Here is a 56,802-nt window from a genome sequence, read left to right as displayed (position 1 = left end):
TCGTCGAACATTTCAGCACCGTGCTTTCGGACAATGGCGGCAAGGTCGTCGAATCCGAGTACTGGGGCGTCAAGACGATGGCCTACAAGATCAACAAGAACCGCAAGGGCCACTATGCCTTCCTGCGCACCGACTCCCCCGCAACCGCGGTGCAGGAGATGGAGCGCCTGATGCGCCTGCATGACGACGTGATGCGCGTTCTGACCATCAAGGTCGACGAACATGCCGAAGGCCCGTCGATCCAGATGCAGAAACGCGACGAGCGTGACAACCGTCGCGAACGCCGCAACTGATACCCTGAAGAAGAGGAGTTAAACCATGGCTGCAAAACCGTTTTTCCGCCGCCGCAAGGTCTGCCCCTTCTCGGGCGACAATGCACCCAAGATCGACTACAAAGACACCAAGCTGCTCCAGCGCTACATCTCCGAGCGCGGCAAGATCGTGCCCTCGCGGATCACCGCTGTCAGCGCCAAGAAGCAGCGTGAGCTGGCCCGCGCCATCAAGCGCGCCCGCTTCCTCGCCCTGCTGCCCTACGCCGTGAAGTAAGGAGATCAGACCCATGCAAGTCATCCTTCTGGAACGCGTGGCCAAGCTCGGCCAGATGGGCGATGTCGTCGACGTCAAGCCCGGCTATGCCCGCAACTACCTGCTGCTTCAGGGCAAGGCGCTGACCGCCTCGAAAGAGAACATCGCTCAGTTCGAGACCCAGAAAGCGCAGCTCGAAGCGCGCAACCTGGAAACCAAGAAAGAGGCCGAAGCCCTCGCCGAGAAGCTGGACGCCCAGCAATTCGTCGTGATTCGCCAGGCCTCCGACGGCGGCAACCTCTATGGCTCGGTCACCACCCGTGACGCGGCCGACGTGGCCACCGAGGAAGGTTTCTCGATCGACCGCAAGCAGGTTATCATCCGTCAGCCGATCAAAGAGCTGGGTCTGCACGAGGTCGAGGTGCACCTGCACCCCGAGGTCATGTGCACGATCAGCCTGAACGTCGCCCGCTCGCCGGAAGAGGCCGAGCTGCAAGCGTCGGGCAAGTCGATCCAGGAACTCGCCGCCGAGGAAGAGGCCCAGGCCGAATTCGAGATCGCCGAGCTCTTCGACGATATCGGCGCAGCCTCGTCGGAAGATTCCGATCTGGTCGAGACCCCCGAGGGTCGTGCCGCGGAAGAAGCCGAGGAAAACTGAGCCTCCACGCTCGTTTTTCCTTCCAAGACATGATGAACCGTGCCGGATCTCCGGCGCGGTTTTTCGTTTGCACGGGTGAAGAAACGCGCCTGGGACCGAGAGCGTAACGCAAGCCGGGTCAGGGTCGACGGAATTGGCTGTGCCGCCCAACAGGCTCATCCCAAACGAAAAAGAGCGGACCGCATGGCCCGCTCTTTCTATTCTGTGCTGCCGGGGTCGCCCCCGGCCCTGCGATCACTCGTCGTCGAGCGCTTCGACGGCGGTCTGAAGCTCTTCCTTGGTGATCTCTTTCTCGGTCACGGTCGCCTGCTCGGCGATGTGGTCGATCACCTTGTCCTCGAAGATCGGCGCGCGGAGCTGCTGCTGCATCTGCGCGTTCTGGCGCACGAAATCGAAGAAAGCGCGTTCCTGGCCCGGGTACTGGCGCGCCTGCGCCATGATCGCCTGGGTCATCTCGGCATCGGTGACCTCGACCTCGGCCTTCTGGCCGATCTCGGCCAGCAGCAGGCCCAAACGCACGCGGCGCTCGGCGAGGGTCTTGTGCTCGTCGGTCGGCTCCATCTCGCCGTGATCGTGGCCGTGATCCTCCGGGTGCTCTTCGTGATAGAGCTGATGCGCGATCTGCTTGGCCTCGGTATCGACCAGCGACGGCGGCAGCTCGAAGCTCACCAGCGTGTCGAGCTTGTCGAGCAGGCCGCGCTTCATCACCTGACGCGCGGCGCCGGTATATTCGGCCTCCAGACGCTCACGGATCTGGCCCTTCAGCGACTCGAGATCCTCGGCGCCGAATTTCTTCGCCAGCTCGTCGTCGACCTCGGCGGCCACGGGCTCCTTGACCGCCTTGACGGTCACGTCGAAGACAGCGGCCTTGCCGGCCAGATGCTCGGCACCGTATTCCTCGGGGAAGGTGACCTCGACGGCTTTCTCTTCCTCGGCCTTCACGCCCACGAGCTGCTCTTCGAAGCCCGGGATGAAGGAGTTGGAGCCCAGCACCAGCGGATAATCCTCGGCGGCGCCGCCCTCGAAGGGCTCACCGTCGACCTTGCCGACAAAGTCGATGACGACCTGATCGCCGTCCTTGGCCTTGGTGCCCTTGCGGCGGTCCTTGAAATCCTGCGCGGTCTCGGCGAGCGAGGCCAGCGCCTCGTCGACGGCGGCATCGTCTGCCTTCACGACCAGCTTCTCGACCTCGACGCCGGAGAAATCGACCTCGGGCACCTCGGGGAGCTTTTCATAGGACATCGCGACATTGACGTCGTCGCCCTCTTTCCAGTCCTCGTTGGTCATCTTGACCTCGGGCTGGAGCGCCGGACGGTCGCCGCTGTCCTCGAAATGCTTGGACATGGCCTCGTCGATCGCTTCCTGCATCGACTCGCCCATCAGGCGCTGGCCGAACTGCTTTTTCAGCAGCGGCATCGGAACCTTGCCCTTGCGGAAGCCCTTCATCTCGATCTCGGGCTGCGCCTCGGCGAGCTTGGCGTTGACCTTCGCGTCCAGTTCCTCGGCGGTGAGGATCAGTTCATAGGCCCGCTTCAGCCCTTCGTTCAGCGTCTCGGTGACCTGCATACCATCTTCCTTGGTTCTTGCGCGGCCCTCGTCGCAGTGCCGCCTCTCTCTGTCGAATTTGCGGTCTTCTATGCGTCCGCGCCCTTACGTGCAAGGCGCATTTGCGCGCCGCGGCGCGGCATGGGCACCTGCCCGCGCGCCGGGCAAAAGACTCCCTTGCCAGCGCCCGATCCGTGCAGTAATCAAACGCCTGCCGCGGGTGTAGCTCAATGGTAGAGCAGCAGCTTCCCAAGCTGACGACGAGGGTTCGATTCCCTTCACCCGCTCCATTCCCCCGCCCGGTCCGATTTCGCCTGCACGCAGAGCCTGCGTTTCGCGACGTGGCCCGCCCTTGCCAAGCGCCCGGCGGACGGGCACAGATTGGGCCGTCATGACCTTCCGCTTCCTGCACAGCTCCGATCTGCATCTCGGCCGGACCTTCGCCAATATCCCCGAGCCGCCCGACGGCAATATCCGTGGCCGCCTGATGGAGGCGCGTCACGCCGCCATCGCGCGTCTGGCCGACGCGGCCCGGGCCGAGGGCGCGGCGCATGTGCTGCTGGCCGGCGACACGTTCGACACCGCCACCCCCTCGCCGACGCTGATCCGCCAGAGCCTCGCCGCCATGGGTGAGGCGGCGGAAATCACCTGGTGGCTGCTGCCCGGCAACCACGACAACCTGCGCGATGCCGAGCCGCTCTGGGAAACGCTGCGCCGCGACGGCCCCGGCAATCTCCGCGCCCTGACCGAGGCCGCGCCGGTGCCGCTCGCCCCGGGCGCCACACTGCTGCCCTGCCCGGTCGCCTGGCGCGCCACCGGCAGCGATCCGACAGCCTCGCTGCCCGCGATGGAAAGCCCCGAGGGCGATCTGCGCATCGCGCTCGCCCATGGCGGCATCACCGATTTCACCGAGAGCGGCGGCGCCATCGCGCCGGACCGCGAGCGCAGCGCCCGGCTCGACTATCTGGCGCTCGGCGACTGGCACGGGCGCATGGCGGTCTCTGACCGCACGCAGTATCCGGGCACGCCCGAGCAGGACCGCTTCAAGCACAACCGCCGGGGCGTCTGCCTCAGCGTGGCGCTCGACGGCCCCGGCGCCACGCCGCAGCTGCGCGAGATCGAGACCGGCGCCTTTCTCTGGGAGGAGGCCGCACTCACCCTGCATCCGCGTCAGGATGCGGGCGCGGCGCTCGAGGCGCTGCTGCCGGCGCGCGGGCGGCGCGATATCCTGCTGCGCGTTATGGCCGATGGCTGGGCCGGGCTCTCTGATCAGCTGGCGCTGCGCCGGGCGGTGGCGCGGCTTGGTCCGGAATTCGCCCATTTCGAGCTGCGCAGCGACGCGCTCGGCACGCAATACGATGCCGCCGATCTCGACGAGATCGACCATGCCGGCGCGCTGCGCCTCGCCGCCAATGCCTTGCAGGAGGAGGCCGAGGATCCGGCCCGCGCCGAGACCGAGCGCCGCGTCGCGGGTGACGCGTTGGTCCGGCTCTATGCCTATATGCACGAGGGCGAGCCATGAGACTGCGCGCCATCCGGCTGGAAAACGTCCGCCGCTTCACCACGCCGGTGACGGTCGAGGGCATCGCCGACGGGCTCAACGTGCTGAGCGAGCCCAACGAGTCGGGCAAATCCACGCTGTTCGACGCGCTTCAGGCGCTGTTCTTCAAACCCCACGGCTCGCGCGACAAGGAGGTCTCGTCGCTGCGCCCGCATGTCGGCGGCGCGCCCGAGATCGCGGTCGAGGTGGAGACCGAGGCGGGCCGCTTCACCATCGCCAAGCGCTGGTTTTCCAAAGCCACGGCAACCGTGCATCAGGGTGACCGGCTGGTGGTGCAATCGGATGCCGCCGAGGCCTGGATCGCCGATCTGCTCGGCGGCCCGGAGGGCGGGCCCTCGGGGCTGATCTGGGTGCGTCAGGGCGTCACCGATCTCGGCGGTGGCAGCACGCGCGAGCAGAAGGCGGCGCTGGAGGCGCGGCGCGACCTGATGTCCTCGATCGGCGAGGAGGTCGAGGCGATGACCGGCGGGCGGCGCATGGATATGGCGCTGGCGCGCTGCCGCGAGGAGCTGGAGCGCTATGCCAGCGGCAAGACCCGCCGCCCGCGCGGCCCCTGGAAAGACGCGCAGGACGCGGTGGCGGCGCTGGAGGCGGAGCAGGCGGCGCTCTCGGCCACCGTGGACGCGCTGCACGAAGCGCTGGCCGAGCGCAGCCGCTCGCGCCGCGCGCTGGCCGAGCTGGAGGATCCCGACGCGGTGGCCGCGCGGCAGGCGCGGCTGGAGAGCGCGCGCGAGGCCATGCGCCAAGCGGAGCGCCATGCGGAGGCGCTGGAGACTGCCAACCGCCGGCTGGAGACGGCGCAGCTCACCCTGGGCACCGCGCGCGACCGGCTGGAGCGGTTCCGTGCCGCCGCGCAGGAGGCAAAGGAGGCAGGCGCGCTGGTCTCGGAGACAGAAGCCAGCGCAGCGACCGCCGCCGAGACACAGGCGGCGCGGCAAAAGGACAAGGACGCCGCCGATACCGCACTCGAGACGGCACAGGCCGCGCTGACCATGGCCGCCGACGCGCATCGCCGCGCCGAGCGTGCGCAGGCCGCCCGCGAGGGCGCCGAACGGCGGCAGGAACTGGCGGACCGCATCGCCCGCGCCGAGCAGGCCCGCGCCACCATGGAGACGGCAAGCGGCGCCATGCGCAGCGGCCCTGACGCCGCCGCCCTGCGGCGGATCGAGGCGCTGGTCGCCGAGCGCACCGCCGCCCTCGCCGCCCGTGACGCCACCGCGACGCGGATCAGCATGCAGTACGCGCCGGGCAAGGCCGGCACGGTGCGCCGCGATGGCGAACCGCTGCCCGACGGCACGCCCCTGCCCCTGACCCGTTCGCAGCGGCTGGAAATCGAAGGCATCGGCACGCTCGACATCCAGCCCGGCGACGGCAGCGCCAATGCCGGCGGGCTGGAGCGCGCCGAAACAGCGCTGCGCAAGGCGCTCGATGCGCTGGGAGTGGAGAGCGTCGAGAACGCCCGCAGGGCGGCCGAGACGCGCGCGGAGGCCAGCCAGAATTTCGACTCGGCGCAGGCGGTGTTCCGCAGCCTCGCGCCCGAGGGGCTCGACCCGCTGCGCACCGCCCTCGCCCGCATTCCCGCGCCGGACGATGACGGCCCCGCCGCCGATCCCGCCGAGACCGAAGCTGCGCTGCGCGCCGCGCAGGACGCGGCCAAGCTGGCGCAGGCGCAGCGCGACAGCGCCGCCGAACGGCTCGCCGATGCCCGCGCCGAAGCGGCGAAACAGGCCGCAGCGCTCGCCGGTCTGCGCGACCGCCTCCAGCGCGCCACAGAGGCACAGACCCGCGCCGGCGAAACCGGAGAAGACGCCCTCACTGAGGCGCTGCAACGGGCGCTCGCCGCCTGCGATGCCGCCGAGGCGCAGCGCGACGAGACCGCGCGCAACGCCCCCGACATGGCCTCCGCCCGGGCCGCACTGCAACGGGCGCAATCGGTCGACACCCGCGCCCGCGACGAGATCGCCCGGCTGACCCCGCTGCTCGCCACGCTCGATGAGCGCATCGCGCGCGGCTCCGGCGAGGCGGTGGAGGAGCGGCTGGCGGAGACCGAGCAGGCGCTTGCCACCGCGCGCGACGACCGCGACCGCATCGCCCATGAGGTCGCGGTGCTGAGCCGTCTCGAATCCGCGCTCGAATCCGCCCGCAACGACGCCCGCGAGCGCTATTTCACCCCGGTCGCCACCGAGCTGAAACCGCTCCTGCACCTGCTCTGGCCCGAGGCGGAGCTGACCTGGGGCCAGGACACGCTGCTGCCGCATGCGCTGATCCGCGCCGGCGCCGAGGAGCCGGTGGATATTCTTTCGGGCGGCACGCAGGAGCAGCTCGCCCTGCTGGTCCGGCTGGCCTTTGCGCGCATGCTCTCGGCGGCGGGACGCCCGGCGCCGGTGATCCTCGACGACGCGCTGGTCTTTACCGACGACGACCGCATCGAGCGCATGTTCGATGCGCTGCACCGTCAGGCGGGCGATCTACAGATCCTCGTGCTGACCTGCCGCCAACGCGCCTTCCGCGATCTCGGCGGCACCGCGCTGCGGCTGCGCCCAGAGGGGCGGAACGGCGGCGCGGCTCTCTGACGCAAAAGCGGGCCCGGAGGCCCGCCTGTTTCCCGCACCCGGCACCTTGGCGCCGCTCAGTCGCGCAGCACCGCCATGCTGCTTTCCTCCCAACCGATCCAGACCGGCGCCTCGCCCACCGACTGGCCGGTATCCGCATCGACATAGGCCTTGAGCGTCGCGCCCTGCGCCTCGTCGACGAGCAGGTCGAGCGCCATGCGACTGCCGAGGAAGGTCTTGCCGACCACCCGTCCCTGCACCGCATTCGCCGTCGCCGGGCGCTCCGCGTGAAAGCCCAGCCGCTCCAGACGCACCGAGGCGGTGATCGGCGTGCCCGGCTGCGGCACCCCACCCGGCGCATGGCCGCGCAGGGTCTGGCCGAACCAGTCCATCACCACAGCATCGCCCTCGGTGCCGCGCAGCTCGCCGGTGAGCAGGTTGGTCTCGCCGATGAACTCCGCCACAAAGCGGCTCGCAGGATGGAAATAAAGCTCTTCCGGCGTGCCGTCCTGCTCCACCCGGCCCTTGTTCATCACGACGATGCGGTCGGACATGGTCAGCGCCTCCTCCTGATCGTGGGTCACGAAGAAGAAGGTCTTGCTGGTACGGCGCTGGATGCTTTTCAGCTCCTGCTGCACCTGCCCACGCAACTTGGCGTCGAGCGCGCCCAGCGGCTCGTCGAGCAGCAGGAGCGCCGGATCGGGCGCCAGCGCCCGGGCCAGCGCCACCCGCTGCCGCTGCCCGCCGGAAAGCTGCGCCGGGTAGCGGTCGCCATAGGCGTCGAGCTCGAGGAAGGACATGATCTCGTCCTGCCGGCGGCGGATCTCTGTCTTGCTCATCCCCTTCAGTTCCAGCCCGAAGGAGATGTTCTGCCGCACCGTCATATGCGGAAACAGCGCGTAATCCTGAAACACCATGTTCACCTGGCGTTTCTCCGGCGGCAGACGGGTCACATCGGTGCCGTCGAGGATGACACTGCCCGAGCTCGGCTGCTCGAAACCACCGAGAATGCGCAGCGTGGTGGACTTGCCGCAGCCCGACGGGCCGAGGAAGGTCACGAACTCGCCCCGGGCGATATCGAGGGTGAGATCGTCAAGCGCCGTGGTGTCGCCGAAATGCTTGGAGACGTTCTGGATGCGGACGAGCGCGTCTGAGGTCATGGCTCAGGACTCCTTGTTCATGCGGCGGGTAAAGCGCTCGGCCCAGACGCCGACAACGGCGGTCAGGACCAGCGCCGCCGTGGCGATGGCGTTGATCTCGGGCGACATCCCCGATTTCAGCTTGGCGAAGATCAGCACCGGCAGGGTCGGCTCGTAGCCGCCCAGGAAGAAGGAGCGGACGAAATCGTCGAAGCTGAGCAGCAGGCAGAAGATGCTCGCCCCCATGATCGCGGGGATCAGATAGGGCAGCGTGATGCGCAGGAAGGCAATCAGCGGGTCGGCGCCCAGATCACGGGCCGCCTCGATCTGGCTTTTCGGCAGGGTCGAGAGCCGCGCCATCACCACCAGCACCACAAAGGGCACGTTGTGCACCGCGTGGGACCAGACGATGGCGCCCATGCCGGGCTCGACCCCGAGATAGCGCGCATAGATGCGGAAGGCGATGGCCGAGATGATACCGGGGATCAGCGCCGGCAGCACCGTCAGCCCAAAGATCGCCGCCCGGCCCCAGAACTTTCGCCCCTCCAGCAGCACCGCGATCCAGGTGCCGACAAAGACCGAGATCAGCGTCGACAGCACCGCGATCGCCACCGAATAGGCGAAGGCGGAGATCACCTCGGCATTCTCGAAGATGCCCATGTACCACTCAAGTGTATAGGAGCGGATCGGGAAGCCGATGAACTTGCTGTCCTTGAAGCCCATCAGCACCATGAGCACCAGCGGCACAAAGACATAGGCGACAAAGGCCCAATAGGTGCAGGAGAGCAGAATGCGGTTGCCCCGGGTCATTTCGCATCTCCCTTGCGCAGGCTGGTCATGAGTTTCTGGAACAGCGTGGTGAGGATCAGCGCCGCGAGGAACATGATCACCGCAAAGGCAGCCCCCGTGGGCCATTCGTCACCCGCGACGTGGAAGAACCCGGCGATTGTCTCGGCGAACACCGTGGTCGAGGGCCCGCCCAGCAACACCGGCGTGGCGTAGAACCCCGTCGAGATCAGGAAGACCAGCGTGCAGCCCGAGGAGATCCCTTCGATGGTCAGCGGCAGCGTCACGCGGCGGAACCGCGTCCAGGCACCCGCGCCGAGATCGGCGGCGGCCTCGTTCAGCGATTTCGGCAGCTTCTCCAGCGCCGAATAGAGCGGCAGCAGCATGTAAAGCGCGGTCAGATAGACGATGCCGACGCCCATGGAAAAGCTCGTGTACATGAAGGGGATAGGCCGGTCGATCAGCCCCAGCCATTTCAGCACGAGGTTCACCGCGCCGGTATTGCCCAACAGGATCATGATCGCATAGGTGCGCACGATCTCGCCCACCCAGAACGGGATGAGCAGCATCAAAAGCAGCAGCATGCGGTTCTTGGGGCTGACATGGCGCGCCAGGAAATAGGCCACCGGATAGGTCAGGATCAGCGTGCAGAGGGTGAAGACGAAGGCAAAGCCCAGCGTGCGGAAGAACGGCATCCAGAACAGCCGGTCGCCGAAGAAGCGCAGGTAGTTGTCGAAGGTGAAATGCTGCTCTGTGCCCACGGCGACCGGATAGGCGTCGGTCAGCGACACGCGGAGCATTTGCAGCATCGGTCCCAGATGCTGGGTCAGCACCCAGAGCACGGGCAAGGCGGCAAGGATCAGGAACTGACGGCGCGGCGTGGCGGTGGCGAGCTGCACCAGCGCCCTGTAGGGCGCCCAGGAGGCCAGCCGCCCCCAGAAGGTGCGCTCGCCTCCAGCGGCCGGGACGGCACCGCGGTCTTCGCGCGCGGATGCGTCATAGGTCATGGTATTGTGCCCTTTCGAAAGGCTTGTCGAAAGCCCCGCCCACGCCGGACAGGCGCGGACGGGGCTGCGGTCCGATGGCTCAGGCGGCCTTGATGGCCTCCACGGCCGGATCGACGAAGCCGTATTTCATCTCGTTGGCCTCGGCGCGGAAGAACTGGAGATTGGCCAGCTGCTCGTCCGGGAAGGACGTGGATTTCTTCTCCAGATCGGTCAGATATTCCGACGCGCCCTTGTAGGTCGAGATGAAGCCCGACGCCTTGGTCATCGCCGCACCGATCTCGGGCGAGGCGAGGATGGCATTCAGGAAGGTATAGGCGTTGTCCGGGTTCGGGCAGTTCTTGGCGATATTGTAAGTGTAGACAAAGCCGTAAGAGCCCTCTTTCGGGATCGACATGCCAAGCGGGAAGCCGTCGTTGATCAGCGCCGCCGCCGGGCCGTTCCAGCTGTGACCCAGCATGATGTCCTGGTTGACGAACATCTGCTGCACCTCGGCGCCGCCATCGTAGTATTTCCGCACCAGCGGCTTTTTCTCGATGAGGAAATCGCGGGCTTCCTTCACGATGGCCTCGGCCTTTTCCGGGTCGCCCAGATATTGGACCATATTGCCGTCGTAACCCTTCATGAGCATGACGATCGACATCATGTCCTGGATGACATAGGCGGTCTGGCCCTTGTATTTCTCGCTGAAGAGTGTGTCCCAGCTCTCGGCCTCTTCCGGCGTGACATAGTCGGTGTTGTAGGCCAGCACTTCCATGCCCGACAGGATCGGCGCGCCCCATTTGTGGCCGTTGATCGTGGCCCAGTCGCTTTCCGAGAAGGTCGGGTTGATGTTGCCCCAGTTGCTCATCCGGTCGGTGTCGAGCGGCGCCAGAAGGTCGCTGTCGATGAACTGGAGGAAGCGGTGGCCCGCGACGGTCATGATGTCCACCGTCGGGTTCGGCGCCTCGGCGGCGAGCAGGCTGAACTGCTTGCCCTGGTCGTCGACCAGACGGATGTTGATCTTGATGCCGGTTTCGGCCTCGAACTGCTCCTTGAAGGCCGCCGGGACGAAATCGTTATAGGTCCAGATATTGACCTCGCCGCCCTGCGCATGTGCGCGGCGCAGATAGGCGGGGCTGGCCAGCGCGGCGCCGGTCATGGCGGCGGTGGTCAGCAGTTTGCGGCGGTTGAGGATGAGCTTGCTCATGGTGCGCGTCTCCGTGTTGGGTTGGTTATTTGTCGTTTCTTTGCCGTATCGTCGGGGTCACGACGCCGGTTCCGGCGTCTTCCGCAGCAGGCCGGTACGGGCGGCCTGGCGCAGATCGTCGAGGCTGTAGCGATCCAGCTCCAGCGCATTCAGAAGATCGTTTTCATGCGCGAAATCGCGGGCATACATGGCGGAGAAGATCTTGATCCCCGCATCGTGCAGCTCTGCCGGATGGCCGGTGAGCCGCCCCAGAATGGCGGTGAGTTGCAGCCCGTAAGGCACATCCTCGGTGACATAGCGGCTGTCGGCGGTGGCAGGCCCTGTGCCGCCATTGCCCTGCGCGTGCATCTGTTGGTTCATCTCCGAGATCGTGGAGATCGGCACATGAAAGCTCTGGCTGAAATGCTCGAAGATCGTCTTGGTCTTCAGCCCCAGCGCCCCGGCGATGGCCAGCCGCTCCAGATCCAGCGCCTCCAGCAGCGCGCCCACCTTGGGGGTGACGTTCTGGCCCTGGCTCCAGATCTCGCCGCGCTCCATGCGGGTGATATTGCCAAGCGCGATGCCGAGGTGGTTCTGCGGGTTGAGATTGGACAGCGAGATCGCCAGCAGCCCGTCGCGCGGCACAAAGACATCGCCGAAAAGCGTGGTGCAGACCGCGCGGGCGCAATCGCTGCGAGTCTCGGGCACGGTGCAGAGATCGACCTTCTTGCGCACGGTATTGACCTGCACGCTGGCCCCCTCGCCCCGTCGTCCGGTCACAACCGTGGTGCCCCAGGCGGTCACGGCGGCCTCCACGCCGCGCGCGGCAAGTGCCTGCATCAGATAGACCGCGCCGAGCGAGGCGTGCGAACTGATGAGGATGTGCTGGCCAGCGCGGATATGCGGCGCCAGCGCGTAGAACACGGCCTTGTGGCCATAGCCCGGCAGCGCGATCAGCAGCACGTCGTTTTCCTCGGCCAGTTGCTGCGCCGAGGCCGCGACGCGCGGGTCGAACTGCGTCTCGATGGCGCCGGTGGCGGTCAGCAACCCGTCTTGCAGCGCAGCCGTCGAGGCACCCGACGGCGACCACAGCATCGGGTCGTGACCGTTCTGATGCAGCAGCGCCGCCGTGCCGAACGCGATGGAGCCCGCGCCTGCGATGCCGACTTTGGCGCTCATACGGGCACCTCCTGCCGCACCGGATCGCCCAGCACATGCATCAGCCGGTTGGCCCAGCCGAACAGCGCCGCAGAGAGGATCAGGTCGAGGATTTCCTCGTCGCTGAGACCCGCCGCGCGCAGCCTGGCCATGTCTTCGGGCGCGGCATCCACCGGGCTTTCCGACAGCTTGCGCGCAAAGTCGAAAATCGCGCGATTGCGGGGGCTTAGATCGGCCTTCTCACCTTTTTCGAAAAGTTCGTCGGTGACCGACGTATCCTTCTCAAGCTTGGCGTGGCGGTCCGCATGCACGGCGGCGCAGTAGATGCAGCGGTTGACCATGCTGGCGCCGATGGCGCCGAGCTCGCGCTCTGCCCGGCTCATGCCGCCGGGGTCGTACATGATCGCGTTGAAGAGCGGCGAGCGCACCTTGAGGCTCTCCACGTCATGCGCCAGCGTCAGCACATACTCAGAGACCTTGGTGTTCGACGGCGTCACCTGAAGCGCATCGAGCTGTTCCTCGGTGGCCTCGTCCAGCTTCACCGGGGTAACGCGCGGCTGCCAGTGCGGCACTTTGCGGGTGAACTTGTGAACGATCCGGCTCATGCCGCTTCCCCTTTCATCAGGCGCAGCCCGGCCACGACGCGTAGCTGATAGGCCATGAAGGCGCTGAGCTCGCAGAGCCGGACGATATCCGCATCCGCAATTCCCTCGGCCTGAAGCGAAGAGATGTCTTCGGCGGCTATGTCGCGGGTCCGGTTGGCGGCCTTGTCGAAAAACGCCACGACCGTGCCAAACCCCTCGGCCACGCCATCGCGCGCCGGATCGGCCAGCGCCACCATGGCGCCGGCCTTGTCGAGATAGCGCTCGGCCAGCGCCGGCTCGCCGCCCGCCGTGGCGAGCCGTGCCGCAAGGGCTGCACGCAGATCGTGCGGGAAGGCGCCGGGATCGCGCGGGCTCAGCACCGCGTCCTCGGCGGCCTGGGTCGCCTCGATGATCTTGGCGCGGGTCTCGACGGCGGCCGCTACCGGACCCTGTGCGATGCCCGCCGCCTTCAGCGTCGTGCTGTCGAAAATGCTCATGCCACCTGTCCTTCCGCCGGCTGCGGCAGCGGGGTCGGTTCCCACTCGCTGCCGTCGAGCTCGGGTGTTTCGTAATCCAGCATGTCCTGCCAGTGCGTCTCCAGATCCTCGGCATACAGCGTCGCCGCCATCGCCCGCGACAGCCAGGCCGCGCCTTCGGACACGCCCGGAATATCGCCCGAGACCTTCCCGAGACTCGCCGAGGCGCCGTAGTTGAAACAATAGACCTTGCTCAGCCAGGGCACCTCGCCCGGCACCTTCTCGCGAAAGGTGAAATCCGGGTTGAGATAGGGAAAACGGCCCAGATCGGCGTTCTCCTCACCCTCCGGCGGGGTGTAGACATCCTGCCACAGAAGGATCTTGCCCGCCACATCGCCGAACTCGGTGCGCGCCATCGGGTCGATGACGAACCCGGTGCCGAGGATGACGAAATCCGCAACATAGGATGTGCCGTCTGCGAAATGCACCTCGACCTCGTCACCGCGCTGCTCGATCCTTGTCGTCGCCTTGCCGAAATGGAAATGCGCGTTCTTGTGGCGGCTCACCCGCAGGGTCGAGCCATGCGGCGGCGGCGTCTGGGTGGCAAAGCTGTACTGCATGAAGCGCCAGCGCCATTCGTCGGGAAGATCGGCGAAGCCGGCCGTGAAGCCGAAACTGCCGATGCCCATCATCTTGTTGATCGTCGGCATCTCCTTGCGGCGGATCACATGGCGCACCTCGGCGGCGCCGTGCTCCAGCGCCTCCGCCGCGTTGTCGACCGCCGAGGCGCCCACCCCGATCACCGCCACGCGCTTGCCCTTGAGCGCGTCGAAGTCGATCTCGTCGGCGCTATGCGCCCAGAAGCGGCGCGGCAGATCCTTGATGAAGCCGGGAATGTTCGGCCCGCCGGTGCCGTCGCGCCCGGTGGCAAAGACCAGCTTGCGGCAGAGGATCGTGCCCTCCTCGGCCCCCGACACGGTAAGCCGCAGCAGATCGCCCTCGGGCTCGACCTTGTCGACCGAGACGCCGTTTTCCACCGGCACGTTCAGCGCCTTGCGATACCAGCGCAGGTAGTCCATCCACATCGGGCGCGGGATCTTGTCCATCTTTTCCCAGGCTTCCGTGCCGTGCTGAGCGCGATACCAGGCCTGAAAGGTCAGCGGACCGAGGCCGAAGGCCGGACCGGTCAGGGTTTTCGGCGAGCGCAGCGTCTCCATGCGGGCATAGTTGAGCCAGGGCCCTTCCAGCCCCTCGGGGCTGCGGTCGAGCACGCGGATATTGCGCACGCCGCCGGTTTGCAGGCCGAGCCAGGCCACCATGCCGCACATGCCGCCGCCGATGATCACCACATCCGTCACGCCCTCCCGCGCCGGCACCCAGTCCTTGCCGGGATAGCAGAGAAAACCGAGGTCTTCGTGAAGCCGGGCCTCAAGCGCCTCGAGGCCCTGCGCGTCGATTGGAGATGTGTCGTTCGTGTGCATACGAATCATCCTAGAGGAAAAACGTGTCGCGGTTCAGCATCAACAAGGGGCTCAATGGGATGTTTTTGCCCAAGTCGGATGCAGCTCGTCTATGTGATAGGCATGGGCGTGGCGATGGCGCGGCCCATGCCCGGGATGGTTGCGCAGATGCGGGTGATTTGCGGGCAGTTCGGGGTGGTCATGCGCGCGCTCCAGCGGATCGCGCGCCGGCCAGACGCGGGTGGCGATGAGCGCCACCAGCGCCGCGAGCAGCGAAAGCGCCAGCATCGCCTGTTCCAGCGTCAGCAGGCTGGCGAGCCAGCCGGCCAGCGGATAGGCGACCAGCCAGCCGCCATGGCTGAGCGAGAACTGCGCCGCAAAGACCGCCGCCCGATCCGCGCGCGCCGCCGAGCGGGTGATCACCAGCCCGCCGGGCGTCAGCACCAGCGACGAGGCCAGGCCGAAGGCCGCCCAGATGACCAGCAGCCCGGCCAGCGGCGGCTGCGGGATGAGCGCAAAGACCGCGCCGGAGACCGCGAAGGCAAAGATGCCGGCGAGCATCGCCTGGCGTTCACCGGTATGGCGCACCAGGCGCGGCACAAAGATCGCCCCCAGCGCCGCGCCGAAACCGTAGCCCGCCATCAGCACCGGATAGAGCCCCTCGGCATCGCCCAGCCTTGCGCCGGCGTAGACCACCGAGTTGACCAGCACCCAGGCCATGGCCAGCGACAGCGCGAAATTCAGCAGGAAGAGCCCCCGCAACCGGGGCGTGCGGGCATAGATCTTCATGCCCCGCAACGCGCGGGTCAGGAACGGCCCCTTGCGCTCGGCATGGCCCTTGGGCGGAAAGCGCGTGGCGAGCAGGAAGACGACCGAGCCCAGGAACGAAAGTGCTGCACAGAGGAACAGCGCCTCGGGCGCCACGAGCTTCAGCACCGCCGCCGCGATCACCGGGCTCAGCACCGATTCCAGCGTGTAGGCGATGCGTGACCAGGCCAGCGCTTTGGTATATGTCTCCTCCTCCGGCAGCACATCGGGGATCACCGACTGAAAGAGCGGTGTGAAACCCGAGGCCAGCACGAAGAACAGAAAGGCGAGCGTCGCGATCTCCCAGGTCTGCGAGACTAAGACCATCGGGATCAGCAGCAGCATGCGACCGAAATCCAGCCCCACCATCGCGCGTTTGCGCGGCAGCGCGCCAAGCAGGCTCTCGGCAAAGGGCGCGAGCCCGACATACGCCACCATCTTCAGTGCCAGCAGCAGCCCGAGAACGCGCCCACCCGCCGCCGGCCCGCCGATCTCGTAGGCCATCAGCGACAGCGCCACGGTCAGCAGGCCGACCGCGAGCAGCGAACAGACCTGGGCGGCGAAAAGGGTGCGGAAGGCGCGATTGGCGAGCGGGCTGGTCACGGTCACGATGCGAGGATCTCCTGTGCGGTTCCGGCGGGTGCGAAACGCGCGGTCCGCGCATCGACCCGGTACTGCGACATATAGTCTGACGCCTCCCGGGCCAGATTGTCCACCGCGGCGATGATCATATCCGCCTTGTCATCGCTCATCAGTGCCGAAAAATTGAGCCGTACCCAGCCGGGCTTGGCCACTTCCTCGCCATGGGCGATGGCATCGAACGTATCCTCGGACGAGGCCTCGTCGAGCCCCAACAGCCGGTGGGCGTAGGATCCGGCGCAGGCGCAGCCACCGCGCGCCTGAATGCCGTGCACGTCGCTCAGCAGCCGGGTGAAGAACTGATGATGCACCAGCCCGCCCTGCCCGTCGCGCACCCGGAAGGAAAAGATCGGCAGCGCCTCCGGCCCTTGCAGCCCGAGCAGCTCCAGATGCGGATTGTGGCGCCAGACCGCCTCGGCCCGGGCGCGCAGCGCGGCGTGGCGGGCGTCGAGCCAGTCCTGCCCCAGCGCCTCCTTGATGAGCATCACCAGCGCCACGCGGATATCGCCGACGACATTGGGCGTGCCGCCCTCCTCGCGGTCGGCGAGGCTGCCGGAATAGGCGTGCCCCCAGGGCGAGACAAAGCTCACCGTGCCGCCCCCGGGCAGCGTCGGCGTGCTCCGCCGGGCGATGGCGTCGCGCACGATCATCACCCCCGAGGCGCCGGGACCGCCGGGAAACTTGTGCGGCGAGAACACGATGGCGTCTTTCTCCGCGTCGCTGCCCTGCTTCATGTCCATGGCGATATAGGGCGCGCCGCCGCCGTAATCCCAGACCGAGACGGCGCCGTGACGCTTCAGCAGCCGGGTCACCGCATCCACGTCGGTGAGGATGCCGGTTACGTTCGAGGCGGCGGAAAAGCTGCCGACGATCAGATCGGCGCCCCGCGCGGCGACGAGCGCCCGCTCAAGCGCAGCCAGATCCGGCCCGCCCTGCGCATCCTCGGCGATCTCGATGACCTCGGCGCCGCTCTCACGCCAGGGCAGCAGGTTGGAGTGGTGCTCATACGGCCCGATCAGCGCCACGGCGCGACCCCCGCGCGCGGCGATGCCGGCGATGTCCAGCAGCCCGACGATACGGTTGATCCCGGCGGTGGTGCCCGAACCGGCAAAGACCACGCTCATGCCCGCGCCGGCGCCGGTCATGCGGGCGATCTCGGCCCGCGCCGCCTCGCGCAGGCGGGTACTGAAGGCACCGCAATAGGAGGCCTGGGTGTGGCTGTTGGCGTAATAGGGCAGCACCCGGTCGCGCATGAAATCCTCCACCTGCGTCAGCGCCCGGCCCGAGGCGACGTAATCGGCATAGACCAGCGGCTTGGGGCCGAACGGCCCGTCGATCCGGGCCGCCTCGCCGATCAGCCCGGCGCGCAGCCAGTCCACCAGATCGGGGCGTTTGAGCGAATGCGCGAAATCGTCGAGGGGGGCCATGGCCGCTCCGTTGGTCAGCTACCTTGCAAAAAGTATGACGCGAGATACGGAAAAAACTTCACAGCTTTTCACCTTTTTGAATCTATAATTCTATCATATGAACGATATATGCCCCTCAAACTCGATAAGATCGATCACCGCATTCTCGCCGAACTCCAGCGCGACTCGTCGCAATCGCAGCGCGCGCTGAGCGAGCGTGTCGGCCTGTCGCAAAACGCCTGCTGGCGGCGGCTCAAGGCGCTGGACGCCGCCGGCGTGATCCGCAATCACACCGTGGTGCTCGACCGCAACCAGCTCGGCGCCGGGCTGGTGGTTTTTGTGATGATCAAGACGCGGCACCACTCCGCCGATTGGCTCAAGCGCTTTCGCAAGCATGTCTCGTCGATCCCCGATGTGATCGACTTCTTCCGCATCGGCGGCGAATACGATTACCTGCTCAAGATCATCACCCGCGATATGATGAGCTATGACGAGGTCTATAAGACGCTCATCGAAGAAATCGAGCTGGAGACCGTAACCTCCTATTTCGCCATGGAAGCCATCGAGGAACAGCGCCCGATCCCGATGTGACGGCATCTTCACTTGAGCGGACGGGAGTCCTGTGAGACCCTTCTCCCATTGGTTGAGGAGAGTGTTTATGCGTATTGCCGCCTTCAACGTCGAAAACCTATTTGATCGCATCAAAGCCTTTAACGACGACGAGCCCGAAACGCATAAGGCGGTGCTCGAGGCTCATGCGGAGCTCAACACCCTCTTCGAGAAACCGGTCTACAGCGCCGCTGACAAAGCCCGAATGCTGGCGCTCATGGATCTGCTCGGCATCCTGAAACGCGACGAGGGCGCGTTTGTCTGGCTGCGCAAGATCCGTGGCAAGATCGTCACCCGGCCCCGAAACGGCCCGGTGCGCATCGACGCCGATGGCCGCGACGACTGGGTCGGTTGGGTAGAACTGAAAACCGCGCGCGTCGAGGAAGAGGCGATCACCATGACGGCGCGCATGATCCGCGACATGCAGGCCGATATCCTCGCCCTGGTCGAGATCGAGAGCCGGCCCGTGCTGACCGAGTTCCACGATTTCATCTATGCCCCGCTCGCCGGGCACAGCTATCGCCATATGATGGTGATCGACGGCAATGACCGGCGCGGCATCGACGTGGGCATCATGGCAAAGGACGGGTTTTCCATCCCCTCCATGCGCAGCCATGTGGACGAGGAGGAGAACGGCCGCACCGTGTTTTCCCGCGACTGCCCGGAATATATCCTGCAAACGCCGGGCGGCGAGAGGATCGCGGTGCTGCCCAACCACTTCAAATCCAAATATGGCGGCAACAACCAGGCCTCGAAAGACAAACGCGCGGCGCAGGCGCGCTTTACCGCACAGTATTACGAGCGGCTGCTCGGCGACGGCATCGAGAATGTGATCGTGCTGGGCGATCTGAACGACACGCCCGACAGCGAGGAACTGCAACCGTTGCTCGGCACCTCGCTGCGGGAAATCACCGATCATCCGCATTTCACCGAGTTCGAGTTCGACGCCTCGACCGGAGATCGCGGCATCGGCACCTTCGGCACCGGCGCCGACAGCAGGAAGATCGACTATATCCTGCTCTCGCCCGCGCTCTGGGCCCGGGTGATCCGTGGCGGCATCTACCGCAAGGGCGTGTTCACCGCCTCGCACCGCTGGGAGATGTATCCGGAACTGACCAAGCCGCTTTATGCCGCTTCAGACCATCACGGCATCTGGGTGGATCTGGATCTCGACTGAGCCTCAGCGGGCGGAAACCGTTCGTCGGGGCACGGGGTTTCCACCAGGACGGGACGAAAACCGCGCCTCTGACGCCTGAGATCGGGCGGGAAACGGCCTAAATTTCCGCCATAACAACTTGATAAAAAATAACTATACAAGAAAATGTAAAAATCATTCACATCAACCCTTGATAACCGACCCTGCAACCCCGATCTTTATCAATGTGAAAGACATTCACATCCACAACGAGAGACAAAGGACCCGCTAATGACCGCCGCTGTTCACTATGAAGCCCGCCCCGCCAATCCCGGCTGGCTCAAGCGTGCCGAGGCCTGGCTCGACGACCGTGGCAGACCCGCATGGATCGTGGCCATGGTGCTTGGCTTCGTCTTCTTCTGGCCGATCGGCCTCTTCCTTCTTGCTTATATGATCTGGAGCAAACGCATGTTCGGAGCATCCTGCCGTCAAAACCGCGCCCGCAACCGTGGCAACTGCCAAAGCTACCGCCACGGCTTCAACGCCATGCGTCCGTCCGGCAACTCTGCCTTCGACGCCTACAAGGCCGACACGCTGCGTCGGCTCGAAGACGAGCAGAAGAGCTTTGAGGAATTCCTCCAGCGTCTGCGCGAAGCCCGCGACAAGTCCGAGTTCGACCAGTTCATGGACGAGCGCGCCACGTCTGCGCAGGACGTGAAAGACGAGAAAGAGGACGCCTGAGGCGCCTCCGCCATGGCCCCGACCCGGGGCCATGGGCTACACTTCCCCACAATCCCTCCCCCCCAAGGCCCAGAGAGACCCCGAATGTATTCCGACGAGCCCTATAGCCAGCTGCCCGATCCGGTGCGTCAGAGCGCCTTTTACGACAGCGTGACCATCAAGCGCGGCCTCGCCTGGGTGATCGACTCGATCATCGTGACGGTGCTGGTGGCGGTGGCGCTGGTGCTGACCGCCTTCCTCGGCGCCTTCGTGTTCTTCGCGCTGTGGATGCTGGTCAGCTTCGCCTACCGCGTCGCCACCATCGCCAACGGCTCGGCGACCTGGGGCATGCGCATGATGGCGATCGAGTTCCGCGACTGGCGCGGCCAGCGGCTGGATCTCGGCCAGGCCTTCCTGCACACGCTGGGCTATACGGTCTCGGTTTCCGTGGCGCCGCTGCAACTGATCTCCATCGTCTGCATGTTCGCCACCGAACGCGGCCAGGGGCTCACCGACCTGATGCTCGGCACCGTCGCGCTCAACAAGCGGGCCTGATTGCCGCATCCGGAGCAGCATTCTGGAAAGACTTGTGAAAACCCGCCTCTCCCGGCCTGTCTGGGGGGTTGGCGGGTTTCCGATTCGTTGCTACGGTTTCGCGACGTCTCTGCCGACAGGATACAAATGCGCCATTCGCTGCCACTCGCGCCGCAGTTCTATGTGACAGCCCCGCAACCCTGCCCCTATCTTCCGGGCCGGATGGAGCGGAAGCTGTTCACCGCCCTTCAGGGCGACAGCGCGGAAAAGCTGAACGACAGCCTGTCGAAACAGGGCTTTCGCCGGTCGCAGAACGTGCTCTACCGGCCCTCCTGCTCGGATTGCTCGGCCTGTCTCTCGGCGCGGATCGACGTGCGCCGGTTCGAACCGTCGAAAAGCCAGCGCCGCACGCTCAAGCGCAATGCCAACCTCGCGCGGCGCGCCTCAAGCCCCTGGGCCACGGAGGAGCAATATGCGCTCTTCCGGCGCTATCTCGACGCGCGCCACGCCGATGGCGGCATGGCGGATATGGATATCTTCGAATTCGCCGCGATGATCGAGGAGACGCCGATCCGCTCGCGCGTGGTGGAATACAGCGACACCGCCAGCGGCGCGCTCAAGGCGGTGTGCCTGACCGATGTGCTCGATGACGGCGTGTCGATGGTCTATTCGTTCTACGAGCCGGAATTGCAGCGCAAGAGCCTCGGCACCTGGATGATCCTCGATCATGTGGAGATCGCGCGCGAGGCCGGCCTGCCCTATGTCTATCTCGGCTACTGGGTGCCCGGCAGCCCCAAGATGGGCTACAAGGCGCAGTTCGGTGCGCTGGAGGTCTATCGCCGCGGCAGCTGGGAACGCATGGAAGACCCCGAGGAATACGAGCAGGAACGGCATCCGCTTTCCACCGATCCCATCGCCGAGCAGGTGGCGAATATCTCGCTGCCCGACAGCCGGGGGTAAAGCCGAGATGCGGCGCGGCGCCCTTCGGGCTCGTGCCGCGCTCGGGCCTCTGTAGGGTGGGCAATCTGCCCACCGCCACCACACCAAACTACCGCGACAAGCTTGCCGTGATCTCCGCCGAAAGCTGCGCAATCGCCGCGCCGGTGGCCTGTGCGATGCCCGCAGGAGTGGCCTCGGACAGCGGCACCGAGATCGCAAACCGCTCGATGCGCTCACGTACCACCCGGTCATAGGACGAAATCGCGTATTGTCCGCTGAGCGCCACCGTGCCGTCGGCTCGCGCCACCATCTGCGCCACCGTCACCTGCACCGCCGCCTGCGCGTCTTCCTCCAGCGGCCAGGGCTCTGCCGCGACCGTCGCATTGGAGGCGCGCCCGATATGGTCGGCGATGGCCAGCGTCACCGCGCGCGCCGGATCGTCTGCCCAGAGCGCGTTGTCGATCTGCGTGAGCCCGCCGTCTTCGCCCTCGAGCACGATCTCCGAGGCCTCCGCATAGGCCGGCAGCGAGACCTCGCGCACCTCAAGCGTCGCCACGCGCAGCCGCGCGCTCGACGCCTGCACCGGCGGCTCGATGAGATAGCGCGGCTCGGCACCGGAACAGGCGGCGAGGATCAGGGCGGCGAAGGGCAGAATGCGATACATGGCTCAGCGTCCGAACAGGAGGGAATTGGGATTGCGCTCGATGGCGCGGGCGAGCTTGGAGAGCGCGGCGGCGGCTTCGCGCACCTCGCGCAGGGCCGAGACGGTCTCGCGGTTGAAGCTGGAATTGTCGCCATAGCTCTGCACCACGATCTCCGCCTGGCCCACCAGCCGCTCGATGCGGGCCGAGAGGCTGGGGAGGCTCTCGGCGGCCTCTTCGATGGCGGCGGCGGCATCGCTGGCCGAGGCCAGCGTGGCGTTGGCATTCTCGACCACCCCGCCCTCGCGCAGCTCCGCCAACACCGCGCGCACCTCGTCGAGCGCCTCCGACAGGCTGCCCGGCAGCGCGCGGGTGTCGTCGCTGTCGATCAGCCGGTCGGCACTGTCGAGCAGATCGGTGGCGGCGGCGACAAAGGCGTCGATCTCCATCGCATTGGCCTTGGCGGTGAGCTGGCGCAGATCGCTGATGAGATCGGGCACCTCGCCGGTGGCGGCAGAGAACTCGTCGGCCACCGCGCTCACCGTCTCGGTGGCGGCGGAGGCGTTTTCCAGCGCCTCGACCAGCTTGCCGACCATATCGGCGGCGCGCAGATCCTCGGCGATGCCGCGCAGCTCGCCCACGGCGGCGGTCAGCTCGCCCGGCAGAGCCTGCGCCGCCTCGCCGCCGATCAGCCCGCGCGCATCGTCCATCAGCGCGGTGAAAGCACCCGGCGCGCTGCGCAGATCCTCGTCGCCGGCAAGGTTCTCGATAGAGGCGAGCGTGGCGATGGCCTGTTCCATCAGCTCCTCGACCGGCAGGTTGTCGATGCGCTGGAACAGCCCCTCGGCGGTCGCGGCCACATCCGGCAGATCGGAGGTCACCGAGGGAATGACCGGCGCCTCGGTGTCGAAGATGCCGAGCGCCGCCGGCGCCGCGTCGGGGATCTCGGCCAGCTCGACCATAAGATCCTGGCTGAACAGCCCCTGCGCCGCCAGCCGCGCGCGCAGCCCCTGCTGTACAGCCTCGGCGAGAAAGGCGATGGTCTCGGCCTGCGGCGCCTCGGGCGCCAGCCCCAGCGAGCGTGGGTCGATGGAGATCGAGGCGCGCAGCTTGACCCGCTGCACCCCCTGCACCTCTTCGATGAAGGCGCCGAGCGCCTTGACCGAGCCGACCTTGAGCCCGCGATAGGTGACCGGCGAGCCGGCTTCGAGCCCGCGCACGGATTCGTCGAACTCGACCACCAGATCGACCGCATTGTCGATGGATTCGCTGAACACGCTGTCGCGTGCCGCGCTTTCGTCCTCGAAGAGATCGAAGACATAGCGCGACTGCACCGGACTACCGCCCGAGAACACCGTATCGAAGGCGATGCCGCCCCGGATCAGCGCCGCGACCGAGCCCACCGAGAGGTTGATGCCGCTGGGGCCGACATTGACGTCGAACCCGGAGGTATCCCAGAACCGTGTCGCGGTGGTGATCCGGCGGTCATGCGGCGCGTCGATAAAGGCGTCGACGATCACGCCGGTGCCGGAATCGAGCAGCCGCGGCGTCTCGATCCGCCCAACCTCGATGCCCTGGTGAAAGATCGGCGCGCCGGCGGTCAGCATGGTCCCGTCCGAGGCACGCAGCACGATGCGCGTGCCCTTCATTCCCGGTTTGACCAGCGGCGTTTCGTCCAGCCCTTCGAAAGTCGTGGCCTCGGCGCCCTGCTGCGGCTCGAACGCCGCCTCGATATAGACCCCCGAAAGCACTGTTGAGAGGCCGGTGATGCCGGAGGCGCTGACCTCCGGACGCACCACCCAGAACTGCGCATCCGCCGGCAGCGACTCCGCCACCGTGTTGTCGATCCGCGCGCTCACGATGACCGATGTCAGGTCGCCTGAGAACTCCACCGCCTCGACAAAGCCGACGCTCACGTCGCGATAGCGGATCGCGGTCTCCTCGGGCACAACGCCTGCGGCGTTCTCGAAATGGATCTCGATGCGGGCGCCGCGCTCGGCCCAGCTCTGCCAGGCGATGAGCAGCGTCACCGCCAGCGCCGCGAAAGGCACAAGCCAGACCAGCGAAAGGTTTCGCCAGATCGACCGCTTCGGGCCTTCGATCTCCATATCCGCCGGGCGCGGGTCACTCATAGGTCTTTACTCCCCGTCCGCGTCCCAGATGAGACGCGGGTCAAAGCTCTGGGCCGAAATCATCGTGAATGCAACGGAAAGCGCGAAGCTCACCGCCGCGATCCCGGGATTGATCTGCGCCGCGAAATCCAGCTGCACCAGCGACGACAGGATCGCCACCACGAAGACGTCGATCATCGACCAGCGCCCGATGAATTCCACCACTTCGAACAGCACATGCCGCTTATGCGCCGACAGGCTGACACGGCGCTCCACGCTCAGCGCCAGATAGGCGATGGCGATGAATTTGGCGACCGGAATGATGATCGACGCCACGAAGACGATGGTCGCCACACCGTAGGAGCCGTGATGCACAAGGTCCACCACCCCGCCGAAAATCGTGCTCTCCGTGGTCTTGCCCAGCAGCGTGGTGCGCAGCATCGGGTAGATATTGGCCGGGATGTAGACCACCAGCCCGGCAAAGAGCCAGGCCCAGACCCGCTGCACGCTGGTGCCGTCGCGGCTCGACACCGGGGCGCCGCAGCGGGTGCAGGTGGTCACGCCGGACGCGTGAACGCGGCCGCACTGGGTGCAGCCGACCAGCCCCGCCGCCTTCGCGGTCAAGACCCGTTGCGGCGCGCTTCCAGCGTCTTCCATACGGTCACCCTGCTCATGAAGTTGTCTTTCAGCACGGTCACCACGACCAGTGCCACGAAGGCCCAGAAGGCCGGGCCGATGAACACATGCGCCAGCCCCGCCACCTTGACCAGCGCCACCGCGACGCCGACGATAAAGATCTCGGCCATGGCCCAGGGCCGCAGCATCTCGGCCAGCCGGAACGCCGGCTCCGCATGCGGCGCCGGGCGCCAGCCGAAGGCCATCGGCGCCAGCACATAGATCAGCGCGACAAAGCGGATCACCGGCAGGATCACGATCAGCGCCGCCATGGCGAAGGTCAGCGGCGCGGTCAGGCCGGAGGAAAACGCCATCACCGTATCGAGCAGCGAGCTCCGGTGGATGCGCCCCGCCGCCTCCAGCTCCAGGAAGGGAAAGAAGATCGCCGCCACCATCAGGATCAGCGCCGCAAGCGCCAGCATGATGATCCGCGTCATCGCCGTGTTGCGCGGCGCCTCCAGCACCGCGTGGCAGCGCACGCAGCGCGCCGTCTCGCCCGGCTGCACATCGCGCAGCAGATGCAGCGCGTCGCAGGACGGGCAGGCAATCAGCCCGTCGGTATCGGGCAGCTTCGCGGGAGGCTGAACGGTCATGACCGGCAATCTAGTCCGCCACCGCGCCGGGGGAAAGTGCTGGCGCCGCAGCATTTTGCCCGGACGGGCATTTCTGCCCGCCCGCTACGCTCAGTTCGGCTCAGCGTCGCCAGTCGAGCACCACCTTGCCCGAGGCGCCGCCGCGCATGGTCTCGAAACCGTCGCGGAAATCGCGCGCGGCAAAGCGGTGGGTGATCACCGCGCGGATATCGAGCCCGTTCTCCAGCATGGCGATCATCTTGTACCAGGTCTCGAAGATCTCGCGCCCGTAGATGCCCTTGAGCGTGATCGCCTTGAAGACGATGCGCGACCAGTCCACCGGGCTCTTGCCCGGCGGGATGCCGAGCAGCGCGATGCGCCCGCCCATCACCAGGCGCTCAACCATCTGGTCGAGCGCCGCCTGACTGCCCGACATCTCCAGCCCCACATCAAAGCCCTCACGCATCTTCAGCCGCCCGACCACATCGCGCAGATCCTCCCGTGCCACATTGACCGGCACCACATCGGCGACCCGCGCGGCCAGATCGAGCCGCGTCTGGTTCACATCGGTGATCACCACATGCCGCGCCCCCACATGGCGCGCCACCGCCGCCGCCATGATGCCGATGGGACCGGCGCCGGTGATCAGCACGTCCTCGCCCACCAGATCGAAGCTCAGCGCGGTGTGCACCGCATTGCCCAGCGGATCGAGGATCGCGCCGATCTCGTCATCCACCGCGTCGGGCAGCGGCACCACGTTGAAGGCGGGCAGGCGCAGATATTCGGCAAAGGCGCCCTGCTCGTTCACCCCGATGCCGCGCGTCTCAGGGTCGAGATGGAACCGTCCCGCCCGGCTCTGGCGGCTGTGGCGCCCGATTAGATGGCCCTCGCCGGAACAGCGCTGGCCGATCTCCAGCCCGCTGACGTCGCGGCCCAGCTCGACGATCTCGCCGGCGAACTCGTGCCCGGTGATCAGCGGCACCGGCACCGTGCGCCGCGCCCAGTCGTCCCAGTTCCAGATATGGATATCGGTGCCGCAGATGCCGGTCTTGTTGACCCGGATCAGCACATCCTCCGACCCGATCTCGGGCACCGGCGCCTCGACCTGCCAGAGCCCGGGCTCGGGTTTCGATTTCTCCAATGCGATCATCTGGTTGGTCATGACAGCACTCCGGTATCGCGGCCCGCCTGCGTGAAGGCGGTCAGAGCCTCGTCGAGATCGTCCCGGCTCAGCCCCGCGCTCATCTGGGTGCGGATGCGGGCGCGGCCCTTGGGCACCACCGGGAAGAAGAACCCCGAGACATAGACGCCCAGCTCATAGAGCCGCTGCGCCATGGCCTGCGCCTTGCGCGCATCGTAAAGCATGACCGGGATAATCGGGTGCTCGCCATCAAGCAGATCGAACCCCGCCTCGGTGAGCCCCGCCCGCCAGTGGCGCGCATTGTCAAAGAGCCTTGCCCGCAGCTCGTCGCCCTGTTCGACCAGATCGAGCGTCGCGAGCCCCGCGGCCACCACCGCCGGCGGCAGAGCGTTGGAAAAGAGATAGGGCCGCGCGCGCTGGCGCAGCAGATCGACCACCGGCTGCGGCCCGGCGATATAGCCGCCAAGCGCGCCGCCGAGCGCCTTGCCCAGCGTGCCGGTGAGAATATCCGCGCGGATGCCGAAATGCGCGGGCGTGCCCTGCCCCTTCGGCCCCATGAAACCGGTGGCGTGGCAATCGTCCACCATCACCAGCGCATCGTAGCGGTCGGCCAGCGCGCGGATCTCGGGCAGCTTCGCGAGATAGCCGTCCATCGAGAACACCCCGTCGGTGGCAATCATGATATGCCGCGCGCCATCGGCGCGGGCGGCTTGTAGCTGCGCCTCCAGATCCGCCATGTCGGAATTGGCGTAGCGATAGCGCTTTGCCTTGCAGAGCCGGATACCGTCGATGATCGAGGCATGGTTGAGCGCATCCGAGATCACCGCGTCCTCCGGCCCCAGCAGCGGCTCGAACAGCGCGCCATTGGCGTCGAAACAGGCGGCGAACAGGATACTGTCCTCGGTGCCGAGATAGGCCGCCAGTCGCTGCTCCAACGCCCGGTGCAGATCCTGCGTGCCGCAGATGAAGCGCACCGAGGCCATGCCATAGCCGTGATCCGCCATCGCCTGCATCGCCGCCGCGATCAGCGCCGGGTGATCGGCGAGCCCGAGGTAATTGTTGGCGCAGAGATTGATGAGGTCGCGCCCGGCCACAGCGACCCGCGCGCCCTGCGGCGAGGTGATCTCGCGCTCGGATTTCATCATCCCCTCGGCCTCGATCCGGCCAAGCGTCTCGCGCAGATGGGTCAGGAAAGCATCGGACATGGGGCGACTCCTTTTGTGTGGATCGCCTCTTTGTCCGCAATTACGGATTTTTGGTCAATATAAAAGATACGCTATCGCGGAAATATGTCCGCTATGGCGTCTCCACGATCAGAAAACAGCGCGCGCCCTCTCCGGCATCGCGGATCGCATGCGCCAGATCGGCGGCATAGCGGGCGGTGTCGCCAGGGCGCAGCAGCTCTTCGGTCTCGCCCGAGCGCACGGCGAGCGCGCCCTCCAGCACCGTGAGATGTTCGCGCGCGCCGGGGCCGTGCGCCTCGCTTTCCAGCGCACCATCGGGCTCGAAGCGGATATCGTAGATCTCGTATTGCCCGACCTTCTCGGGCTCCGACAGGATGGTGATATGGCAGCCGCGCCCATGGCCGGTGATCGTCGGCGCCTGATCGGCGCGGATCACCTCGATGGCGCGGCGCGGGGCGTCGAGCGCAAGCAGCCCGGCGAAATCCACCTGAAGCGCGCGAGTGAGGTTCCACAGAGTCGCCACCGTGGGGTTCGACTCGCCACGCTCGATCTGGCTGACCATGGAGCGGCTCACGCCGGAGAGCTTTGCCACCGCGTCGAGCGACAGCCCCTGCGCCTGCCGCGCCTCCTTGAGCTTGCCGGGAATGCGGCCGAGCACCGCCTCTGCATCTTGATCCGTCATAACGGAGAGATTGCGCAAAGCGGCGGCGGCGTCAACGGGGTATGCCCTGGCATGGTCCGAGCGGACTGCCGTTTCCGCGAGGCGGCCGCGCTCTCTGAGCCCTCAGGATCGGGCCACCCAGGGATGATCGCGCAGGGGCCGGCTGCGAGACCAAGACAAAGGCCGGACAAAAAAGGCGCCGCAATTGCTTGCGGCGCCTTGTCTCAATCGCATGCCGGCGCTTAGTGCGCGACGGCTCCCGCCGCGCTGCCCTCCGATTTCGCGAGGGCCGCGGCGGCCTCTTCGGCCTCCTCGTCCCACTCCACCGGCTCGGGCTTGCCGATCAGCGCGATCTCCAGCACCTCCGACACATGCTTGACGGGGATGATCTCCAGCCCCTCCTTCACATTGTCGGGCAGCTCGGCCAGATCCTTCTCGTTCTCTTCGGGAATGAGAACGGTCTTAATCCCGCCGCGCAGCGCCGCGAGAAGCTTTTCCTTCAGCCCGCCGATGGCGGAGGCATTGCCGCGCAGGGTGACCTCGCCGGTCATGGCGATGTCCTTGCGCACCGGCAGCCCGGTCAGCACCGAGACGATGGCCGTGACCATGGCCAGACCCGCCGAGGGCCCGTCCTTGGGCGTGGCGCCATCGGGGACGTGGACGTGGATATCCCACTTGTCGAAGCGCGGCGGCTTAACCCCGATCTGCGGCGCGATGGAGCGCACGTAGGACGAGGCCGCCTCGATGCTCTCCTTCATCACGTCGCCCAGCTTGCCGGTGGTCTTCATCCGCCCCTTGCCGGGCAGTTTCAGCGCCTCGATATGCAGCAGGTCACCGCCGACCGAGGTATAGGCAAGCCCGGTGACCACACCGACCTGGTTCTCGTCCTCGGCCAGACCGTAGCGGAATTTCCGCACGCCAAGGAAATCGTCAAGGTTTTCAGAGGTTACGGTAACCTCCTTGGCCTCCTTCTTGACGATCTTGGTAACCGCCTTCCGGGTCAGACGCGCGATCTCGCGCTCAAGGTTCCGCACACCGGCCTCACGCGTGTAATAGCGCAGGATGTCGGTGAGCGCGCCGTCGGAGACCGAGAACTCGCCCTTTTTCAGCCCATGCGCCTTGATCTGCTTGTCGAGCAGGTGACGCTTGGCGATTTCGAGCTTCTCGTCCTCGGTATAGCCCGAAAGCGGAATGATCTCCATCCGGTCGAGCAGCGGGCCGGGCATGTTGTAGGAGTTCGACGTGGTCACGAACATCACGTTCGACAGGTCGTATTCCACTTCGAGATAGTGGTCCACGAAGGTCGCGTTCTGTTCGGGGTCGAGCACCTCCAGCATCGCCGAGGCCGGATCGCCACGGAAGTCCTGCCCCATCTTGTCGATCTCGTCGAGCAGGATGAGCGGGTTCGTGGTCTTGGCCTTTTTCAGCGCCTGGATGATCTTGCCCGGCATCGAACCGATATAGGTCCGGCGGTGACCGCGGATTTCGGATTCATCGCGCACGCCGCCAAGCGAGATGCGGATGAACTCGCGCCCGGTGGCCCTGGCCATCGACTTGCCAAGCGAGGTCTTGCCGACGCCCGGAGGGCCGACGAGGCAGAGGATCGGACCTTTCAGCTTTTGCGAGCGCGCCTGCACAGCGAGATACTCGACGATCCGCTCCTTCACCTTTTCAAGCGAATAGTGATCGTGATCCAGCACATCCTGGGCGCGGCCCAGATCCTTTTTCACCCGGCTCTTGGTGCCCCACGGGATGCTCAGCATCCAGTCGAGATAGTTGCGCACCACCGTGGCCTCGGCGGACATGGGCGACATGTTCCGCAGCTTCTTGAGCTCCGCATCGGCCTTTTCACGCGCCTCTTTCGAGAGCTTGGTCTCGTTGATCCGCTCTTCGAGTTCGGCGACCTCGTTCTGGCCGTCCTCGCCGTCGCCCAGCTCCTTCTGAATGGCCTTCATCTGCTCGTTCAGATAGTATTCGCGCTGGGTCTTCTCCATCTGGCTCTTGACGCGGGTCTTGATCTTTTTCTCGACCTGGAGAACCGACAGCTCTCCCTGCATCAGGCCATAGACTTTCTCCAGCCGCTCGGAGACGGGCAGTGTCTCCAGAAGCTCCTGCTTCTGTTCCACCTCGATGCCGAGATGACCAGCCACGAGATCGGCGAGCTTTGCCGGCTCGGTGGTCTCGGACACCGCCGAGAGCGCCTCTTCGGGGATGTTCTTCTTCACCTTGGCATAGCGCTCGAACTCTTCACCCACGGTGCGGACCAGCGCCTGAATGGCGGCGGGATCGCCGGGCATTTCAGAGATATATTCGGCCTTCGCCTCGAAAAACACATCGTTTTCAATGTATTCAGTAATACGCACCCGCGCCTGCCCCTCGACCAGCACCTTTACGGTGCCATCGGGCAGCTTGAGCAGTTGCAGAACATTGGCGAGCACGCCGGCACGGTAGATGCCATCGGATGCGGGATCGTCCACCGCCGGGTCGATCTGGGCGGCAAGCAGGATTTGCTTGTCATCCGCCATCACCTCTTCCAGCGCCTTCACCGATTTCTCGCGCCCGACGAAAAGCGGCACGATCATATGCGGGAACACGACGATGTCGCGCAGCGGCAGCACCGGATAAGAGGAATTGAGAGCCTGTTGCATTCGCTTTCCTTCGTCTTGGCAGGACGGCCCGGCCCCGGTTCTCCGGCAGCACCCGCCATCCCCTGTATCGGAGGTTAAAGTGGGGTCACCGCGACGCGAAATCAACCTGACCCGACTCCGGTTCAAGCGAGCATGACGAAACGGTGACCCGGGCGCAAGCGCCACTTGGCTCGGCGCCGCAGAGCGGCATTGCGCCTTCCGCAGGGGAAGGCCTCGTGCTATAAGGGCAAATATTTATTTCGTTGCACCCTATGGGAGTTTTTTATGACCAAAGCCCCCGCATTTTTCCGAACCGCCGCGATCATTGCCGTCGCGCTCGCCCTTCTGGCCATCGCCACCGAGGTGATGCGCCCGACCAGAAGCTTCGAATTGCAGACCGAAGCGCCCGAGATCGACACCGCCCGCGACCCTGCATCTATCGATTGGAGCGATCCGGCGGTGCTGAGCGAGCTGCGGACCGAAAGCGGTAACAACTCTTGGAACTCCGTAGGAGGCGGCAGTTCCTATGAGACTTACAGCTACCCCGGCGGCGCGATCGCGTCAGCGGATGACGACCCGCCGCCACCGGTGATGCTGCCCACGCCCGGCACGGAAGAGCCGATCCTGGTGCCGGCCCCCGAGGAAGAGGTGGCGAGTGCCAATAGCGGCGGCGCGCGGCTGGACATCATCGCCAGCCGCCTCTTCGTGGGCCCTGATGAGGTTCCGCCCGGCGGTTATCTCGCCTATGGCATCCTGGCGTTTCCCGAGCGTCCGGAGGGCGACACGCTGGCGCGCGGCATGATGTTCTGCAACGCCTTCCTCGGCACGATCCCGCACAGCTCCGAAATCGCGGTGCCGGTCGACAGCGAAAAGCAGGAGGTGGTGACGATCTGGCCGATGCGCACACGCGGTCAGGCGGCAGAGGCAAACCGGATCGCCCGGTCGCGCACCTGCGAAAAGGCGGTGCCGAATTACGGGCTCTTCGAGGCGCAGCGCCATATCAAGGCGGCCATTGCCGCAGGCATAGACATCGCCGACGAACCCGGCCCCTTCCTGCTGGCCTGGGCGCCGGGATCGGGCTTTCCCAAGGAGAACGCGCGGGTGCTGATGGCCGATCTCACCGATGTCTCCAGCGCCGGCGCCGCGCGCGAGCGGTTCCGCCGCTGGATGCGCCAGGTCGAGCGGCGCGAGGATTTCTGGACCGGCATGCCCCTGCACGAGCGCATCCGCCGCACCCTGCGCGATGCCGCCGACACCCATGGGCCGGCGATCTGGCGCGGCGCCAAGCTGTTTTTCGGTCTCGGCGGAAAGGAGAGCGGCGATGCTTGAGAAACTGAACTCCCTGCCTTCGGCGCTGATCGCGGCGGCGCTCTTCGCGCTCGGCATGCTGATCTATGTGGACCCGTTCACACCGGAGGGCGATATCGCCGTGGTGGTGGTGGCCGGGCTGCTGGGCGTGCTGATCTTTCGCGGCCTGTTTTGGCTGGCGGGGCGGCTCTTTGGCGGCCGCTCCCCGGCCAGCCCTTAATACGGGCCTCAGAAACGCAACCGGCCGGCACTGTGAAGCGCCGGCTAGTCAACCTTGCGAGCCTGAAAACCGCGCTCAGGCGGTTTCGTCTTCCAGCGTCGGGTAGTCGACATAGCCCTTGGCGCCACCGCCATAGAACGAGTCGCGGTCGGGCTCGTTCAGCGGCGCGTCGCGGAACAGCCGGTCGACCAGATCCGGGTTGCCGATGAAGGGCCGGCCAAAGGCCACCAGATCCGCCGCACCGTCGCGCACCGCCTCGATGGCCATCGCCCGGTCATAGCCGTTATTGGCCATATACGACCCCTCGTAGAGCGCATGCAGCGCGGCAAAGCTCTGGCCCTCGGGCAGCTCGCGCGCGCCGCCGGTGGCGCCCTCGACCACATGCAGATAGGCCAGCCCATAGGCGTTGAGCTTCGGCACCACATATTCGAAATCCGCCTGCGGATCCTCGTCGGAAATGCCGTTAGCGGGGCTGAAGGGCGACAGGCGCAGCCCGGTGCGGTCGCCGCCGATCTCATCGGTCACCGCATCCAGCACTTCGAAGAGGAAACGCGCGCGGTTCTCGATGGACCCGCCATAGTCATCCTCGCGCTGGTTGGCGCCGGTCTTGAGGAACTGGTCGATGAGATAGCCGTTGGCACCGTGCACCTCGACCCCGTCGAACCCGGCCTCGATGGCGAGCGCCGCGGCATGGCGGAAATCGGCGACGGTGGCGGCGATCTCCTCGACGCTCAGCGCGCGCGGCTCGGAGGTCTTCTCGAACCCCGCCTGGGTAAAGGTCATGCTGTCGGCCGCGATGGCCGAGGGCGCCACCGGCGCCTGCCCGCCCGGTTGCAGCGAATTGTGCGAGATCCGCCCCACATGCCAGAGCTGCACGACGATCTTGCCGCCGGCCTCGTGCACCGCATCGGTGACGCGCTTCCAGCTCGCCACCTGCGCCTCGCTGTGGATGCCCGGGGTCTGGATATAGCCCTTGCCCACCGGCGAGATCTGCGTCGCCTCGGTGATCAGCAGCCCGGCACCGGCGCGCTGGCGGTAGTATTCCACATGCAGGTCGTTGACGCAGCCGGTTTCGTCATCGGCACGGTTGCGGGTGAGCGGGGCCATGACGATGCGGTTCTGCAAAGCGATCGCTCCGGCGGCAAAGGGGGTAAAGAGTGCTTCGGTCATGACTGACGTCCTTTCTTTCCGGGTCCGCGACGGGACACCACTGGGCAAGTCACCTAGGCGCTTTCTGCGCCGCCGCAATGACGCGTCCCGCCGCTTCCCGCGCTTTTCCTTCGAAAACCCGCCTTGTCGCCCATAATCCGGGCAGTTGCCACCGCGATAAGGCGTCTCAGAGCGGCGGGATATCGCCCTCGGCGCGGCCCGCATGGAAATCGGCCTCCCATTCGGCAAAGCGCCCGCCGGCGATGGCCTCGCGCATGCCGGCCATGATGTCCTGGAAATATTGCAGGTTGTGCCAGCTCAGCAGCATGCCCGAGATCATCTCCTGCGCGCGGAACACATGGTGCAGATAGGCGCGGGAATAGCTGGTGCAGGCCGGGCAGGAGCAGTTTTCGTCCAGCGGGCGCGGGTCGTCCGCGTGGCGGGCGTTCTTGATGTTCACCACGCCGTGGCGGGTAAAGACCTGCCCCGTGCGCCCGGAGCGCGTGGGCAGCACGCAATCCATCATGTCGATGCCGCGCTTGACCGCGCCGACGATATCGTCGGGCTTGCCCACCCCCATGAGATAGCGCGGCTTGTCCTGCGGCAGGAACCCGGGCGCGTAATCGAGGCACGAGAACATCGCCTCCTGCCCCTCGCCCACCGCCAGACCGCCCACCGCATAGCCGTCGAAGCCGATGGCGGTCAGCGCCTTTGCGCTTTCCTCGCGCATGTCACGCTCGAGCCCGCCCTGCATGATGCCGAAAAGCATATGCCCCGGCCGGTCGCCAAAGGCATCGCGCGAGCGCTGCGCCCATCGCATCGACAGCCGCATGCTCTCCTCGATGCGCTTGCGGTCGGCGGGCAGCGCCGGGCATTCGTCGAAGGCCATGACGATATCCGAGCCCAGCAGCCGCTGGATCTCCATCGAGCGCTCAGGCGAAAGCATGTGTTTCGAGCCGTCGATATGGCTCTTGAAGCTCACCCCCTCCTCGGTGAGCTTGCGCAGCCCGGCGAGGCTCATCACCTGAAAGCCGCCGGAATCCGTGAGGATCGGACGTTCCCAGTTCATGAACCTGTGCAGCCCCCCCAGCCGCGCGATGCGCTCGGCGGTCGGGCGCAGCATCAGATGATAGGTGTTGCCCAGCAGGATGTCGGCACCGGTGGCGCGGACATTCTCGGGCAGCATCGCCTTGACCGTCGCGGCAGTGCCCACGGGCATGAAGGCGGGCGTGCGGATCTCGCCGCGCGGGGTCGAGATCACGCCGGTGCGGGCGGCGCCATCGGTGGCGGTGAGGCTGAAGGATGTGGTGCTCATGCGCGTTCCTCTGCCGCAAAGCGCGGGCTTTGCCAAGCCCGGAGGCGGGCGGCCCGAAAATGCCGCGCATTTGAAATTTGAAGCCCGCGTTCACGTTTCAGGCGGAGTCTGAGTGTAACCGCAACCTTCGGGAGTATCCGAGATGATCCGCGTTTTCGCGCTCGCCTTCGCCGCCGCCACGCTCTTTGCCCTGCCCGCCGCCGAGGCCGGCAACGGATTTTTCGGCGGCAAACACAAGAGCCTGCAATCCAATGCCCGCAACCCCGGCCCCGGCGCCGGCTATCAGGGGCAGACCTATGTCACACCCGGCGGCTGCTCCTATTCCCGCGCGCAGGTGCCCGGCTACAAGCCGACCTGGCACCTGATCCTCAACGGCGCCGAGATCGGGCTCACCAACGCCCATCGCCGCTGCCCGACCATGCTGGGCGATTACGAACGGCTCTAACCGCATCCCAGCGAGGCGCCCGGCAACGGGCAAGGAGCGGCGCCGCTGCACCACCGCGCGATAAAGGCGCAGCGCCCGATTGCGCGGCCGCGCGCGACGCGCCACTCTCCACGCCATGAGCAGCGACAACGATAGCGGCGGCAAGCGCCCGACCTGGCCCGGCGGGATCGCCGCCGTGCTGACCCAGATGGAGGGACGGCGCGACGCCCTCGCCTATGCCGAGACCGAGGCGCCACCCGCCGCCGATCTCGACCTCGCGTCGCTGGCCGCGCGGATCGTCACCGATCCCGATGACGACCCAGCCGAGGCGCCGCCCTTCCGCTCCTCCTATCACCGCAAGCGCCACGCGCTGCGCAAGGAACTGACCGGCGAAAGCGAGCTGGTGTTTCTGAACGCACTCCTCGTCGCGCATCTGCGCAAGCGCGACTTCCCCGCGCATATCCCCGCGCTGTTCCAGCGGCTCTGGGCGGAACAGGGCCCGCATCTGCTGGATCACCTCAACCAGCGCTGGCTGGTCTCTGCCATCACCACCTTCGGCGATCACGGCACCACCCCCACGCAGCGCTCTGTCGGGCTGGCGCTCACCGTGCTCTTCGGCACGATGAAGCTCTACGAGAGCGAGCGACTCTATTCCGGGCTCAACGCCGACCGGCCCTTTCCACTTGACCAGAAGGCGCGCGGCCCGCTGCCGATGGAGATGGACGCCTATGCCATCGCCAATGGCGGGCTCGACGTGAACATGATCGGGCGGCTCTGGACCGAGGCCGAGGACGATCCGGTGATCCGCCCCCTCGCCCATCACCTGCTGGATCTGCTGATCCATGACGAGCGCACGCTGTTCCGCCGCCTCATGACCATGCGCGCCCGCAAATCCCGCTCCGATGCGCGCAAGGCGCCTGCAACGCCCACGCGCGGCGACAACCCCGCACCGGTGCCCGCGGCGCAGCGCGGCCTTACGCAAGATACCCTCAACTGGGGCCTCGTCTCGACCATCCGGGCGCCGCTGCCGCAGATCGCCCGTTTCGCCGCGCATCACATCGAGCTGGGCGCCGAGGCGCTGCATATCTATCTCGACGCGCCCGAGGCCGAGACCGTGGCCTTTCTCTCGCGCCACCCAAGCATCCACATCACCCAATGCGACGCCGCCTATTGGCAGGCCAGTGGCAAGCCGCGCATGGAGGCGCACCAACTGCGCCAGGCGCATAACGCCACCCGCGCCCTGCGCGAGACCGCCGACAGCCTGCACTGGCTCGGCCATATCGACGTCGACGAGTTCCTGCTGCCCGACCGCCCCGTGTCCGGGATCCTCGCCGATATCTCTCCCCGCCACGCGCTGGCCCGCATCGCCCCCGCCGAGGCGCTGGCGCGAGACGACGGCCCACCGCAGCATTTCAAGCTGACCCACCGCCAGGCCGGCCAGCCGAAAGCGGTGTTGCAGGAGATCTACCCCACCTTCGGGCTGCATCTCTATGGCGGGTTTCTCAGCCACAGCTCGGGCAAGGTCTTTGCCCGCACCGGCATTCCCGACACCCGCCTCGGCATCCACACGCTGAAATATCGCGGCGAGGAGGCCAGCAACCGCGCCAAGCCCGCCGATATCCACCTCGCGCATCTGCACGCGCCGAGCTGGGAACATTTCCTCACCCATCTCGCCTTTCGCCGCGACAAGGGCTCTTACCGCGCGCGCTCCTCCCGGCCCGAGATGGGTCAGGCCGATCTTATCGGGTTTCTCGCCGAGGAAGAGGGCGAGGCCGGGCTGCGGCTGCTCTTTGACGAGGTCTGCGCCGATACGCCGGAGCTGCGCGAAAAACTCGCCGCGCATGACATGCTGCTGAGCCGCGATTTCGATCCCGACGCCGCCGTGGCGCGGGTCTTTGGGGCGCGGCCATGATCCGCTGGGGCACCGTCACCACCACCAATGCCGCCCTGCCCGAGATCCTCGACTTCGCCGCCTGGCATCTCGAGCTCGGCGCGCACCGGATCTATCTCTATCTCGACGCCGACATGCCCGAGGCGCAGGCGGTGCTTTCCGCCCATCCCAGGCTGCGGGTCTTTCGCACCGATGCCGCCTGGTGGGAAAAGCGCAACGGCCGTCCGAAGAAACATCAGGTGCGTCAGGGCGCCAATGCCCGCCACGCCAACAACCGCAAGCCGGAGGTGGACTGGCTCGCCCATATCGACACCGACGAGTTCCTGCTGCCCGCCCGACCGCTGGCCGAGCAGCTCGCCGCCCTGCCCGAGACCTGCCTCTGCGCCAGGGTGAGGCCCGTCGAGGCGCTGGCCACCGCCCCGGGCGAAGAGGTGGCCTTCAAGGCCTTCCATCTCGATCAGAGCACCCGCCAGCGCGCCGCCGAGGCCTGCTTTGCCGAATGGGGCCGGCATCTCTCGGGCGGGTTCCTCAGCCATGTGGCCGGCAAGCTGTTCTTCCGCCCCGGCACCAAGGGTTTGCAGATCAGGATCCACAATGTGCAGCTCGACGGCGTGTCGAACCCCGGCGAAGAGCCGCTGCCCGAGACCGAGCTGGGCCATTTCCACGCCGCAGACTGGGGGCATTTCCTGCGCCTCTACCGTTTCCGAATGGCGCAGGGCTCCTACCGGGCCGAGCTGAAACCGCAGGTCCGCCAGAGCGGCGCGGTCAACCTGCATGATCTCTTTGCGATGATCGAGGCAGAGGGCGGCGAGACGGCGCTGCGGCGCTTCTACGAAGAGGTCTGCACCGCGACGCCGGCGCTGATAGAACGGCTCGCGGCGCATGGGTTGCTGCGGCGCCGGCGCATGGATTTGCCCGCGCTGCGGGCACGGCACTTCCCCGGTCACTGACCGAGTCCGGGGAAACTGTCTCGGATGCGGAAACAAAACCCGAAGATTGGCACCGAATTCGGGACAAACTGGCGCAATTGTCCCTCAAACCCCACTGATTTCCTGCCAAAACAGCGCCACGATTGACCTTTACCCGGTGATTCCGGTACAAGCCGCCGCATCGGGATCGTATATGCACGAACCGCAGGGCCAACCGGGCCCGATCCCAGACCAGATGCGCGGGCCCAGTTTCAGTGTCCGCACCCAAATCGGACACCTATGACAAAGTTTTCTGACCTCAACCTGAACCCGAAAGTCCTGAAAGCCATCGAGGAGGCGGGCTACGAAACCCCGACCCCGATCCAGGCCGGCGCGATCCCCTCGGCGCTGGAGGGCAAGGACGTGCTGGGTATCGCCCAGACCGGCACCGGCAAGACCGCCAGCTTTACCCTGCCGATGATCACCCTGCTCGCCCGCGGCCGCGCCCGCGCGCGGATGCCGCGCAGCCTGGTGCTCTGCCCGACCCGCGAACTGGCCGCGCAGGTGGCCGAGAATTTCGACATCTACGCCAAGCATGTGAAGCTGACCAAAGCGCTGCTCATCGGCGGCGTCAGTTTCAAGGAACAGGACGCGCTGATCGACAAGGGCGTCGATGTTCTGATCGCAACGCCGGGCCGGCTGCTCGACCATTTCGAGCGCGGCAAGCTGCTGCTCACCGGCGTGCAGATCATGGTGGTGGACGAGGCCGACCGCATGCTCGACATGGGGTTCATCCCCGACATCGAGCGCATCTTCTCGCTGACGCCCTTCACCCGCCAGACGCTGTTCTTCTCCGCCACCATGGCGCCGGAGATCGAGCGCATCACCAACACCTTCCTCTCCGCCCCCGCGCGGATCGAGGTCGCCCGTCAGGCCACCGCCTCGGAAACGATCGAACAGGGCGCGGTGTTTTTCAAGGCGTCGCGCCGCGACCGCGAGGGCAGCGAAAAGCGCCGGGTGCTGCGCGATCTGATCGAGCGTGAGGGCGAGGCCTGCACGAATGCCATCGTCTTCTGCAACCGCAAGGTCGACGTGGATGTGGTGGCGAAATCGCTGAAGAAATACGGCTATAACGCCGAGCCGATCCATGGCGATCTGGACCAGAGCCAGCGCATGAAGACGCTGGACGGCTTCCGTGACGGCTCCATCCGGCTGCTGATCGCCTCGGATGTGGCGGCGCGCGGGCTCGACGTGCCCAGCGTCAGCCATGTGTTCAATTTCGACGTGCCGAGTCATGCCGAGGACTATGTGCACCGCATCGGCCGCACCGGCCGCGCCGGGCGCGAGGGCAAAGCCTTTACCATTGTCGTGCCGAAGGACGAAAAGAACTTCGAAGACGTGGAAAAGCTGCTCCAGAAAGAGATCCCGCGCGTCGAGCTGCCGAACATGCCCAAGCCCAAAGCTGCCGCCGAGGAAGACAAGGCTGAGGCCCCGGCGCCCGAACAGACCGAAAAGAAGAGCACCCGCTCGCGGTCGCGTAAATCCGACAAGCCGGCGCAGGAGAAATCCTCGCGGCGCTCGGACCGGAACGACAACAACGTGGTGGGGATGGGCGATCACATGCCCGAATTCATCGCGCTGAGCTTCGAGGAACGCCGCGCCAGCTGAGGCCGGCGCTCCATAGGGTGCGGGCCCGGCAGCAGTCCTTGCCGGCCCAAGCCCGGCACTCCTGCACATCCCTGCATTCATTCTCGGGCGCATCGCGCCGCCCGGCTCGGTGGTTTTGACGATTGTCGCTAAGGCGCGCGGGCGTTGACCGGCGCCTTACCGCCTTGATCTCCAGGATGGGGAGCATCCCACAGACCCCGACCGCTGAGGCCCCGGAACAGGTCCGGGGCTGGGCGCGCACTGTCTGTAGGGTGGGCAATCTGCCCACCGCGCGCTTTGGGCACTCAGTAGACGCGCTTGCCGCGCAGCAGGTGGGACAGCATGCCGTTCCTCGCCGGCAGGAAGCAGCAGGCGAGGACGAAGCGGAACGGGTCGATGATCATCATGGCGAAGATCTCTCTGAAAACGGATCGCGGCGGCGGGCCGGAACGAACCCGGCCCGGCCTGGCCCATACGCTAGAGATCCCCGGAATCGATTCCGTGACGGTTCCGGCACATTCCTGCGACAGCGCGCGCCGTCAGATGTAGTCGGCGCGCTGAAGCCCGTATTTCGCCATCTTCTCGTTGAGCGTGCGGCGCGGCAGGCAAAGCTCGTCCATCACCGCCGAGATCGAGCCCTTGTGCCGCCGCATTGTGTTGTCGATCAGCATGCGCTCGAACGCCTCGACATATTCCTTCAGCGGCTTGCCCTCGGTGGTCATCACCGGCTGCATCTCCTCGTGGTCGCTCATCAGCAGCGAGGCGATGGTGCCCTGCCCGCGCCGCGATTGCAGCACCGCGCGTTCGGCAAGGTTGATGAGCTGGCGCACATTGCCCGGCCAGGGCGCCTGCAAAAGCTGCGCCGCCTCCTGCGCCGAGACCTTGGGCGCGTCGCAGCCGTATTCGTCGGCATATTGCTCTGAGAGCCGGGTGAAGAGCGTCAGGATGTCCTCGCCGCGCGCGCGCAGCGGCGGCACGGTAATCTTGAGCGCCGCGAGGCGGAAATAGAGATCCGGGCGCAGCTTGCTTTCGCAGGTATTGCCCTCGTCCTGAAGGTTGCAGATCGCCACGATCCGGGTTTCCGGCGGCGTGCCCTGATCGTTGATCACCGAAAGCAGCCGCGCCTGGGCGGAATCCGACAGCGCCTCGATATCCTCCAGCACCAGCGTACCGCCGCGCGCCTCCTCGATGGCCGGCAGCCGCGTCTCGTCGGGCTGCATCGGGCCGAAGAGCCGCCGCATCAGCGCGTCCTCGTCCATCGCCGCGCAGGAAATCAGCACGAATTTCTTGCCGGCGCGCGAGCCCACCGCATGCAGCGCATGGGCGATCAGCGTTTTGCCGGTGCCGGTCTCGCCGTCGATCAGCACATGGCCGTCGGCCTGGCCCAGATCCAGCACATCCTCGCGCAGCCGTTCCATCGCCGGGCTCTGGCCGATGAGCTTGGACATGAGCTGCGAGCCATCCGAGAGCTCCTTGCGCAGCGCCCGGTTATCGAGCGTCAGCCGGCGCGCATTGGTGGCCTTCTTGGCCAGCTCCGACATGCGGTCGGGGTTAAAGGGCTTTTCGAGGAAGTCGAAAGCGCCGATGCGCATCGCCTCCACCGCCATCGGCACATCGCCATGGCCGGTGATCATGATCACCGGCAGCGCGCTGTCATTGCCCATCAGCTTTTTCAGGAACTGGATTCCGTCCATCCCCGGCATCTTGATATCCGAGATCACGATCCCTGGGTAATCGGCGCCGAGCGCACCCAGCGCCTCCTCGGCGCTGGCATAGGTCTCGGTATCGTATCCCGACAGCGCCAGCCACTGGCTGATCGATTGGCGCATGTCTTTCTCATCGTCGACGATGGCGATTTTCATGGCTTTTGTCATTTTGGTCTTTCGCCTTTTTCTTCTGCCTTCGGCTTGTCCCGCCGGGCTATTCCGCAGCCTGCGGGCTTTCATTCAAGATAGGTAGCTGCATCTCGAAAACAGCCCCACCCTCGGCACCGTTCCGTGCCGTCAGTCTTCCGCCCAGATCCGCAACGATGCCAGAGCTGATCGCCAGCCCCAGACCGGTGCCGTCGCCGGGCTGCTTGGTGGTGTAGAACGGCTCGAAGAGCGCGTCGAAATCCTCGATCCCGTGGCCGTTGTCGCGCACCGAAAGCGTCGCCGTCTCACCCGAGGCCAGGAGGATCTCGATCTCGGGATTGGCCACCGATTTGGTCGCGTCGAGCGCGTTGCGCAGCAGATTCACCAGCACCTGCTCGATGCGCATCCGGTCGCCCATCACCCGCACCGGCGTGTCCGGCAGAATCTTGGAGATGCGCACCCGCCGCGCCTTGAGCTGCGGCTCCATCATCGACAGCGCCGAGGCCAGCGCCTCGCCCATATCCACAGGGCTGAGCTGATCCTGCCCCTTGCGGGCATAGCTCTTGAGCTGGCGAGTGATGGCGCCCATGCGCTCGATCAGATCGTCGATGCGGTGAAAGGCGGTCATCGCCTCCTCGGGCCGGTTGCGGCGCAACAGCAGCCGCGCGCCGGCGAGATAGGTCTTCATCGCCGCCAGCGGCTGGTTCAGCTCGTGGCTCACAGCCGCCGACATCTCGCCCAGGGCAGCGAGCTTGGAGCTCTGCTCCAGCGTCTGCTCGGCGGAGGCCAGATCCTTCTGCACCTTCTCGCGCTCGGCGATCTCGCGCTGGAGCCTTGCGTTCAGTCGCCGCAGCTCTGCCGATTCCCGCTGAAAGAGCGCCATGCGCAATGCTGTCTTGCGGCTAAGCGCGTAGAACGCCAGCGCCGCGAGCAGTGCAAAGCCCATGATTTCCAGCGCCAGCACCGCGTTCACCTTTTCGCGCACCGAGGCATAGGTGGTGAAGGTCGCCATGGTCCAGCCGCGGAACGGGATGCGCCCGTCGACCCGCATCACCGCCTCGCCGCGCAGATAGGCGTCGGGCGGCAGCGCGGTCCAGTCGGCGGTGGCCTTGATGGCGCGCTCAATGGCGCTTTCCGGGGATTGCCGGACCAGCGCCTCCTCCATGGTGCGACCGCGCCAGCGCGGCTCGGTCGCGAGAATGATCGTGCCCTCGGAATTCAGCACCGACACCGCATCGGTGATCCCCGCCCAGGCGCGTTCGAATTTGGCAAGATCGACCTCGACCACGATCACCCCGATCACCGTGTTCTGGCTCTCCACCCGGCGGCTATAGGTAAAGGAATAGCCCCCCGCCTCGCGCTGCTGGGTGGTAAAGACCGTGGTGTTCGAACGCAGCGCATCGACGAAATGCGGCGCATTGCGGTGCTGCTCGCCCAGGCGGTTGCGGTCGGTCGCGGCCACCGTGCGCCCGTCGCGGTCGAGCAGCATCAGAGAGGCGGCGCCAATCTCGTCCACATAGGAAATCAGGCGCTGCGTGGACTGGCTGAAATCGGCGGAGTTGAGCGCCCCGATCAGCGCCGGGTCGCGGGCCAGCAGCTGCGGCACGATGGCGTTGCGGCGCAGCTCCGACAGGATATTGCCGGAATAGAGCGCCAGCCGCAGCTCGGCCCGGTTGCGGGTGGATTCGGTGAAGCGGTCGGTGAGCAGCACATTGGTGACCCAGACCGTACTCACCGCCAGCACAATGAGCAGGACAAGCGCCAGCCTGACCCGCCAGCTCAGCGGGTCCGAGCGCCGGCTGCGCCGCTTGGATGGTGTGACCGTCTCCGACATGGGGCCAGAGTACGCGGGCGGGCTCAGGCGCTCAAGTCAGGCCTCGGCCAGCACATCGGTCAGATGGGCGAAAAGACGCGCACCGTCCTCGTTTCCCTGGGCCGGCTCGCAGGCGCGCTCCGGATGCGGCATCATCCCCAGCACCCGGCGGTTGGCCGAGAGGATGCCCGCGATGTCGCGATCGGCGCCATTGGGGTTGTCGGTATAGCGGAAGGCGACGCGGCCCTCGCCTTCGAGCATGTCCAGCGTCGTGGCGTCTGCGGTGTAATTGCCGTCATGATGCGCAATGGGGATGCGGATCGTCTCGCCGGCCTCGTAGCCGCGGGTAAAGACCGACTGGCTCTCGGCCACGCTCAGCCCGACCGTGCGGCAGATATATTTCAGATTGGCGTTGCGCAGCAGCGCGCCGGGCAGGATCTTGGTCTCGGTCAGCACCTGAAAGCCGTTGCAGATGCCCAGCACATAACCGCCGCGCTCCGCATGCGCCTTGACCTCGTGGCAGATCGGCGAGTTCGCCGCGATTGCGCCGCAGCGCAGGTAATCGCCAAAGGAAAAGCCGCCGGGAATGCCGACGATGTCGATGCCCTCGGGCAGCGCCGTGTCCTTGTGCCAGACCATCTGCACATCGAGCCCCGCCTTGCGGAACCCCTCGGCGAGATCGCGGTCGCAATTGGATCCGGGGAAGACGATTACGGCGGCTTTCATGGGCGCACTCCCTCTCCCGCGCGCGGCGGGTGGCATCACTGGTGGCGGCCCTCCGGAGGAGCGCCCGCCGGTTCCGCCCCGACCCGCCACTGTCAGGCGGCGCTGCGGGACGATATCGGGCTCATAGCCGCGTTTTGCCGCGCGATCAATCGCGCCGCGACGAGGCCTCGCGCTTTCCCGGCCGGGCGGCCCCGCCCTGCCCTCTTAAAGGGCTCAGAGCAGCTCCACGCGATAGCTCTCGATCACCGTATTGGCGAGCAGCTTCTCGCACATCTCGGTCACATCCGCCTCACTGGTGCCCTCGGCCAGATCGAGCTCGATCACCTTGCCCTGACGTACGCCGCCGACCGCATCGAAGCCCATGCCGTGCAGAGCGTGTTTCACCGCCTCGCCCTGCGGGTCGAGCACGCCGTCCTTGAGCATCACATGCACCCGTGCCTTCATGGCGTCCACTCCGTTCGCTGCGAAGGGCCCGGCCCTTCATCTTTCTTCAAATACTCACACGCGGCGCCCGCCCGGGGGCACGGCGCCTCAGTTGATGAGCTTCGGCTTGGCCACATGGGTGGCCTGCTTGGGCATCACGCCCAGCCGTTTGGCCACCTCGGTATAGGCATCGGTCAGCGAGCCCAGATCGCGGCGGAACACGTCCTTGTCGAGCTTCTGCCCGCTCTCGATATCCCACAGCCGCATGCTGTCGGGCGAGATCTCGTCGGCCACGATCAGGCGCTGGAAATCGCCGTCATAGACCCGGCCGATCTCGATCTTGAAATCGACGAGCTTGATGCCGACGCCGTACATCAGCCCCGAAAGGTAATCGTTGACCCGCAGCGCCAGGCTCAGGATGTCGTCCATGTCCTGCTGGCTGGCCCAGCCGAAGGCCGCGATATGCTCCTCGGTGACCAGAGGATCGCCCAGCTTGTCGTCCTTGTAGCAATATTCCACGATCGGGCGCGGCAGCGGCGTGCCCTCCTCGATCCCCAGCCGCGACGCCAGCGAGCCGGCGGCGAAGTTGCGCACGATGATCTCCAGCGGCACGATCTCGCAGGCGCGCACCAGCTGCTCGCGCATGTTCAGCCGCTTGAGGAAATGCGTCGGCACACCGATATTGTTCAGCCCGGTCATGAAGAACTCGGACAGGCGGTTGTTCAGCACGCCCTTGCCCTCGATCACGTCCTTCTTCTGGGCGTTGAAGGCGGTGGCATCGTCCTTGAAATACTGAACGATGGTCCCGGGTTCGGGGCCTTCGTAGAGAATCTTCGCCTTGCCTTCATAGATCTTCTTGCGGCGTGCCATGGGAATCCTTTCACCGGGCCGGGCGGGGATCGCGCCCGCGTCCTGCGAGGCCCTATAAATCATGCCTTGCCCCGTCGCAAGCGGACGCTTGGGGTTGCGCCGGCGGCTGGGTGTGGAATATTAAATCTGACGATTGTTTTAGCGGGGGGAGCCGGCGCCATGTCCACGTTTGAAGAGCGCGAGAAAGCGTTTGAATCCAAGTTTGCCCATGACGAGGAGATGGCATTCCGGGCCGAAGCCCGCTGCAACAAGCTGCTAGGGCTCTGGGCGGCGGAGCTGCTGGGCAAAGGCGGCACCGAGGCAGAGGCATATGCCCGCGAGGTGATCAAGGCCGATTTCGAAGAGGCAGGCCACGAGGATGTCGTGCGCAAGCTCGCCGCCGATCTGGTCGGCAAGACCGATGCCGCGGCGATCCGCGTCAAGCGCGCCGAGCTGCTGATCGAGGCCAAGGGCCAGATCCTGCTCGAAGGCTGAACCAGTCCACACGATACGATACCACCCAAACGCGCCCGGCTCCGGGCGCGTTTTTTCCTGTCCCGTCCCCGGGGCCCTACGAGAAGCGGCCGCAAAGGCGCGAGGAGCGGCGCCCCGCCGGGGCAACGGCCCCGGCAAAGGCAGCCCAGAACGCGACTCAGTCCGCCGCGCTCCGCGAGAGAGAGACGCGTCGGGCCGGGGCTTCGCCCGGACCGGCTCGCCAAGCCTCACCGGTCCTCGGTGCCGCGACCGGGCGGCAATCCGGCGATTTCATGACCATCTCACGCAATTCGGGATAAATTCGCCGTATCAGCGCGCGATAACGATATCGGCGCGCAACCCGCCCAGCGTCTCGCTCTGCCCAAGCCGCAGCACCCCGCCATGCGCCCGCGCGATATCCGCCGCGATCGCGAGGCCCAGCCCCACACCCGGCCCCTTGTCCTGATTGCGTGCCGGATCCAGCCGCACGAAGGGGCGCAACGCCTCCTCGCGCCGCTCCGGCGGGATCCCCGGCCCGTCATCCTCCACCCGCAGCCTCAGGCTCTTGTCGGTCAGCGTCGCCGATACCTCGCAGCGTGTGCCGTAACGCACCGCATTGCCGATCAGGTTCTCCAGCGCCCGCCGCATCGCCGCCGGTTTCAGCGACACCTCCCCCGCCCCGTCGAGCTGCGCCACACTCACCGCACGCCCCGAGCGTTGCGCGTCGGCGACGATGGTCTCGACCAGCGCCAGCGGATCGACGGGCTCTGCTGCCCCCGCATGGGCATCGCCGCGCGCGAAATCGAGAAACGCGTCGATGAGCTGCTGCATGTCCTCCACATCGCGCTCCAGCGGCTCGCGCTCGGCATCGTCGAGCATCGACAGCCCCAGCCGCAGCCGCGTCAGCGGCGTGCGCAGATCGTGGCTCACCCCCGAAAGCATCATGGTGCGCTGCTCGATCTGCCGCTCGATGCGGTTGCGCATGTCGAGAAAGGCATGCCCCGCCGCCCGCACCTCCACCGCCCCGGCGGGCGAATACGGCGCGTGGCGGCCCCGGCCAAACGCCTCCGCCGCCTGCGCCAGCCGGGTGATCGGACGCAGCTGGTTGCGCAGATACAGGAACGCGATCACCGTCATCACCACGCCGAACACCATCATATTGACAAAAAGCTGATGCGCATTGGTCGGCGAGGCCCGGCGCCGCGCAAGGCTCACTTCATACAGCGTATCTCCCGCGCGTACATATAGCATGACATCGTTGTCGTCGGGCAGCATCACCCGTTCGAGCCCGGTCACGAAGCGCTTCAAGGTCCGCGTCACCACGAGGCCGGAGAAATCGTACCAGCGCCGCGCGTCCGCCTCGGGCAACGCCGCCTCGGATACGCTGCGCAGATCCAGCGCCAGCGGCGCCGCCAGCTCCGGCTGCGCCACCGCGAGGTCGATCTCGCGCGACAGATCCCGACTCATCTGGCGCGAGACATCCTCGAAATGCCGCTGCACAAAGACCACCGAAACCACCAGTTGCAGCGTCACCACCGGCAACAGCAGGATCAGCGCGGCCCGTCCGTAAAGCCCGCGCGGCATATAGCGTTTGAGCCACTGGAACATCTTGCGCTACCTCTGGTGACGATTGCCCACAGAAAGCCCCGAAAGATGCAGGACCCGCAACCGGATTTTCGCCCCCGCCCCGGCCAGCCCGAGGAGCTCGCCCCCGGCCTGCGCCGGATCCTGGCGCCCAACCCCTCGCCGATGACCTACCGCGGCACCAACAGCTATCTGCTGGGCACGCGCGGCCTCGCGGTGATCGACCCGGGCCCCGACGACCCCGCCCATCTCGACGCGCTGCTGGCGGCGCTGCGCCCGGGCCAGCGCATTACTCATATCCTCGTCACCCATGCCCATATCGACCATTCGCCCCTCGCCCGCCCGCTCTCCGAGGCCACCGGCGCACCGGTCCTGGCCTTCGGTGACGCCACCGCCGGCCGCTCCGAGGCGATGCAGGCGCTGGCGGAAAGCGGCATGATGGGCGGCGGCGAAGGCGTCGATGCGGGCTTTGCCCCCGACGAGATCCTTGCCGACGGCGCGCGTGTCGCGGGCGACGGCTGGACACTCGACGCGCTGCACACGCCGGGCCATTTCGGCAATCACCTGGCCTTCGCCTGGGAGGATGCGCTGTTCTGCGGCGATCTTGTGATGGGCTGGGCCTCGTCGCTGGTCTCGCCGCCCGATGGCGATCTCACTGATTTCATGGCCTCGCTGGCGCGTCTGTCCGCGCATCCCTGGCGCGTGCTGCATTCCGGTCACGGCGCGCCGGTTAACGCCCCCGCCGCACGGCTCGCCGCGCTGCGCGATCACCGCCTGATGCGCGAGCGCCAGATCCTCACGGCGCTCGACGACGCCCCTGCGGATGCCGCGGCGCTGGCGGCCAGAATCTACACCGACGTGCCCCCGGCATTGCTGCCCGCCGCCGCCCGTAACGTGCTCGCCCATCTCGTCGATCTGCACGCCCGCGGCCATGCCTCCACCCCTGGGATCCTTACAGAAAACGCTGTGTTTCAAAGGGCTTGAGGCGATTTCCACAAAACCACAAGAAATGTGACAAAATCCTCTGGACGCCCCGGAATCCCGTTGCTATACGGGCGCCGTGTTCCGGCGTAGCTCAGCGGTAGAGCAGTTGACTGTTAATCAATTGGTCGTAGGTTCGATCCCTACCGCCGGAGCCAACAAACCCCTGAAATCCTTGGATTTTATGACCACCCCTTAGGGGGTGTGTCAGGGTTTTTGGCATTCTGTGCCTCCAGTGTGCGCGGAAGCCGCGGTGGCCGGTCGCAAATGCAGTTCAGTGTGCTGGCTGTCGGCGAGTTCCGTGACCCTGTTTTCCTCCTTGCCGAGCATCCCGGTGGACCGATTGCCCGCTTCCTTCATACAAAAAGGGACACCACCAAGATACTGACTTTGTTTTCTTTTATCCCCTCTTGACGAGACCGAGGAACACGCGAACCGCAGAAGGCATGTTGGTGGCATCCCACCCACAAAGCCGCCGAGACACACTCCGCGCACACAGATTTTGTGTGTGCGCGACCAGGAGCGCCTTTTGGGACCGGAAATGGTGACCCCCAGCCCCCCAAGGAGGCCGGACGCGCGGCAGAAACCGCGCCTGGTGGCCCCTCCCCAAATCCGATTCCGCACGCTCCTGGCGCGGCGACAGGAACTTGGTTCAGGGAGCCAAAGCCGCTCGCGCACAAATGCCCCACCCCCAAATTGAGGGGACTCACACATTGCCTCTTCACCCAGCTACGCCCGAAGGTCATCGACAGCATGTGCGTCATCGACGCCCATGGCCTGCTCGAGACCGAAGATGAACGCATTCATCTCCTGCACGGTCATGAAGTGGTAGGTCCGGACCCGGCCCAGCCGCCGGAGACTGGCGATGCTCTTGGTCCCGGCGTGATAGGCCGCCACGGCTTCAGAGCCATAAATAACCGACACTTCATGTGGCTTCTTGGGATCGTAGGATTTTCGCGTATTCATAAACCATCTCCTTGGTCATCTAAGGCTTGCGGCAAGCCTCGCAGTGGAGGCATCTCCAATTTGGAAGAACAAGGCGAGAGCCACCCCACCCGTTCATGCGGGGTCGCAACACACATCGTTGGCTAGGTGGGGGCTAGGTGGGGGCTAGGCCTCGGCAGCGCCCCAGAATGGCCCTAGGAGCCTCAGAGGCGGCCGTCATGCAAGTGTGGCCTCGGCCAAGTCCTCCAGGCCGCCGTAGGTGCCTCCTGCGAGGCGCAGGGATGCCGCAGCGCGACTGGCAAGCAGGCACTCCTGCGCGCTCTGGCTCTTCCAGAGTATCCAAGAAGGTTGATCCACTCAGACTTCAGCTAGGTGCCGGAGCAGGCACCTCTTGCGACGCCTAAGGAGAAGCAGACTCGGTGCCGCGACTCGCGACACCGAAGGCCTTCAGCATGCGATAGAGAGCGACTGCATCAAGTAAGACGCTCCAAATTCTTGCCAATAAGCACGGACCGCACCATTTCGTGCGGGGCGTCAGCCAAGTCAGGGAAACTCATCAGCGCTTCGAAACTTTTCGGGCTGGTCTCCTCCAAGGCGATCTCGATTATCTCAGCGACGTCGTCTACGGTCCATGAGCCATCGAAGACCGGAATCTGGCTCTCATCAATCTCGGCTTTCGTCACCACCACGGGCACCTGAGCAAAACTGTATTTGCGCTCTACGATCCAATGCCTCGGGTTTACACAAAGCAAGGTAGGACACTGTTGATACAGGCTGAACTCGTAGTCCGGCTTCTCCAGTATCTGGTAGATCAGACGTTGAACGTGAACACGCTTCCGTTGATATTTAATGATGGCGTATGGCTTATCGTATGTCACTTGCGGGTATACCCGCAGTCCTCTCACCGAATTACGCCTGATCCGAGGCTTTCCGCCATCGTGCGATCTGGTTCCGGTCCAAACCATGCACGTAGACGGTAGCATGGCGGGCTCCAAACGCCCAAGGAGGACATCCTCTAGCTTGGGAGTTTGAGTCTTTACAGCGAGCCTTTTGGCAAGCGTCTCAAATTTCAATCTTGTATCTCCTTGGGGTTCCACCTGCACCATGACGGAACGGTCACTTTCCCATAGGATCGCGACCAAAATGCAGTGCAGTCCCAATCTGCTGCAATCCAATACTTATCGCTAGACAGACTTCCGGAAATCCGATGACTCCCACCGCTCACAGTGATCCGCATAGCAAAAAAGGTAACTGTCCTCACTGTCTACTTCGAACTACTAAGAAGAACTACATTTCTTGAAATCGAAAAACTCTTTACCATGGAGAATGAACAATGAGGACAGTTACCTTTTATCGACCCCTTGTTCTTTCTATCTTCTTCTCTTCTACTTTCTGGGGAAGGGGAGAGAAAGTAAAAAAGAAAAGAAAAGAGGGTAAAATATTGATCAATATCAAGTACTTAGATGTAAATCTCGCACTCCTACAGAGCCTCTTCTTGGCAGGACAGGCAGTTTGGACACGAACCAGAACCAACTTTCGCGGCTTAATTTCACCACGGCGAAACCAAGACTAACCAAAAACAAGCTCCTTTGCGCGAAGCCGGGCGATTGATGGCGAATCCGCTCAATCCAAGAGTGTGATCAATTTTGCAAAGCGTGAACACAACAGTCGCGTGCAAACACAATTTCGCACAGATAATTCCACACGGCTCGACAAAATGTAAGCCGTAGACAAGCGAGACCGCGGAATTACGTTGCACTGCAGGCCCAGCAGGCTGGCGTGACATGGCGTACTTTACGCATGCTGCGCAGGGGACGGTAGACTGGCACAGCCGTCGCGACGCAGCCCTATGCCTACATTCTCTTGGAGAGACTGCCAGCGTTCAGTGCCTTTCACCATGGTCCGAACAAGGATAGCGCTGGAGGCTCGTCGTTCAGAACAACCGCCACCAGTCCCTACTACGGCTCGGTGGCACCGCCCCGCTGCAACTACGGCTCCGGTGACAGCGAAGGTGTTGCCAAGTCGCGCGCCTAAAGTTCGCCTCTGGTAAACTCTCCAAATTGCCCGGTTCGCGGATAAATGTAGGGTGTCGGGACCTCCCCGCCACGCGCGCAAGCGCGGGAGCTCGATCAAGACGGCAACAGCCGTCGGAACGCTGGTGATGGAAATTCAGCCCAATGGTAGATGCGCACCCATAGAGGCTCGTGCATGCCCCTGCCCCCCCCTCTGGCGCACCACGTCGCCTGACGCCGAATGGGGTGTTGCGCACCTCTCCGGCAAGATCACCTCGGCGGCCTACTCAGGTGACCCGAAGAGTTTCCCAAGCTCGACGAAGCAATACGCTGATCACCCTAAAGCCACGCGTCACTCTGCGAGCCCATCGGCAGAAGTTCAAATTTTTAAACCGCACTGGCACGAGACATAGGTCACCGCGGCCGCGACCAGCAGTCCACCGTTAGCAACAACAACCTTAAGAGGAAGCCGAACTTGCCCCACCCCACACCCCATAGACCATTTTCTTAACGGGGTTACCACTGGGCAGAACGAGCTATTCTATTACTATTCCTATAAAATTTCTGAAATTTAGGACTAACCACAATTAACCGGCGCCCCGTCGAACCGAGTGCCATAGAGTCCGATAGCGGGTCCTTATCGGTCAGGCGCGGCATGTTGGACTGCAACGGCGCAAGGGGCGGAGAGCGGTCGTACGCTACACCAAGCATGAGTGTCCGTAAACCGTCGAAAGCACGGTTAGCAAAGTCATTGCCGCCGGGGGTGATAATCTCCCGACAGCCTTGCTCTGTGTTTGACAATATAGCGACGTGCTGCAAAAATCAGATTTGGCGCTGACCAAATGACCTCTGCCACGATATGCATCACTCATTAAAGTACTGATATCCTGCGCCCATCCGCATCACCTCAAGAAATTGAAGGGCCGAAGTTTGACTGAAATTAAACCCGCTGCCGTGCCGAGCTACTCTCAGCGTATGGATGCAAAAATTAGAGACGTTCTGCTTGAGTTTGAATGCCAGCCGATACTGTTCATGGGGAGCGGGATTCCCAAGCGATACTTTGAGGCGCCAAGCTGGCTGGAACTTTTGAGGATAGTTCTGGATGGAATGCCAGGACATCACGGAAAATTCGAGTACTACTATCAAAAACACTCTGGTGATCCGATCGCAATAGGGTCAGAGTTGTCGGACTTGGTTTTTGAGTGGGCGTGGGGTGCAGGACAAGCCTCATTTCCAGAAGCATTATTTGAATCCGGCATGAGCAAGGATTGCTTCCTGAAAAGCTTGGTCTGCGAGCACCTTTCCAACGTAACTCCCGGGAAGCGGGAAGACTTCAGCATATTTCCAAAAGAGGTGGCTGCGCTGTCAGATATCAGGCCACATGCGATTATCACAACAAATTACGATCATTCTCTTGAAGTGATCTTTGAGGGATACGTCCCAGTGACTGGGCAGACAATAATACGATATAACACCAATAGCTTCGGGGAGATTTTTCACATCCATGGTGATGTCAGTGAGCCATCCTCTATTGTTTTGACGCGTGAGGATTATGAGGAGTGGAAAGACAAGAAGAAGTACATCTCCGCTAAGCTTTTGACCTACTTCGCAGAGCACCCCGTTTTCATTTTCGGTTATGGGCTTGGGGACCCTAACGTCAAAGAAATATTGCGAGACATCGGTGAACTGGTTGCTGACGATACTGGCCTTATCGACAATGTATATCAAGTCATCTGGGTGGAAGACCTTCCCAAGAATCCTCCTGAACAGGCGGTCTTTTCGGTCGATGGCAGGGAGTTTCGCATTAACGCAGTCTACGCGCAGAACTTCCAGTGGGTCTTCGAGGCGCTAAAGAGCCAATCAGCTTTGACATCTGTAAACCCGAAGCTAGTTCGCGCACTGGCTGCAAGAACAATGAAGCTTATTCGTCATGACATTCCCACTGGCAGTGTCGAAGTGGATTACGATGTACTTGAGAGGGTTGCGGAGCAAGATTCTGAGCTTCCTAAACTTCTTGGAATCGCGATAACTAATAATCCAAATCATACGCATCCGCTCACGATCACTCAAGTTGCCAAGCGGCTTGGATTTAATCACTGGTCTGGAGCGAATAAGCTTGTCAACAGGGTCAAGGATGAGACGGGGATAGACCTTCGGTCATCCGATAACTCATACCATTGCCAAATCAAAACCGGACCTGGGAAGAACAGCAAAGTCCGGAAATGGTCTCTCAAGAGCGTGGACTTACTTGAAAAAGTTAAGTCAAATGAAGAATACGCTATAGAGATGTGAGTGGCGGATTGAGCAGCTAATCCACTCCACTCCAACTCGGAGACAAACCGTGTCACAGCGCCATGCAAAGAAGGAGCGGGAGCTGGCTGCAGACGTCCACTTCATCGGGGTTGAATGAAAGCAACGGGCCGAAGAACAGTAGGTGATGCTTCGGCCGGCCCGGGACGAGCGCTGCAGCCTCCACGCATAGAACTCGGATTTAGCTAGAATCACCGCTGGGCGCGAAAAGAAGAAGTGACTGTAGATGAAAAGACGTGCGGATTTTAAGGTGGCAGTTAGTCGCGGCCTCGCGCGGCGAGCCGGATATCGCTGTTCGTTCCCTGGATGCGAAGCGCCCACAATCGGACCGAGCAACGAGTCCCCGACCAGCTCGGCTAACACAGGAATGGCATGTCACATATATGCCGCGTCAGACGGGCCAGCAGCACGTCGTGTCTCCTCAGAGATGTCTTCAACCGAACTTACCTCCATCGAGAACGGTATTTGGATGTGCTATCGGCATGGTAAGTTAATTGACGCTGATGATTGCACCTATACTCCGGAGCTTCTAAAGCAATGGCGCCGGATGGCCGAACGCCGTTCGGAACTACGCCACGCGCTTGGTCGAGAATTGACGCCGGACGATCTGGCCGCCGAGGCATTTGCGACGCAAACTGTTGGACTAACTTCACCAGATCTAATGCCCAGAGTTGCCGAAGTGGTCCGCGACAGCGGCATGGAAATCATTTGGGGAAAAGAGCCTGCATTGGCCATTCGAGATGCGGCGATTGAGATCGCACGGAATGCACTGACCCACGGCATGGCGACGGAAGTCGTGATCACGGTGACCGCACACAGTGTCGAGCTGTCGGATGACGGTGCGCTTTTCTCGCCAACCGACCTAGAGATGGCGGAGACCCCCCGCGGCGGCGCGCATTCAATGCTGCGACTACGTAGCAGCGCGCCGAACGTCATCGTTTCCTACATCCGCAAGGAAGATCGCAACGTAGTTACACTAACTTCGACGCAAAATCTTAATAAGGTGCTCGCAGAACATCCCTGTTCGACTACAGTCTATGGAGCGCCCTCGTCCGTGGCGGCAGCTATGACATTTATCGAAGAGCGGTCAGAGTGCGGGACGATCTTCTTGCGGCCATTTCGCGGTATCCTCTCATACAGCGACCTATTTAGCCTGAAGGCTGGCCTCACTGCGCGTGGGCTTACTGAAAGGGACATCGTTTTGGTGATGGAGGCACATTCGGAGGGGATCAGGAAATTTCTAGAACAAGAAATACCCAATGTCCGAATGATCGAGAGCCGATGAGCCGCATAACGATCATCACATCGGGCTAGACTTCGGCATTTTGTCCGTTACCCAAAGAAACCGGTTTCGATTGCATATCGAAAGCGCTCGTTCGGCGAAGGCCTTTGTAGCCCGCACCGCCAAGTTTGGCATGTCGGACTATGCCGCAGGATGCTACAGATGACCGATTTGAGGAAGCTGCGCGGCAGCGGAGCCAGCTTGGCGAAGGGCCGGGAATGACGGCGGACCTGGGGGATCTGTGTGCGCCTCGCCGCAGCGCCGCATGACCGGTTCGAGCCCAAATCGGCCGCGATTATCACAGAGGGCTTTGCACTTGCAGCGCAGAGGAGACCGTCGAGACCGACCCCAACCAGACTTTTACCGTGCTATTGGTTGCTGCACTGCAGCTTCCCAGAAGCGGATATTGACGAGCGGTGGCTAGTCCACAGCCGGTTGGTGACTTAACCTGAATCTAATTCTCAAATGACTTGAGAGTGAAGGGGTGCTCCACTCAAGTAGAGCAGGCTGGACAAGTTTTTGCTCGTTCAACGTTTTTGAATGGAACTTGGACAGTCGCTGACGGGACTACCTGAACCGTACGCAAATCATAATCGTATCGATCCAAGAAGACTTCACTTGCATGGGTCGCGGCCAATGCTGCCGCCTGCATAGATGCAGGGACAGCATAGGGAATGAATGAACCTTGCGCACAAGGCCGAATGGCTGTGCCGGTTTCTCTGGCATCCGGCTTGAGGGGATCAAAGCGCCACTCGCCCTCGAAGCGCGGCTTCAGACAGCGATAGCAAGCTCTGCCTTCTTCCCAGCGGGCAAGATAGCTTTGTGCAGCAAGGCCATTGCCAAAGAGCATGGTAAATAGCGTCGGCGGAAAGGGCTCAGCACCACCGATCCGCGTGAGCGCGAAGCCATTCAGCGCCTCAGAGAACTGCTCATCGCCCGTTGCATCGATGACCAGATCATAGCCTGCAAGGCGATCAAAAGTGCCCTGCGCCTGCGCGGCGACGGCCTCAAGCTGCGCGTCCGGAAAATCGCTTCCGAGTAGATCAGCCAATGCCACGGCCTTATTCCGCCAAAGATGGCGAGCGCCCAGGATGTGCCGCCCAAGATTTTCCGGCTTGAGATTGTCATGGTCGATAAGCAGCAACGCGGCACCTTGCCCCGCACCAAGCTGGACAAGGGCACGGGCGAGATAGCCGCCAATGGTTCCACACCCGATCATGGCCAGCCGCTTCCCCGTTAGCGGCGCGGCTCTATCGAGATTGCGCGCCGTGATTTCGTCATGGCTGGCAGGTACGCAGTGGAAGGTCTCCAAGCGCGCGCGTCCGGCCTCTTTTTTCCAAAGACCGGGCAGCGCAGACGCCCTAAATCCCCCTTGCTCCGATTTCTTGATCAGCGCAGTCTTTTCCGCGCGCAACCCGATTATCGCATTCGAAGCTGCAATGAGGAGCGAGGGTCGCTCCTTGGCCGTGCCAATGGCAAGATCGACCAATGATCGCGCGCTTCCCGTTTGAGACTGAAGCCAGTTGGTCGCGCCTTCCAGCGTAAGCGTGCCTGTAGAGCGTCAACCTCCTTGGCCGCTACCGACAACCTCCTTGGCCGGTTTTGACCGCTGCGTTCTTCGTTGATGTTACTGTGGGGTTTCCTCCTCGAGCTTGTCGCTGATGTTGTCGC

General features: G+C 64.7%; 50 protein-coding genes and 2 tRNA genes (1 of these 52 only partly in view). 22 read left to right on the top strand and 30 right to left on the bottom strand.

Annotation, left to right across the window (positions count from 1 at the left end; genetic code table 11):
- The 3 genes in view from rpsF to rplI are tightly spaced (at most 25 nt apart) and all read left to right on the top strand, a layout consistent with a single transcriptional unit that may run on beyond the window.
- A protein-coding gene (rpsF, locus tag I6N89_RS20960) for a 30S ribosomal protein S6 (protein WP_207020369.1) crosses the window boundary here: on the top strand, positions 1-293 show its 3' portion. It extends 64 nt beyond the left edge of the window; the window shows 293 of its 357 coding nt (coding positions 65-357); its start codon lies beyond the left edge, outside the window; the stop codon is at positions 291-293.
- 25 nt (positions 294-318) lie between these two features.
- On the top strand, positions 319-546 hold the full coding sequence (gene rpsR, locus I6N89_RS20955; protein WP_008328567.1) for a 30S ribosomal protein S18: 228 nt from the start codon (positions 319-321) through the stop codon (positions 544-546).
- A 13-nt stretch (positions 547-559) separates the two neighbouring features.
- Positions 560-1,183: a 50S ribosomal protein L9 gene (rplI, locus tag I6N89_RS20950; RefSeq protein WP_207020368.1), complete on the top strand. Its 624-nt coding sequence runs from the start codon at positions 560-562 to the stop codon at positions 1,181-1,183.
- Positions 1,184-1,417: 234 nt separating this feature from the next.
- On the opposite strand, the gene tig is transcribed toward rplI, so the two are convergent.
- Positions 1,418-2,749, bottom strand: coding sequence for a trigger factor (gene tig / locus I6N89_RS20945; RefSeq protein ID WP_207020367.1), 1,332 nt, complete (start codon positions 2,747-2,749; stop codon positions 1,418-1,420).
- Positions 2,750-2,944: 195 nt separating this feature from the next.
- Between tig and I6N89_RS20940 the strand changes: the two genes are divergently transcribed.
- From I6N89_RS20940 to I6N89_RS20930, 3 genes are all read left to right on the top strand, one after another.
- Positions 2,945-3,018, top strand: a tRNA-Gly gene (locus tag I6N89_RS20940).
- Positions 3,019-3,119: 101 nt separating this feature from the next.
- A complete protein-coding gene (locus tag I6N89_RS20935; protein ID WP_207020366.1) occupies positions 3,120-4,250 on the top strand; it encodes a metallophosphoesterase family protein in 1,131 nt (376 codons plus the stop codon).
- Positions 4,247-6,862: an AAA family ATPase gene (locus I6N89_RS20930; protein WP_207020365.1), complete on the top strand. Its 2,616-nt coding sequence runs from the start codon at positions 4,247-4,249 to the stop codon at positions 6,860-6,862. The genes I6N89_RS20935 and I6N89_RS20930 overlap by 4 nt, the downstream gene beginning before the upstream one ends.
- A 56-nt stretch (positions 6,863-6,918) precedes the next feature.
- Here I6N89_RS20930 and I6N89_RS20925 read toward each other — a convergent pair whose 3' ends face one another.
- The 10 genes from I6N89_RS20925 to I6N89_RS20880 all read right to left on the bottom strand — a co-directional run bounded on the left by I6N89_RS20925 (position 6,919) and on the right by I6N89_RS20880 (position 17,489).
- Entirely contained in the window at positions 6,919-8,001 is a 1,083-nt protein-coding gene (locus I6N89_RS20925) for an ABC transporter ATP-binding protein (protein ID WP_207020364.1), read from the bottom strand.
- A gap of 3 nt (positions 8,002-8,004) precedes the next feature.
- Positions 8,005-8,790, bottom strand: a complete 786-nt coding sequence (locus tag I6N89_RS20920) for an ABC transporter permease (protein ID WP_207020363.1) — start codon at positions 8,788-8,790, stop codon at positions 8,005-8,007.
- On the bottom strand, positions 8,787-9,773 hold the full coding sequence (locus tag I6N89_RS20915; RefSeq protein WP_207020362.1) for an ABC transporter permease: 987 nt from the start codon (positions 9,771-9,773) through the stop codon (positions 8,787-8,789). Before I6N89_RS20915 ends, I6N89_RS20920 begins: the two co-directional genes overlap by 4 nt.
- A gap of 79 nt (positions 9,774-9,852) precedes the next feature.
- Positions 9,853-10,959, bottom strand: a complete 1,107-nt coding sequence (locus I6N89_RS20910; protein ID WP_207020361.1) for an ABC transporter substrate-binding protein — start codon at positions 10,957-10,959, stop codon at positions 9,853-9,855.
- Positions 10,960-11,016: 57 nt separating this feature from the next.
- Positions 11,017-12,117 (bottom strand): NAD/NADP octopine/nopaline dehydrogenase family protein, encoded by a 1,101-nt coding sequence (locus tag I6N89_RS20905; RefSeq protein ID WP_207020360.1) that lies wholly within the window; start codon positions 12,115-12,117, stop codon positions 11,017-11,019.
- Positions 12,114-12,701, bottom strand: coding sequence for a peroxidase-related enzyme (locus I6N89_RS20900; RefSeq protein WP_207020359.1), 588 nt, complete (start codon positions 12,699-12,701; stop codon positions 12,114-12,116). Before I6N89_RS20900 ends, I6N89_RS20905 begins: the two co-directional genes overlap by 4 nt.
- Positions 12,698-13,177, bottom strand: a complete 480-nt coding sequence (locus tag I6N89_RS20895; RefSeq protein WP_207020358.1) for a hypothetical protein — start codon at positions 13,175-13,177, stop codon at positions 12,698-12,700. The genes I6N89_RS20900 and I6N89_RS20895 overlap by 4 nt, the downstream gene beginning before the upstream one ends.
- On the bottom strand, positions 13,174-14,637 hold the full coding sequence (locus I6N89_RS20890; RefSeq protein ID WP_207020357.1) for an NAD(P)-binding domain-containing protein: 1,464 nt from the start codon (positions 14,635-14,637) through the stop codon (positions 13,174-13,176). Before I6N89_RS20890 ends, I6N89_RS20895 begins: the two co-directional genes overlap by 4 nt.
- A gap of 51 nt (positions 14,638-14,688) precedes the next feature.
- Positions 14,689-16,032: an MFS transporter gene (locus tag I6N89_RS20885; protein WP_328805911.1), complete on the bottom strand. Its 1,344-nt coding sequence runs from the start codon at positions 16,030-16,032 to the stop codon at positions 14,689-14,691.
- A complete protein-coding gene (locus I6N89_RS20880) occupies positions 16,029-17,489 on the bottom strand; it encodes an aminotransferase class V-fold PLP-dependent enzyme (RefSeq protein ID WP_207020356.1) in 1,461 nt (486 codons plus the stop codon). The genes I6N89_RS20885 and I6N89_RS20880 overlap by 4 nt, the downstream gene beginning before the upstream one ends.
- Before the next feature lie 108 nt (positions 17,490-17,597).
- Here I6N89_RS20880 and I6N89_RS20875 point away from each other — a divergent pair, with 108 nt between their 5' ends.
- The 5 genes from I6N89_RS20875 to I6N89_RS20855 all read left to right on the top strand — a co-directional run bounded on the left by I6N89_RS20875 (position 17,598) and on the right by I6N89_RS20855 (position 21,426).
- Positions 17,598-18,059 (top strand): Lrp/AsnC family transcriptional regulator, encoded by a 462-nt coding sequence (locus tag I6N89_RS20875; RefSeq protein WP_207020355.1) that lies wholly within the window; start codon positions 17,598-17,600, stop codon positions 18,057-18,059.
- Between the two features lie 67 nt (positions 18,060-18,126).
- Entirely contained in the window at positions 18,127-19,254 is a 1,128-nt protein-coding gene (locus I6N89_RS20870) for an endonuclease/exonuclease/phosphatase family protein (RefSeq protein ID WP_207020354.1), read from the top strand.
- A 249-nt stretch (positions 19,255-19,503) separates the two neighbouring features.
- Positions 19,504-19,953, top strand: a complete 450-nt coding sequence (locus tag I6N89_RS20865; protein ID WP_207020353.1) for a DUF2852 domain-containing protein — start codon at positions 19,504-19,506, stop codon at positions 19,951-19,953.
- Positions 19,954-20,037: 84 nt separating this feature from the next.
- A complete protein-coding gene (locus I6N89_RS20860; protein WP_207020352.1) occupies positions 20,038-20,487 on the top strand; it encodes an RDD family protein in 450 nt (149 codons plus the stop codon).
- A gap of 126 nt (positions 20,488-20,613) precedes the next feature.
- The gene (locus I6N89_RS20855; RefSeq protein WP_207020351.1) at positions 20,614-21,426 is read left to right on the top strand and encodes an arginyltransferase; all 813 of its coding nucleotides are present in this window, start codon (positions 20,614-20,616) and stop codon (positions 21,424-21,426) included.
- Positions 21,427-21,514: 88 nt separating this feature from the next.
- On the opposite strand, the gene I6N89_RS20850 is transcribed toward I6N89_RS20855, so the two are convergent.
- From I6N89_RS20850 to lon, 8 genes are all read right to left on the bottom strand, one after another.
- Positions 21,515-22,069, bottom strand: coding sequence for a PqiC family protein (locus I6N89_RS20850; protein WP_207020350.1), 555 nt, complete (start codon positions 22,067-22,069; stop codon positions 21,515-21,517).
- Positions 22,070-22,072: 3 nt separating this feature from the next.
- Positions 22,073-24,178 (bottom strand): MlaD family protein, encoded by a 2,106-nt coding sequence (locus I6N89_RS20845; RefSeq protein WP_207020349.1) that lies wholly within the window; start codon positions 24,176-24,178, stop codon positions 22,073-22,075.
- A 6-nt stretch (positions 24,179-24,184) separates the two neighbouring features.
- Complete coding sequence (locus I6N89_RS20840) at positions 24,185-24,814, bottom strand: paraquat-inducible protein A (protein ID WP_207020348.1); 630 nt, start codon at positions 24,812-24,814, stop codon at positions 24,185-24,187.
- A complete protein-coding gene (locus I6N89_RS20835) occupies positions 24,778-25,425 on the bottom strand; it encodes a paraquat-inducible protein A (protein WP_207020347.1) in 648 nt (215 codons plus the stop codon). Before I6N89_RS20835 ends, I6N89_RS20840 begins: the two co-directional genes overlap by 37 nt.
- Positions 25,426-25,525: 100 nt before the next feature.
- A complete protein-coding gene (tdh, locus tag I6N89_RS20830; RefSeq protein ID WP_207020346.1) occupies positions 25,526-26,566 on the bottom strand; it encodes an L-threonine 3-dehydrogenase in 1,041 nt (346 codons plus the stop codon).
- The gene (locus I6N89_RS20825) at positions 26,563-27,750 is read right to left on the bottom strand and encodes a glycine C-acetyltransferase (protein ID WP_207020345.1); all 1,188 of its coding nucleotides are present in this window, start codon (positions 27,748-27,750) and stop codon (positions 26,563-26,565) included. Before I6N89_RS20825 ends, tdh begins: the two co-directional genes overlap by 4 nt.
- Before the next feature lie 91 nt (positions 27,751-27,841).
- Positions 27,842-28,411: a helix-turn-helix domain-containing protein gene (locus I6N89_RS20820; protein WP_207020344.1), complete on the bottom strand. Its 570-nt coding sequence runs from the start codon at positions 28,409-28,411 to the stop codon at positions 27,842-27,844.
- Positions 28,412-28,632: 221 nt separating this feature from the next.
- Complete coding sequence (lon, locus tag I6N89_RS20815; RefSeq protein ID WP_207020343.1) at positions 28,633-31,038, bottom strand: endopeptidase La; 2,406 nt, start codon at positions 31,036-31,038, stop codon at positions 28,633-28,635.
- A 264-nt stretch (positions 31,039-31,302) separates the two neighbouring features.
- Here lon and I6N89_RS20810 point away from each other — a divergent pair, with 264 nt between their 5' ends.
- A complete protein-coding gene (locus tag I6N89_RS20810; RefSeq protein WP_207020342.1) occupies positions 31,303-32,346 on the top strand; it encodes a hypothetical protein in 1,044 nt (347 codons plus the stop codon).
- The gene (locus tag I6N89_RS20805) at positions 32,339-32,545 is read left to right on the top strand and encodes a hypothetical protein (RefSeq protein WP_207020341.1); all 207 of its coding nucleotides are present in this window, start codon (positions 32,339-32,341) and stop codon (positions 32,543-32,545) included. The genes I6N89_RS20810 and I6N89_RS20805 overlap by 8 nt, the downstream gene beginning before the upstream one ends.
- 75 nt (positions 32,546-32,620) lie before the next feature.
- Here I6N89_RS20805 and I6N89_RS20800 read toward each other — a convergent pair whose 3' ends face one another.
- Together I6N89_RS20800 and tgt are read right to left on the bottom strand one after the other, a co-directional pair.
- Positions 32,621-33,715 (bottom strand): alkene reductase, encoded by a 1,095-nt coding sequence (locus tag I6N89_RS20800; protein WP_207020340.1) that lies wholly within the window; start codon positions 33,713-33,715, stop codon positions 32,621-32,623.
- A gap of 166 nt (positions 33,716-33,881) precedes the next feature.
- Positions 33,882-35,009 (bottom strand): tRNA guanosine(34) transglycosylase Tgt, encoded by a 1,128-nt coding sequence (tgt, locus tag I6N89_RS20795; RefSeq protein ID WP_207020339.1) that lies wholly within the window; start codon positions 35,007-35,009, stop codon positions 33,882-33,884.
- A gap of 142 nt (positions 35,010-35,151) precedes the next feature.
- Between tgt and I6N89_RS20790 the strand changes: the two genes are divergently transcribed.
- The 4 genes from I6N89_RS20790 to I6N89_RS20775 all read left to right on the top strand — a co-directional run bounded on the left by I6N89_RS20790 (position 35,152) and on the right by I6N89_RS20775 (position 39,900).
- The gene (locus tag I6N89_RS20790; protein ID WP_207020338.1) at positions 35,152-35,454 is read left to right on the top strand and encodes a hypothetical protein; all 303 of its coding nucleotides are present in this window, start codon (positions 35,152-35,154) and stop codon (positions 35,452-35,454) included.
- 115 nt (positions 35,455-35,569) lie between these two features.
- A complete protein-coding gene (locus I6N89_RS20785; protein ID WP_207020337.1) occupies positions 35,570-37,345 on the top strand; it encodes a glycosyltransferase family 2 protein in 1,776 nt (591 codons plus the stop codon).
- Positions 37,342-38,274: a glycosyltransferase family 2 protein gene (locus I6N89_RS20780; protein ID WP_207020336.1), complete on the top strand. Its 933-nt coding sequence runs from the start codon at positions 37,342-37,344 to the stop codon at positions 38,272-38,274. The genes I6N89_RS20785 and I6N89_RS20780 overlap by 4 nt, the downstream gene beginning before the upstream one ends.
- A gap of 258 nt (positions 38,275-38,532) precedes the next feature.
- Positions 38,533-39,900 (top strand): DEAD/DEAH box helicase, encoded by a 1,368-nt coding sequence (locus tag I6N89_RS20775; RefSeq protein ID WP_207020335.1) that lies wholly within the window; start codon positions 38,533-38,535, stop codon positions 39,898-39,900.
- A gap of 518 nt (positions 39,901-40,418) precedes the next feature.
- Here the strand turns inward: I6N89_RS20775 and I6N89_RS20770 are convergent.
- From I6N89_RS20770 to purC, 5 genes are all read right to left on the bottom strand, one after another.
- On the bottom strand, positions 40,419-41,753 hold the full coding sequence (locus I6N89_RS20770) for a sigma-54-dependent transcriptional regulator (RefSeq protein ID WP_207020334.1): 1,335 nt from the start codon (positions 41,751-41,753) through the stop codon (positions 40,419-40,421).
- 46 nt (positions 41,754-41,799) lie between these two features.
- Entirely contained in the window at positions 41,800-43,566 is a 1,767-nt protein-coding gene (locus tag I6N89_RS20765) for a sensor histidine kinase (RefSeq protein ID WP_207020333.1), read from the bottom strand.
- 36 nt (positions 43,567-43,602) lie between these two features.
- Positions 43,603-44,271: a phosphoribosylformylglycinamidine synthase subunit PurQ gene (purQ, locus tag I6N89_RS20760; RefSeq protein WP_207020332.1), complete on the bottom strand. Its 669-nt coding sequence runs from the start codon at positions 44,269-44,271 to the stop codon at positions 43,603-43,605.
- 213 nt (positions 44,272-44,484) lie between these two features.
- A complete protein-coding gene (purS, locus tag I6N89_RS20755; RefSeq protein ID WP_076704100.1) occupies positions 44,485-44,715 on the bottom strand; it encodes a phosphoribosylformylglycinamidine synthase subunit PurS in 231 nt (76 codons plus the stop codon).
- Between the two features lie 87 nt (positions 44,716-44,802).
- Complete coding sequence (purC, locus tag I6N89_RS20750) at positions 44,803-45,564, bottom strand: phosphoribosylaminoimidazolesuccinocarboxamide synthase (protein WP_207020331.1); 762 nt, start codon at positions 45,562-45,564, stop codon at positions 44,803-44,805.
- Positions 45,565-45,723: 159 nt separating this feature from the next.
- Between purC and I6N89_RS20745 the strand changes: the two genes are divergently transcribed.
- Entirely contained in the window at positions 45,724-46,038 is a 315-nt protein-coding gene (locus I6N89_RS20745; protein ID WP_207020330.1) for a DUF1476 domain-containing protein, read from the top strand.
- 309 nt (positions 46,039-46,347) lie between these two features.
- On the opposite strand, the gene I6N89_RS20740 is transcribed toward I6N89_RS20745, so the two are convergent.
- Positions 46,348-47,625 carry an ATP-binding protein gene (locus I6N89_RS20740; protein ID WP_207020329.1) on the bottom strand — a complete coding sequence of 426 codons (1,278 nt, stop codon included), beginning with the start codon at positions 47,623-47,625 and terminating at the stop codon, positions 46,348-46,350.
- Between the two features lie 45 nt (positions 47,626-47,670).
- Here I6N89_RS20740 and I6N89_RS20735 point away from each other — a divergent pair, with 45 nt between their 5' ends.
- On the top strand, positions 47,671-48,585 hold the full coding sequence (locus I6N89_RS20735; protein WP_207020328.1) for an MBL fold metallo-hydrolase: 915 nt from the start codon (positions 47,671-47,673) through the stop codon (positions 48,583-48,585).
- Positions 48,586-48,665: 80 nt separating this feature from the next.
- Positions 48,666-48,740: transfer RNA gene (locus tag I6N89_RS20730), tRNA-Asn, on the top strand.
- Between the two features lie 571 nt (positions 48,741-49,311).
- Here the strand turns inward: I6N89_RS20730 and I6N89_RS20725 are convergent.
- Together I6N89_RS20725 and I6N89_RS20720 are read right to left on the bottom strand one after the other, a co-directional pair.
- Positions 49,312-49,548 (bottom strand): hypothetical protein, encoded by a 237-nt coding sequence (locus tag I6N89_RS20725; protein WP_207020327.1) that lies wholly within the window; start codon positions 49,546-49,548, stop codon positions 49,312-49,314.
- Positions 49,549-50,000: 452 nt separating this feature from the next.
- Positions 50,001-50,405, bottom strand: a complete 405-nt coding sequence (locus I6N89_RS20720; protein ID WP_207020326.1) for a hypothetical protein — start codon at positions 50,403-50,405, stop codon at positions 50,001-50,003.
- Positions 50,406-52,469: 2,064 nt separating this feature from the next.
- On the opposite strand from I6N89_RS20720, the gene I6N89_RS20715 reads away from it, so the two are divergent.
- Together I6N89_RS20715 and I6N89_RS20710 are read left to right on the top strand one after the other, a co-directional pair.
- Positions 52,470-53,831, top strand: coding sequence for an SIR2 family NAD-dependent protein deacylase (locus I6N89_RS20715; protein WP_236016760.1), 1,362 nt, complete (start codon positions 52,470-52,472; stop codon positions 53,829-53,831).
- 487 nt (positions 53,832-54,318) lie between these two features.
- The gene (locus I6N89_RS20710) at positions 54,319-55,134 is read left to right on the top strand and encodes a hypothetical protein (RefSeq protein ID WP_207020325.1); all 816 of its coding nucleotides are present in this window, start codon (positions 54,319-54,321) and stop codon (positions 55,132-55,134) included.
- Between the two features lie 490 nt (positions 55,135-55,624).
- Here the strand turns inward: I6N89_RS20710 and I6N89_RS20705 are convergent, their stop codons facing one another.
- Positions 55,625-56,620, bottom strand: a complete 996-nt coding sequence (locus tag I6N89_RS20705; RefSeq protein ID WP_236016759.1) for a ThiF family adenylyltransferase — start codon at positions 56,618-56,620, stop codon at positions 55,625-55,627.
- Between the last annotated feature and the right edge of the window lie 182 nt (positions 56,621-56,802).

The sequence above is a fragment of the Salipiger abyssi genome (genome assembly GCF_017311415.1).
Lineage (GTDB): Bacteria > Pseudomonadota > Alphaproteobacteria > Rhodobacterales > Rhodobacteraceae > Salipiger > Salipiger abyssi_A.
The sequence above is the reverse complement of the archived record's forward strand: the minus strand, read 5'-3'. Positions and strand labels throughout refer to the sequence as shown.

Coding starts and splice junctions, on each gene's coding strand:
- I6N89_RS20910 (WP_207020361.1), bottom strand. CDS start 10,959: ATGAGCAAGCTCATCCTCAACCGCCGCAAACTGCTGACCACCGCCGCC.
- I6N89_RS20800 (WP_207020340.1), bottom strand. CDS start 33,715: ATGACCGAAGCACTCTTTACCCCCTTTGCCGCCGGAGCGATCGCTTTG.
- I6N89_RS20895 (WP_207020358.1), bottom strand. CDS start 13,177: ATGAGCATTTTCGACAGCACGACGCTGAAGGCGGCGGGCATCGCACAG.
- I6N89_RS20930 (WP_207020365.1), top strand. CDS start 4,247: ATGAGACTGCGCGCCATCCGGCTGGAAAACGTCCGCCGCTTCACCACG.
- I6N89_RS20915 (WP_207020362.1), bottom strand. CDS start 9,773: ATGACCTATGACGCATCCGCGCGCGAAGACCGCGGTGCCGTCCCGGCC.
- tgt (WP_207020339.1), bottom strand. CDS start 35,009: ATGAGCACCACATCCTTCAGCCTCACCGCCACCGATGGCGCCGCCCGC.
- I6N89_RS20725 (WP_207020327.1), bottom strand. CDS start 49,548: ATGAATACGCGAAAATCCTACGATCCCAAGAAGCCACATGAAGTGTCG.
- I6N89_RS20870 (WP_207020354.1), top strand. CDS start 18,127: ATGCGTATTGCCGCCTTCAACGTCGAAAACCTATTTGATCGCATCAAA.
- lon (WP_207020343.1), bottom strand. CDS start 31,038: ATGCAACAGGCTCTCAATTCCTCTTATCCGGTGCTGCCGCTGCGCGAC.
- rpsR (WP_008328567.1), top strand. CDS start 319: ATGGCTGCAAAACCGTTTTTCCGCCGCCGCAAGGTCTGCCCCTTCTCG.
- I6N89_RS20770 (WP_207020334.1), bottom strand. CDS start 41,753: ATGACAAAAGCCATGAAAATCGCCATCGTCGACGATGAGAAAGACATG.
- I6N89_RS20890 (WP_207020357.1), bottom strand. CDS start 14,637: ATGCACACGAACGACACATCTCCAATCGACGCGCAGGGCCTCGAGGCG.
- I6N89_RS20860 (WP_207020352.1), top strand. CDS start 20,038: ATGTATTCCGACGAGCCCTATAGCCAGCTGCCCGATCCGGTGCGTCAG.
- purQ (WP_207020332.1), bottom strand. CDS start 44,271: ATGAAAGCCGCCGTAATCGTCTTCCCCGGATCCAATTGCGACCGCGAT.
- I6N89_RS20735 (WP_207020328.1), top strand. CDS start 47,671: ATGCAGGACCCGCAACCGGATTTTCGCCCCCGCCCCGGCCAGCCCGAG.
- I6N89_RS20740 (WP_207020329.1), bottom strand. CDS start 47,625: ATGTTCCAGTGGCTCAAACGCTATATGCCGCGCGGGCTTTACGGACGG.
- I6N89_RS20805 (WP_207020341.1), top strand. CDS start 32,339: ATGCTTGAGAAACTGAACTCCCTGCCTTCGGCGCTGATCGCGGCGGCG.
- I6N89_RS20935 (WP_207020366.1), top strand. CDS start 3,120: ATGACCTTCCGCTTCCTGCACAGCTCCGATCTGCATCTCGGCCGGACC.
- tig (WP_207020367.1), bottom strand. CDS start 2,749: ATGCAGGTCACCGAGACGCTGAACGAAGGGCTGAAGCGGGCCTATGAA.
- I6N89_RS20780 (WP_207020336.1), top strand. CDS start 37,342: ATGATCCGCTGGGGCACCGTCACCACCACCAATGCCGCCCTGCCCGAG.
- I6N89_RS20920 (WP_207020363.1), bottom strand. CDS start 8,790: ATGACCCGGGGCAACCGCATTCTGCTCTCCTGCACCTATTGGGCCTTT.
- I6N89_RS20840 (WP_207020348.1), bottom strand. CDS start 24,814: ATGGAAGACGCTGGAAGCGCGCCGCAACGGGTCTTGACCGCGAAGGCG.
- I6N89_RS20775 (WP_207020335.1), top strand. CDS start 38,533: ATGACAAAGTTTTCTGACCTCAACCTGAACCCGAAAGTCCTGAAAGCC.
- purC (WP_207020331.1), bottom strand. CDS start 45,564: ATGGCACGCCGCAAGAAGATCTATGAAGGCAAGGCGAAGATTCTCTAC.
- I6N89_RS20835 (WP_207020347.1), bottom strand. CDS start 25,425: ATGACCGTTCAGCCTCCCGCGAAGCTGCCCGATACCGACGGGCTGATT.
- I6N89_RS20925 (WP_207020364.1), bottom strand. CDS start 8,001: ATGACCTCAGACGCGCTCGTCCGCATCCAGAACGTCTCCAAGCATTTC.
- purS (WP_076704100.1), bottom strand. CDS start 44,715: ATGAAGGCACGGGTGCATGTGATGCTCAAGGACGGCGTGCTCGACCCG.
- I6N89_RS20785 (WP_207020337.1), top strand. CDS start 35,570: ATGAGCAGCGACAACGATAGCGGCGGCAAGCGCCCGACCTGGCCCGGC.
- I6N89_RS20710 (WP_207020325.1), top strand. CDS start 54,319: ATGTGCTATCGGCATGGTAAGTTAATTGACGCTGATGATTGCACCTAT.
- I6N89_RS20790 (WP_207020338.1), top strand. CDS start 35,152: ATGATCCGCGTTTTCGCGCTCGCCTTCGCCGCCGCCACGCTCTTTGCC.
- rplI (WP_207020368.1), top strand. CDS start 560: ATGCAAGTCATCCTTCTGGAACGCGTGGCCAAGCTCGGCCAGATGGGC.
- I6N89_RS20855 (WP_207020351.1), top strand. CDS start 20,614: ATGCGCCATTCGCTGCCACTCGCGCCGCAGTTCTATGTGACAGCCCCG.
- I6N89_RS20825 (WP_207020345.1), bottom strand. CDS start 27,750: ATGTCCGATGCTTTCCTGACCCATCTGCGCGAGACGCTTGGCCGGATC.
- I6N89_RS20810 (WP_207020342.1), top strand. CDS start 31,303: ATGACCAAAGCCCCCGCATTTTTCCGAACCGCCGCGATCATTGCCGTC.
- I6N89_RS20745 (WP_207020330.1), top strand. CDS start 45,724: ATGTCCACGTTTGAAGAGCGCGAGAAAGCGTTTGAATCCAAGTTTGCC.
- I6N89_RS20875 (WP_207020355.1), top strand. CDS start 17,598: ATGCCCCTCAAACTCGATAAGATCGATCACCGCATTCTCGCCGAACTC.
- tdh (WP_207020346.1), bottom strand. CDS start 26,566: ATGACCAACCAGATGATCGCATTGGAGAAATCGAAACCCGAGCCCGGG.
- I6N89_RS20765 (WP_207020333.1), bottom strand. CDS start 43,566: ATGTCGGAGACGGTCACACCATCCAAGCGGCGCAGCCGGCGCTCGGAC.
- I6N89_RS20850 (WP_207020350.1), bottom strand. CDS start 22,069: ATGTATCGCATTCTGCCCTTCGCCGCCCTGATCCTCGCCGCCTGTTCC.
- I6N89_RS20820 (WP_207020344.1), bottom strand. CDS start 28,411: ATGACGGATCAAGATGCAGAGGCGGTGCTCGGCCGCATTCCCGGCAAG.
- I6N89_RS20880 (WP_207020356.1), bottom strand. CDS start 17,489: ATGGCCCCCCTCGACGATTTCGCGCATTCGCTCAAACGCCCCGATCTG.
- I6N89_RS20905 (WP_207020360.1), bottom strand. CDS start 12,117: ATGAGCGCCAAAGTCGGCATCGCAGGCGCGGGCTCCATCGCGTTCGGC.
- I6N89_RS20865 (WP_207020353.1), top strand. CDS start 19,504: ATGACCGCCGCTGTTCACTATGAAGCCCGCCCCGCCAATCCCGGCTGG.
- I6N89_RS20845 (WP_207020349.1), bottom strand. CDS start 24,178: ATGAGTGACCCGCGCCCGGCGGATATGGAGATCGAAGGCCCGAAGCGG.
- I6N89_RS20900 (WP_207020359.1), bottom strand. CDS start 12,701: ATGAGCCGGATCGTTCACAAGTTCACCCGCAAAGTGCCGCACTGGCAG.